The following is a 55,303-nucleotide window of genomic DNA, read 5'->3' as shown; positions in this document are numbered from 1 at the left end:
GCTACAGCCAGCGGACGCGCTTGAACAGGCGATACAGGCCGATGCAGACCGCGGCCACGCCGAGCATCAGCAGCGGATAGGAGAACCGGCCGGCGAGTTCCGGCATGTGCTCGAAGTTCATGCCGTACCAACTGGTGATCAGCGTCGGCGCGGCCAGCAGGGCGGCCCAGGCGCCCAGGCGCTTGACGGTCTCGCCCTGGGCCAGCGTCACCAGCGACAGATTGACGCTCAGCGCGGTGGTCAGCATCTCGCGCAGGGTGTCGGTGGATTCATTGACCCGCAGCGCATGATCGTGGACGTCGCGGAAGTACAGTCGCACCTCCTCCGGAATCAGCGCGCTCTGCGTGCGCGACAATTGCGCCAGCACGTCCTGCAGCGGCGCCACCGCCAGCCGCATCTTGGTCAGTTCGCGCTTGAGTTCGTACAGCTTGACCACGGTCACCCGGCGATAGGTGTCGGCGAAGATGTCTTTTTCCAGCGCATCCAGCGTCTGCCGGAATTCGTCGACGATCGGGCGGTAGTTGTCGACGATGAAATCGAGCACCGCGTACAGGCCGTAGGATGGCCCCAGTCCCAGCAGATCCGGTTCGCGCTGCACGCGCTCGCGCACCGGCGCATACGACAGCGACGCACCGTGGCGCACCGTCACCAGGTAGCGCGGGCCGAGGAAGGCATGGGTCTCGCCGTAGCGGATCCGATCGTCGACCACCTGCGCGGTCTGCATGACGATGAACAGCGAATTGCCGTAGGCCTCCAGCTTGGGACGCTGGTGTGCGTTCTGGGCGTCTTCCACCGCCAGATCGTGCAGGCAGAATTCCTCCTGCAGTTTCTCCAGCACCGAGTCGGCCGGTTCGTACAGGCCCACCCAGATGAAGGTGCCATCGTCGACCGCCAGCACGTCGCTGATCTCGTCCAGGCCGATGTCGCGCCGTTTGCCATGCTGGTCATAGACGGCGCAATTGATGACGCAGCTGGGCAGGGCGTTCTGGACCGGGTTGAGCGAGGGCGATTGGTTCATGCCACGGATCGTGCGCCAGTTGACCTTGAGCGGCAAGCGGGCGCCGGCACGCCGTTGTAGGAGCGACGTAGGCGCGACCCGCGGTCGCTACCGCCATTGCCAGATGCCAGCGAGGCCGGGCGCCCCTGTAAGGCGGGATGGCGGTCGCGACTGACGTCGCTCCTGCAGGGAGGACTGCTTTACCGGGCCACGAAACGGATCGCCTGGCCGCCGCCCGGCGCCAGTTTCAGTTCGAGCGTATCGGTCGATCCGACGTCGCGTTCCTCGATGACGATGTCCTCGCGCGCACCCTTCCAGTCCGCCTTCGGGCCGTCGCGGTAGATTTGCGCCGTATAGCGGCGGCCGGGTTCGAGGAACGACAGCGGGGCCTTCAGCGTGCGTGGTTCCTCGTCGGTGATCGCGCCCAGGTACCAGTTGTCGCCCCGGCGATCCCTGCGGGCGATGGTCACGTAGTCGCCGACTTCGCCGTTGAGCACGCGGGTGTCTTCCCAGTCGACCGGTACATCCTTGATGAACTGGAACGGGCCCGGGTTGGCTTCGTAGTTCTCCAGCAGATCCGCGGCCATCTGAATCGGGCTGTAGATGACCACGTAGAGGGCGAGCTGCTTGGCCCAGGTGGTGGTCACGCCATCCGGCGAGCGGGTCTTCATGCCGAAGATGCCGGGGGTGAAATCCATCGGCCCGGCCAGCAGGCGCGTGAACACCAGCATCGCTTCATGCTCGGGCGGATTGCCGGGGTTGCCCCAGGCGTTGTATTCCATGCCGCGTGCGCCCTCGCGCGAGATCCAGTTGGGGTAGGTGCGGCGCAGGCCGGTGTCCTTGATCGGCTCGTGCGCGTTGATGGCGATATGGCGCCTGGCGGCTTCGGTCACGACCTTCAGGTGGTGGCGGGCGAGATCCTGGCCCTCGTGCCAGGCGTAGTGGATCTTGCCGTCGGCACCGACCACCTTGGCCTGGCCGGCATCGGACACGTAGCCGGTCTTGACCGCCGGCACGCCGACCCGCTGGTACAGATCGAAGGCCGCGCCCATCTGCGATTCATGGTGGGCGGCGTTGGCGGAGGTCTCGTGGTGACCGATCAGGACGACGCCCTTCGATTTCGCGTACGCGCTCAGCTTCTCCAGATCGAAATCGGGATACGAGCGGGTGAAGCTGAAATCCTCGCCGTTGCCGAACCAGTCGCCGTCCCAGCCGACGTTCCAGCCTTCGACCAGCACACCGCCGAAGCCATGCCTGGCCGCGAAGTCGATGTGCTTCCTTACGTTCTCGTTGGTGGCGCCATGGCGCGGCCCCGAGGCCCAGGTCTTGGTATCGAGATGCATTTCCCACCACACGCCGACGTACTTCATCGGCTTGACCCACGACACGTCGCCCAGCACGTTGGGCTCGTTGAGGTTGAGGATCAGGGAGGACGTCACCAGTCCGCCGGCGTCGTCGGCGATCTGCACGGTGCGCCAGGGCGTGTTGAACGGCGCTTCGCGGGTCACCTTGGCGCCGTCGATGCCGGGCGTCAGCGACGCCTTCAGCCGCCGGCCCTCGACGCGGCTGAGGTTCATGCCGGAATAGTCGACCAGCGCGGCCTCGTGGATCGACAGGTGGGTGCCGTCCGCCAGCCGGAAGGTGATCGGCGTCTGCGCATCGCCGACCGCCTCCACCGGCGTACGGTGGTACAGGTATTCCTCGCGGTTCCATTCGTCGGCGGGAATCCACCAGGCGGTGGCGTCGCCCGCCAGGGTGAACTCGGTGAGCTCCTCGCGGATCTTCACCGTCGGCAGACCATCCTGGCGCGGGAACTCGTAACGGAAGCCAAGACCGTCGTCGTACACGCGGACCACCAGATCCAGGTGCCGGCGCGGCTTGGCGTTCTCGGCCAGGGTCACCCGCAGTTCGTTGTAGTGATTGCGGATGCGCCGGCGCTCGCCCCAGGGTTGTTCCCAGGTCTCGTCGAAGCCGCGCGTGCGCGGGGCGGTCACCGCGATGGCGCGATCCAGCTTGGGCGTGTCCACCAGCAGGAAGCCCAGCCGGGAGGGTGCCAGCAGCGGCTTGCCATCGCGTCGCACCGCATAGGTGGGACGGCCGTCGGGATCCGAATCCAGTTCCACCACGATGCGTCCATCGGGGGAGGCGACCCGTGCGGCCGGCGCGGCGATCGCCGCCAAGGGGAGGAACAGGACGGTCAGTGCGAACAGTCGGATCAGCATGCGGGCCCTGCGGGATGCGGCGGGAAAGGCCGCATCCTGCGTCAGCCGGCGTGATGCGACCGTTTGAATACGTATGCGAGCGCCAGATGGATGGGCAGCAGCAACGCGATCCACGGCTGGTTGAACTGGTAGCCGAATGCGAAAGGCAGCCACTGCACGAACCACGCGAACAGCGCGCACAGCGTCACGACGGTCAGGGCGCCGCGGAACCATCGGCCCGGATTGTGGCGGCGCAGCACGGCGATCGCGCCGGGAAGCAGCAGGACGCAGAGCGGATTGAGCAGCAGCAGGTTGTGGTTGCGCCAGGCCGCCCAGTGCTCGCTGAACCCCCACAGGTACATCAGCAGTCCGCCGGCGATCACGCACAGCAGCCAGAACGGCAGCGCGATGGCGGCGACTGCGCGCGGGTGACGGCGTCCGATCAGGGCGAGCGCCACGGCCGCGGCCAGTCCGGCCAGCAGCCACGGCCACCAGCGCCGCGGGACCTCGGCCGGCTCGGCCGCGATCCGGTGCGGCAGCAGTGCTTCCTCGGCCTGCACCAGCGGACGGCCGGCGGCGTTCTTCGCCTCGCGCAGGCTGTCGGCCAGGCGCATCGGGATGAAGGCTTCCTCCCAGCGCGACATCGGCTGATCCGCCGACGGTCCCAGGCCCAGATCGAAGCCCAGCCACATCCAGGTCGCCGGCGAGGCCAGCCGCACGCTTTCGCTGCGGTAGGTGTTGCCGCGCGAGCGGCCGGCCAGCTGCGGCTTCAGCGCGCCGCCCATGGCGGCATCCAGCGCGTCGCGGACCTGGGTCGAGCAATTGGAGGTGAAATAGTCGTAGCGGTAGCGCGCGTTCTCCGGTCGTGCCCGCACCGCCAGCGAGTCGGCCAGTACCTGCGCCTGCTCCGGCGCCAGATCCAGCCATTGCAGGCTTACGCCGCGTCCGCTCTCGCGGTACTGGGCCAGGTCCTCGCCGATCGGCAGGGCGACCAGGTAGTACTGCATCACGCCGCGGGCGAAATTGCCGACGAAATCGGATTCGCCCGGATCGAAGTAACCGAAGTTGTACGAGGTGGCCGCGCCGGTGGCGGGATCCACGATCACGATGGCGTTGTGGCCGAAGCGTTCGAAGAACACCTCGCCCGGCTGCATGGTCGCCACGCCGACGCGCGGCGCGGCGAAGGCCGACGCCGCCAGCAGCCACAGCGCGGCGATCAGGAGCAGGCGGCGCAGCATGTCAGCCGTCGGCGAGGATGCCGACGTGGAAGGCGTGGACGCGGCGCGCGTCCGCCTTGGCCACGCGGAAGGCGAAGCGGCCGAGGGTGAGCTCCTCGCCGGCTTCCGGCAGGTGGCCGATGGCGGAAGTGACCAGGCCGCCGATGGTGTCGTATTCGTCATCCGGGAAATCCGCACCGAAGCGTTCGTTGAAATCGGCGATGGGCGTCAGCGCGTCGACCACGTACTGGCCGTCGGCCTGGATCGCGATCAGCGAGGCGCCATCCTCGGCCTCGTCGTGCTCGTCGTCGATCTCGCCGACGATCTGTTCCAGCACGTCCTCGATGGTGACCACGCCGGCGACACCGCCGTACTCGTCCACCACGATCGCCATGTGGTTGCGCGACAGCCGGAATTCCTTGAGCAGCAGATTGAGCTTCTTGGACTCCGGGATCAGCACCGCCGGCCGCAACAGTTCGCGGATGCTGCCCGGGCCGTTGTCGGCGACCACGCCGCGCAGCAGATCCTTCGCCAGCAGGATGCCGAGGATCTCGTCCTTGTTGTCGCCGTGGACCGGAAAACGCGAGTGGCCGGATTCGACCACCAGCTTCATCAGGTCCAGGAAGCGTCCATCCACCGGCAGCGAAATCATCTGCGCGCGCGGGATCATGACGTCGCCCACGGTCAGTTCGGCGACCGTCAGCGCGCCTTCCATCATCCGCAGGGTGTCGCCGCCGATCAGGCCGTCGCTCTGCGCATCGCGCAGGATCGCGACCAGGTCTTCGCGGGAGGTGGGTTCGCCGGAAAACGCCGAACTCAGGCGTTCCAGCCAGCTGCGCCGCTTTTCATGATGCTCCGGCGCGTGGGTACTGTCGTCTTCTGACATCTCTCGGAAAGGGGCGCCCGCGCTGCGGGCGACGGGCCAGAGTCTAGCAGGCGCGGCGGACACTCAGCCGCCGGCGGGCGCCTCGGCCGGCTCATCCTCAAGCGGATCAATGCTGTAGGTGCAGCCGACCAGGGTCTTGCCGGGGTGGGAGGTGACGTTGGAGACGTTCAGTACCGCCGAGCGGACCAGGGCCGCGCCGGTGGCGGGATCGCGGACCTCCTCGCTGACCAGTTCCTTGCCGAACATGGCCTTTTCCGGCGTATCGACGGCCATTTCCAGCTCCAGTCGCCGCGCCAGCGGACGGGGATCCGGCAAATCCAGCACCGCCATCACGCTGGAACCGGCGAAGGCGATGCGGTGGATCGGGTGGTCGAACACCGTCAGTGGCGCGGTCAACTCGTATTCGCTGAGGAACATGTTGGCCTGGGGCAGGGGCCGCCAGCCCAGTGCGACCGCCTTCAACGGATCCTGCTGCGCGGTCGCCAGCGCCATGAATTCCTCCGGCTGGCCCTGGCAGGCGATCAGCCGGGCGAGATCGATCTTGGCCGGATCCGGTTCCGCCGCCTGATCCGATGCCTGCGCATGCGCGCCGCCGGCCGCGGCCAGCAACAGGAGGACGAGGGCGGAACGGGCAGGGCGCATGGGGATGATCCGGAATGTCGGGAACGCGCAGCGTAGCCGCTGGATGCGACCGGGACTACTGCTCGGCGTAGGGATCGTCGATGCCGAGTTCGGCCAGGATTTCGCGCTCCAGCTGTTCCATGCACTCGGCTTCCTTGTCGTCCTCGTGATCCCAGCCCAGCAGGTGCAGGGTGCCGTGCACGGTGAGGTGGGCGTAGTGCGCGGCCAGGGTCTTCTTCTGTTCACGGGCCTCGCGGGCCACCACCGGCGCACAGATCACCAGATCGCCCAGCAACGGCATTTTCACGCCCTTGGGCAGCTTGACGCCTTCGGCGATGTCGGCCGGGAAACTCAGCACGTTGGTGGCGTAGTCACGGCCGCGGTAGTGCCGGTTGAGTGCCCGGCCTTCCTTGCTGTCGACGATGCGGATGGCCAGGTCGGCCTCGCGGATACGGCCGCGCAGGGCCGCCGCCACCCACTTGCGGAAGCTGACCGCCGCGGGCAGGCCCGCGCGCGGCAGCGCGTAACTGACCGAAACCTCCAGCCGTGTCGGACCCTGCGTCATGCCGGACCTGTCTCCGAATCCTTGCCCTCGCGCGCATCGTAAGCCCGGACGATGCGCGCCACCAGCGGATGCCGGACCACGTCGCGGCTGCTGAAGAAGGTGAAGGAGATCCCGTCCACGTTGCGCAGCACGTCCAGGGCATCCTTCAGGCCGGACTTCTGGTGGCGTGGCAGGTCGATCTGGGTCAGATCGCCGGTGACCACGGCGGTGCTGCCGTAGCCGATGCGGGTCAGGAACATTTTCATCTGCTCGATGCTGGTGTTCTGCGCCTCGTCAAGGATGACAAACGCATCGTTAAGCGTCCGTCCGCGCATGTAGGCGAGCGGCGCGATCTCGATCACGTTCTTCTCCAGCAGCTTGACCACCTTCTCCACCCCGAGCATCTCGTACAGCGCGTCGTACAGGGGGCGGAGATACGGATCGACCTTCTGGGTCAGATCACCGGGCAGGAAGCCCAGCTTCTCGCCGGCTTCCACCGCCGGACGGACCAGGATCAGCCGCTGCACCCGCGATTCGTTCAGCGCCTCGACCGCGCTGGCCACGGCCAGGAAGGTCTTGCCGGTGCCGGCCGGACCGATGCCGAAGTTGATGTCGTGGGTGGCGATGGCGTGCAGGTAATTGGCCTGGTTGGCGCCGCGGCCGCGCACGGTCCCGCGCTTGACCTTGATCGCCACTTCCTGCGGCTCGAAGCCGCCGGCGGCGACGCGGTCGACGTTGGCGTCATTGAGGCGCAGGTGGATCGCTTCGCTGTCGAAGGTTTCGCCGGCGGTTTCCTCGTAGAGGGAACGCAGCAGCTTTTCGGTGGCGGCGACGGCACGGTCGGGGCCGGTGACCCGGAAGATCGCGCCGCGATTGGCGATTTCCACACCGAGCCGCAGCTCGATCTGGCGCAGGTGGGCATCGAACGGGCCGGTCAGGTTGGCCAGGCGTTCGGCGGTTTCGGGTTCCAGGGTGAATTCGCGTTTGCTGGGTACGGTCATGGATGAGGGCAATGGCGATGGCTTGCCGCGGCGGACGGCCGGTGGGCGGCCGGCGGACGCCGGACGGGCAGGCGGAACAGACGGGATTGGCCGGTCCTATCTGGAGCGGACAGGGGGGATTTGCAAGCGGCAGATCAGCGGAAGGGCTGGATCATGGCGGCGTTCCTCGGCCGAGGTGTCAGGCCGCGAAGGTTAAACCGCGATCCACGGCAGCGCCAGCCATGGCGACCGTCCGTCGGTTGGCTCTTGCATTAATTAAACGATGAATTAAATAATGCGCGGCATGTCCAGACCTACCTCCAGAACCCGAGCCAAGGCCGCCGCCGGCGGCGGTGCCGCACCGACCCGGCGCAAGCGCACCCCCGGCCGCCCCGGCGCCGACCAGGCCGATCAGCGCGAACGCCTGCTCGATGCCGCGCTCGCCTGTTTCGTGCGCCAGGGCATCGCCGCGACCTCGTTGCGCGACATCGCCGGCGAGGCCGGGGTGACCCCGGCGCTGGTGCACTACTACTTCGGCGACAAGCCGCAACTGCAGCAGGCCGTGGTGACCGAACGCCTGCTGCCGGTGGTGGCGCAGCTGCGTGAACCGGTGGCGCAGGCGCAGGGCGACGTGGCCGCGCTGATCGCCGCGTTCGTGCACGGCGTGGGTGGCCTGGTGGCGCGCCATCCGTGGTTGCCGACGTTGTGGGTGCGCGAAGTGCTGTGCGAGGGCGGCGCGCTGCGCGACCTGCTGATCCAGCAGATCGGTCCGCTGCTGCCGCGGATGATGGCGACCCGCTTCGCCGAGGCGCAGCAGCAGGGCCGCCTGAATCCCGATCTGGATCCGCGCCTGCTGATGGTGTCGCTGGTCGGGCTGACCTTCTTCCCGCTGGCCGGCGCGCCGATCTGGCGCGCGCTGTTCGGCGCTTCCGATGTGGATTTCGATGACCTGCGCCGGCACACCCTGGTGCTGCTGGATCGTGGACTGGAGTTGGACGATGCGAAGTGAGCGATATCTGATCGGCGCGTGCGTGCTGCTGGCGATCGCCGCCTGCAAGCCGGCGACGCCGCAGGCGCTGGGAACGCTGGAATGGGACCGGGTGACCCTGCCCGCGCCGGTGGCCGAGAAAATCGTGCGCATCGACGTGCGCGAGGGCCAGCAGGTCGCGGCCGGCGCGCCGTTGCTGCAGCTCGAACTGACCCGCACGCAATCGCAACTGCAGGCGGCGCGCGCGCAGGCGCGGCAGAGCAGGGATGTGCTGTCCGAATTGCGGGCGGGGCCACGGGTGGAAGCCATCGCGCAGGCGCGCGCCGCGCTCGCGGCCGCACAGGCGCAGGCCAGCGACACCCGCGCCTATTTCAACCGGCTGCAACCACTGGGCAGGCAGCGACTGGTCGCGGCTTCGGAAGTCGATCGCGCGCGAGCCGCCGCCGACAACGCCGCCGCGCAGGTGCGTTCGGCGCAGGCGGCGCTGCTGGAACTGGAACGCGGCACCCGCCGCGAGCAGATTGCGCAGGGCGAAGCGGCGGTCGCCGCGGCCGAGGCGCAGGCCACCGCGCAGGCGGTCACCCTGGACAAGCTCAACGTGGTGGCGCCGCGCGCCGGACGCGTCGACAGTCTGCCGTATCGCCTGGGCGACCAGGCGCCGGTCGGCGCGCCGCTGGCGGTGATGCTGGTCGGCGAAGCGCCGTATGCGCGCATCTACGTGCCGGAACCGCTGCGTACACGTGTCAAGGTCGGTGACGCGGTACGCGTGCACGTGGACGGCCGCGACCAGGCCTACGCGGGCAAGGTACGCATGATCCGCAGCGAACCGGTGTTCACGCCGTACTACGCGCTGACCGGCAAGGACGCCGCGCGCCTGAGCTATCTGGCCGAAATCAGTCTGGACAAGGATGCCGCGGACCTGCCGGCGGGGTTTCCGGTGCGCGTGGAGTTCGGCGATGGTCGCGGCGACTGATACCGGCTACGAGGGCCTCGCCATCCAGGCGCGTGGGCTCACCAAGCGCTTCGGCGACCTGATCGCGGTCAACGCGGTCGACCTGCGGGTGCCGCGGCGCAACGTGTATGGATTCCTCGGACCGAACGGATCCGGAAAATCCACCACGATCCGGATGCTGTGCGGGTTGTTGACACCCAGTGCGGGCGACATCGAGGTCCTCGGCCTGCGGATTCCCGAACAGGCCGAGCAACTGCGCACGCGCATCGGCTACATGACCCAGAAGTTCTCGCTGTTCGAGGACCTGAGCGTGCGCGAGAACCTGGAGTTCCTGGCCGCCGTGCAGAACCTGTCGAAAGCCGAGGCCCGCAAGCGCATCGATGAGCTGGTCGAGCAGTACCACTTCCAGGATCGACAGAAACAACTGGCCGGCACCATGAGCGGCGGGCAGAAGCAGCGCCTTGCGCTGGCTGGCGCGGTGATCCACCGGCCGGAACTGCTGTTCCTCGACGAACCCACCAGCGCGGTGGATCCGGAGTCGCGGCGCGACTTCTGGGAAAAGCTGTTCGAGCTGGCCGATGCCGGTACCACCATCCTGGTATCGACCCACTACATGGATGAAGCCGAGCGCTGCCATCGCATCGCCATCCTTGACCGCGGCGTGCTGGTGGCCGACGGTACGCCGCTGGATCTGACCGGTGAACTGGCCGGGCGCACGCTGGCGGTGGAAGCCGCGCACCCGCGGCAGGCGCAGAAGGTCCTGCTGGACCTGCCGGACGTGATCAGCGTGGCCCAGATCGGCAACACCCTGCGGGTGTTGATGGCGGGTAACGGCGATGCGGCGGGGCGGATGGCCGATGGCCTGCGCCGGGCGGGCATGCAGGCCGAGGTCGTGCCTTCGCAGGCCAATCTGGAAGACGTATTCGTCGCGGCCACACGCGGGCGTCCCGACGCCGACGGCCGGGAGCGTGCGGCATGAACTGGCGCAGGCTGACGGCGGTGATGCTGAAGGAGGTGCGGCAGATGCGCCGCGACCGCATCACCCTGGCGATGATCGTAGCCATCCCGGTGATGCAGTTGTTGCTGTTCGGCTATGCCATCAACACCAACCTGCGCGATCTGAAGGCGGGCGTGGCCGACCAGGCGAATACCACGGCCTCGCGCGCGATGGTCATGGACATCGTGGCGACCACCGTGATCAAGCCGACCCTGACGGCGCGCACGCCGCAGGAACTGATGGAAGCCATCCGGCGCGGCGAGATCAGCCTGGGCATCGTGGTGCCGCCGGATTTCGAGCGTCGCCGCGCCGAGGGACGCGAGCAGGTGCAGATCCTGGTCGATGGAAGCGACAACGCGGTGCAGAGCGCGGCCGCGCAACTGGCGCAGATGCCCGCAGACACCGCGGTCCGCGCGGTGGTTCCTGCCGAGCGCGCGATCGGCGTGGTCGCGTTCTACAACCCGGAACGGCGTTCCGCCGTGAATATCGTGCCGGGCCTGATTGGCGTCATCCTGACGATGACGATGGTGCTGTTCACCGGCGTGGCCATCGTGCGCGAACGCGAGCGCGGCAACATGGAGCTGCTGATCGCCACGCCGGTGAGCAGCGCGGAACTGATGATCGGCAAGGTGCTGCCCTACATCGGCATCGGCCTGATCCAGACCAGCGTCGTGCTGGCGCTGGGCATGTGGCTGTTCGAGGTACCGCTCAACGGCAGCGTCTGGCACGTCTACGTGGCGGCGATCCTGCTGATCGCCGCGAATCTCACCCTGGGGCTGTTGATCTCGACCCGCGCCCAGTCGCAGTTCCAGGCCATGCAGATGACCTTCTTCGTGTTCCTGCCGTCGATCCTGCTGTCGGGCTTCATGTTCCCGTTTTCCGGCATGCCGCGGCCGGTGCAGTGGCTGGCGGAGGTGCTGCCGCTGACCCATTTCCTGCGCCTGATCCGTGGCGTGATGCTGCGCGGAGCCAGCCTGTGGGAGCTGTGGCCGGACGTGCTGGCGCTGCTCGTCTTCACTACGGTGATGATGTCGGCCGCCATCCTGCGTTTCCGCAAGCGGCTGGATTGAAGATCTTTCTTGCGGGAGCGACTCTTGTGGGAGCGACGTAAGTCGCGATGCTCTTCGTTCGGGAGTCCGGATTCGCGACTTGCGTCGCTCCCACAAGAGGGATTTTCAAGCCGCGTTCTCGTCCACCGTGGCCACCCGGCCGCGCAGCGAGTTGGTCAGCGCCTCGGTGATCACCACGTCGATGAACTGGCCGACCATCCGCGCATGGCCGGGGAAATTCACCGAGCGCATGTTCTCGGTCTTGCCGGTCAGTTCGTTCGGATTCTTGCGCGAAGGGCCTTCCACCAGCACCGACTGCACGCTGCCGACCATCCGCTGCGAGATGCCGGCGGCGTAGGCGTTGATATGGGCCTGCAGCCGCTCCAGGCGGGCGTGCTTGGTCGATTCGGGGGTGTCGTCTTCGAGATCGGCGGCGGGCGTGCCGGGCCGGCGCGAGTAGATGAAGGAGAACGACTGGTCGAAGCCGACGTCCTCGAGCAGCTTCATGGTCTTCTCGAAGTCCGCGTCGGTCTCGCCGGGAAAGCCGACGATGAAATCCGAGGAAATCGAGATGTCCGGGCGCACCGCGCGCAGCTTGCGGATCTTCTGCTTGAACTCCAGCGTGGTGTAGCCGCGTTTCATCGCCGCCAGGATGCGGTCGCTGCCGGCCTGCACCGGCAGGTGCAGGTAGTTGGCCAACTGCGGCACGTCGCGATAGGCCTCCACCAGCGAGTCGCTGAACTCCAATGGATGCGAGGTGGTGAAGCGGATGCGGCCGACGCCTTCGATCTCGGCGATGGTGCGGATCAGCAGACCGAGGTCGGCCACCTCGCCATCGCCGTAGGGACCGCGGTAGGCATTGACGTTCTGGCCGAGCAGGTTGATCTCGCGCACGCCCTGTGCGGCCAGCTGTGCGACTTCCACCAGCACGTCCTCGAACGGCCGGCTGACTTCCTCGCCGCGGGTGTAGGGCACCACGCAGAACGAGCAGTACTTTGAGCAGCCTTCCATGATCGAGACGAACGCGCTTGGACCATCGGCCCGCGGCTCCGGCAGGCGGTCGAACTTCTCGATTTCGGGGAAGCTGATGTCGACCTGCGGCTGGCCGGACTGGCGGCGCTCACGGATCAGCTCGGGGAGGCGGTGCAGGGTCTGCGGACCGAACACCAGGTCCACGTAGGGCGCACGCTTGACGATGGCTTCGCCCTCCTGCGAGGCCACGCAACCGCCGACGCCGATCAGGACCGGCTTGCCGTCCTTCTTCAGCGACTTCCAGCGGCCAAGCTGGCTGAACACCTTCTCCTGCGCCTTCTCGCGGATCGAGCAGGTGTTGACCAGCACCACGTCGGCTTCTTCCGGGTTGTCGGTCAGTTCCAGGCCTTCGGCGGCGGCCAGCACGTCGGCCATCTTGGCCGAGTCGTACTCGTTCATCTGGCAACCGTGGGTCTTGATGAACAGCTTGCCCCGGGCCGGCGCGGAGACCGGACGGGCGGAGGAGGCGACGGGCAGATCGCCCGTCGGGGCGGTGTCAGGAGCGGGCGTCCCGGTCATGGCGCTTATTCCAGTCGGGTGGGCGGGCGGAAACCGCATAGTTTACGCGGGGCGGTCCGGTTCCGTGCCGATTCGGCGTTCATAGGGAGGGAACAGGCCCGTCGGCGTGGATGCGCGGACAGGGCGCGGACCGGATATCCGGATCCCCGACCGACCGCACAGATTCGAGGATTCCTTTCTTGGACAAGGACTTGGCAATCACTCCCGGATCCGGGACACTGCCCCGCATGAGGGGGACGCTACTGCCACTGGGGATGCTGGCCGCATTGGCCTGCACGGCACCGGCCGCGATCGCGGGCACGCTGTACAAGTGCACCGGCGCCGACGGCGTGCCCGCCTATGTCAGCAAGCGCGTCAGTGGCGCCCGCTGCGAGGTGATCAGCCAGTACACACCCGAGCGGGGCAGCCGCCGGGTCTCGTCCGTGTCCCGCCCGGCCGACGCTTCCACCCTGTCCTCGCCGGCGGCCCCGCCGACCCGGCCCGGGACCGCGATGGGCAGCGCGACCACCACGGCCGCACCCGTCACGACCGCGGCATCGGTGGCTCCGACCGCGATCACCCCGGCGCCGCTGCCGGCCGCCAATCCCGCGGGGGGAACCCGCCGGGTGGTGAGCGGACAGGTCTATTCCTACATCAAGGACGGCGTGCGCCACTACACCAGCACCCGTCCCCGTGGCGGCGCCGGCGCGGTGGCCAGTCTGCGGACCATCAAATACAGCTTCATCGAGACCTGTTTCGCCTGCGGCAACCCGGGGATCAACTTCGGCACCCTGCGGCTCAACACCGCGGCCTACCAGGCCGAGATCGCCGCGGCGTCCCGCGAGTTCGGGGTCGACGAGGCGGTGATCCGCGCGATCATGCATGCCGAGTCCTCCTACAACCCGATGGCCCTGTCCCATGCCGGGGCCCAGGGCCTGATGCAGTTGATGCCGGCCACCGCGCGCCGGTTCGGTGTCAGCGACGCCTTCAATGCGGGGCAGAACATCCGCGGCGGCGTGCAGTACCTGTCATGGCTGCTCAAGCGGTTCAACGGCGACCTGCGCCTGGCCGCGGCCGGCTACAACGCAGGCGAGGGTGCGGTGGACCGCCACGGCGGCATCCCGCCGTACCGGGAAACCCAGCGCTACGTTGAACGCGTGGCGGTCCTGGCCGATCGCTATCGCGGCAACATCGCCGCCGCGCACTGACGCGGAATTCCGCCATGTGGCGGGTCCAGGCGCCCGCAAACCCTTGATCCACGGCAAAACGTTGTCGGTCGGTTAAGGCTTCCGCTACACTTTGCTGTCTTTGCGGCCCGCCCCGAGCTCTGGGCGTGGGGCGCTGGCAGCCTTTTAGCTACCTGATTGTTTTGCGGAGTGCCGGAATGGCCAACGATGGGGTCAATGGGCCTGTGAATACAGGCCGACGCCGGTTTCTGACTGCGACCACAGCTGTGGTTGGTGCGGTTGGAGCCGGTTTCGCAGCAGTACCGTTTATCAAGTCGTGGAACCCGAGCGCGAGGGCCAAACTGGCCGGCGCCCCGGTGACCGCCGACCTCACCGGCCTGCAGGAAGGGCAACGCCTGATCCTGGAGTGGCGCGGCCAGCCGATCTGGATCGTCAAGCGTTCCAAGGCGATCCTGGACGCGCTGCCGACCCTCGACAGCCGCCTGCGGGATCCGGAGTCCAAGAACACGGACCAGCAGCCGGCCTACATCAAGGGCGAGACGCGATCCCTGAAGCCGGATATCTCCGTGCTGGTCGGCCTGTGCACCCATCTGGGCTGCTCGCCGGAAATGGTCGCCGAGATCCGACCCGAACCGTACGACCCGGACTGGAAGGGTGGCTACTTCTGCCCCTGCCACAAGTCGCGCTTCGACATGGCCGGCCGCGTGTTCCAGGGCGTCCCGGCGCCGACCAACCTGGTCGTGCCGCCGCACTACTACGAGAACGACACGACGATCGTGATCGGCGTCGATCCGAAGGGAGCCGCGTAAGCCATGTCGAACATCTTCAACCGTACCGCCGATGGCGTGATGGATTGGTTCACTGCGCGTGCGCCGAGTTTCATGCCGTTCTACCGGAAGCACATGTCGGAGTACTACGCTCCGAAGAACTTCAACATCTGGTACATCTTCGGCGTCCTGTCCTCGATCGTGCTGGTCAACCAGATCCTGACCGGCATCTTCCTGACGATGCACTTCAAGCCGAGCGCCGCGGAAGCGTTCGCCTCGGTTGAGTACATCATGCGTGACGTGGAATGGGGCTGGCTGATCCGGTACATGCACAGCACCGGCGCCTCGCTGTTCTTCATCGTCGTCTACCTGCACATGTTCCGCGGGCTGATGTACGGCAGCTACCAGAAGCCGCGCGAGCTGGTGTGGATCCTGGGCATGCTCATCTACCTCGTGCTGATGGCCGAAGCCTTCATGGGCTACGTGCTGCCGTGGGGCCAGATGTCGTTCTGGGGCGCCAAGGTGATCATTTCGCTGTTCGGCGCCATCCCGGTGATCGGCAACGGCCTGACCGAGTGGATCATGGGTGACTACCTGCCCGGCGACGCCACCCTCAACCGCTTCTTCGCCCTGCACGTGATCGCGCTGCCGCTGGTGCTGCTGCTCCTGGTGGTGCTGCACATCTTCGCCCTGCACGAAGTCGGTTCCAACAACCCCGACGGCGTGGAAATCAAGAAGGGTCCGAAGGGCAACCGCTGGTCGCCGACCGCGCCGGCCGACGGCATCCCGTTCCACCCGTACTACACGGTCGGCAAGGACCTGTTCTACGTGTGCATGCTGGTGATGGTCGGTGCGTTCATCATCTTCTTCGCACCGGCCTTCGGCGGCTGGTTCCTGGAGCATGACAACTTCACCGAGGCCAACCGCCTGGTGACGCCCGAGCACATCAAGCCGGTGTGGTACTACACCCCGTACTACGCGATGCTGCGTGTGGTGCCGCACAAGCTGAGCGGCGTGCTGGTGATGTTCGGCGCCATCGCGATCCTGTTCCTGGTGCCCTGGCTGGACCGCGCCAAGGTCAAGTCCTACCGCTACCGCGGCAGGCTGTCCTGGACGCTGCTGCTGACCTTCGCGGTGAGCTTCCTGTGGTTGGGCAAGATCGGCGCCGGCCCGGGTACCGACATCGTCGAGACCTACATCGGCCGCGTGCTGACCGTTTACTACTTCCTTTTCTTCCTGACCATGCCGCTGTGGACCAAGTGGGACAAGACCAAGCCGGTGCCGGAACGGGTGACGACGCATGACTAAGACCTTGACTTCCCGCCTAGCTGTCTTCGCCAGCGGGTTGCTGATCGCGTTCTCCGCGCTGGCCGCCGAGGGTGGCGACAAGCTGCAGGCCGGCAACGACCTGAGCGACCGCGCGTCGCTGCAGCGTGGCGCCCAGCTGTACATGAACTACTGCTCGGGCTGCCATTCGCTCAAGTACCTGCGCTACTCGCGCATGGCCGAGGACCTGGGCCTGACCGAAGAAGAGGTGATGAACAACCTCAACTTCACCGGCGCCAAGTTCGGCGAGCAGATCCAGGTGTCGATGCCGCATGACCCGGCCGGCAAGTGGTTCGGCAAGATGCCGCCGGACCTCAGCACCATCTCCCGTGTCCGTGGCACTGACTGGATCTATACCTACCTCAAGTCGTTCTACCTGGACGAGTCCCGCCCGCTGGGCTGGAACAACAAGCTGTTCCCGAACGCTTCGATGCCGAACCCGTTCTGGGAGCTGCAGGGCCTGCAGCACGCCGAGTACGGCAAGCCCGACGCGACGACGGGTGACCGTCACGTGGAATCGCTGAAGCTGGCCCAGCCCGGTCGCCTGAGCCCGCAGGAGTTCGATCAGGTCGCGCGCGACGTGACCAACTTCCTCGAGTACGCCGGCGAGCCGGCGGCCCTCAAGCGCCAGAGCCTGGGCGTCTGGGTCGTGCTGTTCCTGGCGGCGCTGTCGTTCCTGGCCTATCTGCTCAAGCAGGAGTACTGGAAGGACGTGCACTGACACGTCCGGCGCTCCCTCGTGCCGTCCGGCTGCATGCGCCGGGCGGCGGGGCGATGCCCGGTGGCATGGCGGCCGCTTGGCATTTTCCTGAAGGGATTGCACACTCGGGGACCGTGGCGACCGCTGGCAAGGGGCTGGCGGCGCCGGTGCGATCGGCGGATTCCGATCGTCGGAGAGCCTGATGGCTGCGAGTCCACGTATGCGCAATACACTGACTTTGTTTTCCTCCATCGATGACGTGCTGTGCCATCGCGTACGGCTGGTGCTGGCCGCCAAAGGCGTCAGCTACGACTTCGTGCCGGTGGATCCGCAGAATCCGCCCGAAGATCTCATCGATCTGAATCCCTACCACTCCGTTCCCACCCTGGTGGAACGCGATCTGGTGCTGTATGCCGCCTCGGTGGTCAGCGAGTATCTGGACGAACGCTATCCCCATCCGCCGCTGATGCCGGTGGACCCGCTTTCTCGCGCACGCCTGCGCCTGGCGATGCTGCGCATCGAGCATGACTGGGTGCCGCAGGTGCAGGCCATCCAACTGGGCAACAAGCAACAGGCCGAGGCCGGCCGCAAGCGCCTGAAGGAGTTGCTGACCGCGTCGGTGCCGCTGTTCAAGGCGAGCAAGTTCTTCCTCAATCCGGAAATGAGCCTGGCCGACTGCGCGATGGCGCCGATCATCTGGCGCCTGCCGTCGCTGGACATTCCGCTGCCCAAGGACGGAAAGGCCATCGAGGACTACGGCAACCGCATCTTCCGCAATCCCGGCTTCATCCGCAGCCTGACCGACGCGGAAAAGAAGCTGCGTGACATCCCGGCCTGACGCCGGGGCAAACGAGTGAAGTCGCTGCCGCGGCGCTGGCATGGAACCGCGGGGTGGTCGTGACTTATCCTAGACCGGCGACGCATGACGTCGCCGGTTCCGACGTCCGTCCACGGACGACTTCACCAGGCAGTACCCATGAATGATGAAAGCCCCCGCATGACCAGCCACCGCCCGTACCTGCTGCGGGCACTGGTGGAATGGATCGCCGACAACGACATGACCCCGCACCTGCTGGTCGATGCGACCCAGGCCGGCGTACAGGTGCCGGCCAGCGCGGTGAAGGAAGGCAAGGTGGTGCTCAACATCGCCGAGCGCGCGGTCGTGCAACTGAATATCGACAACCACGCGGTCAGTTTCACCGCCCGCTTCGGTGGAGTGAGCTTCCCGGTGATGGTGCCCATTTCCGCGGTGCTCGCGATCTATGCGCGCGAAACCGGACAGGGCATGGCATTGCCCGACGATGGCCATGCACCGGGGCCGGATGATGGTGGCGACGATACGTCCGGCCCGGACAGCCCGGGTGACGACGACACGCCAACGCCGCCGAAGCGGCCGCATCTGCGCGTGGTGAAGTAGGGCCAATACCTATCACGCGGTAGCGGCTGTGGAGCGACGTCAGTCGCGATTGGGCTTTCCCCGTGGTGCCGGTCGCGGTTGATCCCGCTTTCGCATCAGGAAAAGGCTCCCCGAGGAAGGGAGCCCGACCGGAACTCAATGCTCGAACGGCACCACGCTCGGGCGCACCGGGCCGACGAACGACACCAGCGTGTCCCCACGCAGCACCAGCCGGCCGGTATGCCGGTCGATGCCGTCGTAGGAATACTCGAAGCGAAACGTACGCTCCCAACCCAGGCGCCCATCCTCGTTGCGCCGCAGGCGCAGGCCCGCGGCGTGCACGCTCTGGTCCAGCCAGATGACGCCGGCCGCGTCGCAGGCGTTGCGGCCCAGCATGCCCGCGCGTTCGGCGGCGGCGCGCGCGGCATTCCAATAAGCGAATCCGGCAGCGCCCGCAATCATCAGCAGGATCAGCGTGGGCATGGCATCAGTGTCCGGCTGAAGTGCCTATGCCTGCCCGCCGGGCGGCGGGCCCAGCTTCAGCGACAGGTCGATGGCGTGGACATGCTTGGTCAGCCCGCCAATGGAAATGCAGTCGACGCCATCCTCGGCGATGCCGCGCAGCGTCGTCATGTCCACGCCGCCGGAGACTTCCAGGGGAATGCGGCCGGCGGCGATACGGACGGCTTCGCGGCGCGTCGGCGCATCGAAGTCGTCGATGAGGATACGATCGCAACCCTCGCGCAATGCTTCTTCCAACTGCTCCAGCGTTTCAACCTCCACGATCAGGGGAAGTCCGGGCTGCGCGGTGCGCGCGGCCCGGATGGCGCCGCCCAGCGACCCGTAGGCGCGGATGTGGTTTTCCTTGAGCATCACGGCGTCGTACAGGCCGATCCGGTGGTTGTGGCCACCGCCGCAGCGGACCGCGTATTTCTGCGCCAGGCGCAGGCCGGGCAGGGTCTTGCGGGTATCGAGGATCTTCGCGCGGGTGCCGGCGACCGCCTCGACATGGCGCGCGGTCGCGGTGGCCGTGCCGGACAGGGTCTGCAGGAAGTTCAGCGAAGTGCGCTCGGCGGTGACCAGCGCGCGCGAATGTCCCTGCAACGTCGCCAGCACCAGGCCGGCGCGGATGCGATCGCCTTCCCGGACCCGCCAGTCGATGCGCACCTGCGGATCCAGCCGTCGGTGCGTGGCATCGAACCAGGGCCGGCCCGCGATGACGCCATCCTCCTTGCACAGCAGATAGGCGCTGTCGGGCTGGTCGGGCAACAGCGCGGCGGTCGCGTCGCCGCTGCCGACATCCTCGGCCAGCGCGCGTCGCACGTCGTCTTCGACGACTCCGGCGGGAGGTGGTTGCAGATCGCTCATCGTGCGGGAAAGTCGGCCAGCTGCGAGGTGGCGATGGCTTCCTCGGCCAGCAGCACCGGAATGCCGTCGTCGACCCGGTACAGCGTCCGTCGATCCTGGGTGACCAGCGCTTCGCGCAGCGTTTCGGCCTGTGCCGAACCGTCCGCGCGGGTCACGCCGCCCGCCGCGATCGCGCGGTTAGCCGCATCCAGTCCGCGCCCGTCGAGCAGCGACAGCGACTGGCGGGTGGTCGGGCAGCAGAGGATGTCCAGCAGTTTGCGGTCCATGGGTCCAACGTCGTTCGGCAAGGAGGGTAGAATACGTCTTTGCGATAGAGGACGGCCATGACCGCCACCATTGACAGCCCCGTCGTGGGCATCGTGATGGGTTCCCGTTCGGATTGGGAAACCATGCAGCATGCCGCCCAGAAGCTCGATGCGCTGGGGGTACCCTACGAGGTGAAGGTGGTGTCCGCGCACCGGACCCCGGACGTGCTGTTTTCCTACGCCGAGACCGCCGGTCCCCGCGGCCTGCGCGCGATCATCGCCGGCGCCGGCGGCGCCGCCCACCTGCCGGGCATGCTGGCCGCCAAGACTTCCGTGCCGGTGTTGGGCGTTCCCGTGCAGTCCAAGGCGCTGAACGGGATGGATTCGCTGCTGTCGATCGTGCAGATGCCGGCGGGCATCCCGGTGGCGACCTTCGCCATCGGCAATGCCGGCGCCGCCAATGCCGGCCTGTTCGCGGCGGCCCTGCTGTCTCCCGAATACCCCGCGATCGGCGCCGCGCTGGCGACGTTCCGCGCGCGCCAGACCGATGACGTCATGGCGCACGACGATCCGCGCCTGCCAGCATGACCACGGTCGGCATTCTTGGCGGCGGGCAGCTCGCCCGCATGCTTGCCCTTTCCGGCGCGCCTCTGGGACTGCGTTTCCTGGTGATGGATACCGAGGCCGATGCCTGCGCCGGCCAGTTCGCGCCGCTGCTGGTCGGTGACTACCGCGACGAGGCCGCGCTGGCGGAGTTCGCCGACAAGGTCGATGTCGCCACCTTCGATTTCGAGAACGTGCCGGCCGAGAGCGCCGAGTGGCTGGCGGCGCGCGTACCGGTGTTTCCGAATCCGCGCGCGCTCGCCACCGCCCAGGACCGTCTGGCCGAGAAGACCCTGTTCCGTGACCTGGACATACCGGTGCCGGATTTCGCGCCGGTATCCACCCGCGTGGAACTGGACGCCGCGCTGGCCCAGGTAGGCGTGCCCTGCATCCTCAAGACCCGCCGGCTGGGTTATGACGGCAAGGGCCAGTTCCGCATCCGTGCATTGGCCGACGCCGACGCGGCGTGGGAAGCGCTGGGCGCGCAGGCGGCAAAAGTCGGCCTGATCGTGGAAGCGTTCGTGCCTTTCGAGCGCGAACTGTCGGTGGTCGCGGTGCGTGGTCGCGACGGCGAGTTCCGCACTTGGCCACTGACCGAGAACTGGCACGTCGATGGCGTGCTGTCGGCCAGTCTTGCGCCGGCCCGGATCGATGACGCGGTCATGCGGACCGCGATCGACTATGCGCGCCGTCTGGCCGAACGCACCGACTACGTGGGCGTGTTCGCGCTGGAGTTGTTCTACCGCGAGGGGCGACTGCTCGCCAACGAAATGGCGCCGCGCGTGCACAACTCCGGACACTGGACCATCGAGGGCGCTGAAACCTCGCAGTTCCAGAATCACCTGCGCGCGGTGCTGGGATTGCCGCTGGGCGACACCCGCATGCTCGGCCATGCCTGCATGCTCAACTGGATTGGGCAGATGCCCGATGCGCTGCCGCTGCTGGATGAGCCCGGCGGTCATTGGCATGACTACGGCAAGCTGCCGCGGACCGGCCGCAAGGTCGGGCACGCCACCTTGCGCGCCAACGACGCGACCGAACTGGCGCAGGCGCTGGAGCGCGCCGGCCACGCGCTGGGCCGCGCCGCGCAGGTCGCGCCGGTGATCGAACGGCTGCGCGGCTGAGCGCGGGCGCGATGCCGCCAGAAAGCAGAAGGCCGGGGACACACCCCGGCCTTCTTTTTGCGGTACTGCGAGGACGCGTGGCTCAGCGCAGGTTGGCGGCCACGAAATCCCAGTTCACCAGCGCCCAGAACGATTCCACATACTTCGGGCGCGCGTTGCGGTAGTCGATGTAGTAGGCGTGTTCCCACACGTCGATGGTCAGCAGCGGCTTGTCCTCGCCGGTCAGCGGGGTGGCGGCGTTGGAGGTGCTGGCCAGTGCCAGTGAACCGTCCGGACGCTGCACCAGCCAGCCCCAGCCGGAACCGAAGGTGCCGATGGCGGTCTTGGTGAACTCTTCCTTGAACTTGGCGAAGTCGCCGAACGCCTTGTTGATCAGCTCGGCCAGCTTGCCGGTGGGCTCGCCGCCACCGTTGGGCTTCAGACAGTTCCAGTAGAAGGTGTGGTTCCAGATCTGGGCCGCGTTGTTGAACATGCCGCCCTGGGACTTGCGCACGATCTCTTCCAGCGAAAGATCGGCGAACTCGGTGCCTTCGATCAGCTTGTTGAGGTTGTCCACGTAGGTCTTGTGATGCTTGCCGTAGTGGAAGTCGATGGTCTCGCCGGAAATGTGCGGCTCGAGCGCGGTACGGTCGTAGGGCAGGGGGGGCAGTTCGATGGCCATGGCTGGGATCCTTGCGCTAGGCGGTGGAAGGGGGGCGTCGGCAGGGCGGCGCACGGGGGCTTACAATGGCGTTCCCGGTGGACACGGTCCGGCGGGACGAGGCGGAAGTGTACCCGACAGCGGTTGGGTTACCGTAAAAGCAGGAGAAAACAGCATGCCGGTGATGGAACGCATCCAGGCCGAAGTCGAAAGTCACCCGATTGTCCTTTTCATGAAGGGCACGCCGGAATTCCCCATGTGCGGCTTTTCCAGCCGCGCGGTGCAGGCGCTGCGCGACGCGGGCGCCGAACAGCTGTACACCATCAACGTGCTGGAGGAGCCGGAAATCCGCGCCAACCTGCCGCGCTTTTCCAACTGGCCGACCTTCCCGCAACTCTTCATCCATGGCGAACTGATCGGCGGCTGCGACATCACCCTGGAACTGCACGAATCCGGCGAACTCCGTCGCATCGTCGCCGAAGCCTTGTCGCAGTGAGCGCGCGTACGTGAGCCTCATCGGTCTTCCCACCCGCCAGGTGCGGGCGCTCGACAACCGCGTGATTCTGATCAGCGGTGCGCATGGCGGCCTGGGCGCCGCCGCCGCATTGGCCTGCGCCGAAGCCGGTGCGACGCTGGTGCTGCTCGGTCGCAAGGTGCCCAAGTTGAACCGCATCTATGACGCGGTCGCCCAGGCCGGCAGCGATCCGCTGTTGTATCCGCTGGATCTCGAAGGCGCGTCGCCGGACGACTACGCCGAACTGGCTGATCGCCTGTACGCCGAACTGGGCCGGCTCGATGGCGTGCTGCACTGCGCCGCCGAGTTCCGTGGCCTGACCCCGCTCGAGCACACGGACCCCGCGGCGTTCGCGCGGGCGCTCCACGTCAACCTGACCGCGCCCTGGTGGCTGTCGCAGGCCTGCCTGCCGCTGCTCAAACGCTCCGATGACGCCGCGCTGGTGTTCGCCATGGACGACCTGACGAGGGTGGGACAACCCTACTGGGGCGGTTATGGGGTGGCCCAGCATGGGCTGGCGGGACTGGTGGGCATGTTGGCGAGCGAACTGGCCGGCGGGCCGGTCCGGGTATCCGGCCTGCAACCCGGCCCCATGAGCACCGGCCTGCGCTCGCGCGCCTATGCCGACGACAGCGATGGACAGGCTTGCGATCCGGCCCGCTACGGGGCGGCCTGTGTCACATTGCTGTCATCCGCGGGCGCCGAACACCGGGGCCGCGTCTGGACCGTCCGGGCATGACCATCCTTTCGGCCGCGCTGCTGCTGTTCCTGATCCTGGACCCGCTGGGGAACATCCCGGTGTTCCTGAGCGTGCTCAAGCCGCTGACGCCGAAACGCCAGCGCGTCGTGCTGGCGCGCGAGCTGCTGATCGCGCTGGCCGTGCTGATGATGTTCCTCTGGGGCGGCAAGTACGCGCTGGAGCTGATGCACCTGCGGCAGGAGTCGGTGGCCATCGCCGGCGGCATCGTCCTGTTCCTGATCGGCATCCGCATGATCTTCCCCCGCCCGGAGGGCCTGATGGGGGAAATCCCCGGCGGGGAGCCTTTCATCGTGCCCCTGGCGATCCCCCTGGTCGCCGGCCCGTCGGGCATGGCCGCGGTCATGCTGATGGGCAGCAACGAACCCGCCCGCCTGGCCGATTGGAGCCTGGCGCTGATCCTGGCCTGGGGGGCCACCGCGGCCATCCTGTTCTCCGCCACGCTGCTCTACAAATGGCTGGGTCGGAGCGTCCTGACCGCCGTCGAACGCCTGATGGGCATGCTGCTGGTCGCCATCTCCGTGCAGATGTTCCTGGACGGCATCGGGACCTATCTCAAGCTGCCGGTAAACATCTGAGGCAGGTCACGTAAAAAAGTGCTGCACCGCGGAAATTTTGTCACGCGGCGGTCACAAAATGGTCCTATCGTGTTAACCTGTTATTAACCAACGCGGCCGTTCCGCGTAGGCTCAGGGAACCCCAGAAATGCCCCCCACGACCCGCCGCGAGGTGGGCCGCCTGCGCGTCCGTACAGCCAGCCAGTTTCCGCAACGCCAATTCCCGTACCGAGGCTCACACCCATGAACCAATCCCGTTGTCTCCGGATGTCCAAGCTCACCCTTGGCCTCGTCGCCGCGCTCGCCGCCGCGCCGGTCTTCGCCCAGAGCACCTCCGCCGGTGTCGGCGGCGTGGTGACCAGTGCAGACGGCCAGCCCGTCACCGGTGCCGAAGTGGTCATCACCCACGTCGAATCCGGCACGACCAGCCGCGTCACCACCGATGCCAGCGGCCGCTACAGCGCCCGCGGCCTGCGCGTGGGTGGCCCGTACCAGATCACCGTGACCAAATCCGGTTCCGGTACGAAGACCGAAGACAACGTCTATCTGAACCTCAACCAGGTCAACACGGTCAATGCCGCGCTGACCGGTGACGCCACCACCACCCTGGAAACCGTGACCGCGGTCGGCGTGGCCGGCGGCTCGGAAGTGTTCAGCGCCACCAAGATGGGCACCGGTTCCAACATCAACCGCGACAGCATCGAAGCGCTGCCGTCGGCCAACCGCAACATCCAGGACTACATTCGCCTGGATCCGCGCATCTCGCAGGTCAGCAAGGCGGACGGCGCGATTTCCGCCGGCGGCCAGAACACCCGCTACAACGCGATCCGCATCGACGGCGTCAGCGTCGCCGACCCGTTCGGCCTGGAATCCAACAACCTGCCGACCGAGCGCCAGCCGGTCTCGATGGACGCCATCGAGGAAATCAACATCGATCTGGCCAACTACGACGTCACCATCGTCGGCGGCACCGGCGCGGTGATCAACGCGGTCACCAAGTCGGGTACCAACGAATTCCACGGCACCGTCTACGGCACCTACCGTGACAAGAGCTGGGTGCGCAAGGAGCTGGAAGGCGTCAAGTTCAACGGCTTCGACGACGAAATGACCTACGGCGCCACCTTCGGCGGCCCGATCGTCAAGGACAAGCTGTTCTTCTTCGCCAACTACGAGAAGTACGAGCGCAGCGCGCCGGGCACCAGCCTGACCAACACCCCGTACGGCAGCGGCAACATCACCGACGCCGATATCGCCGACATCGTCTCGGCGGCCAATGGCCACGGCATCAGCGCGGGCGGTTTCTCGCTGCCGGGCACCAACAAGACCGAGATCGAAGAGTACGCGCTGAAGCTGGACTGGAACATCAACGAGAACCACCGTGCCGCCCTGCGCTACAGCAAGCTGGAGCAGAGCGTCCTGCGCTTCCCGGAAATCGACAACAACAGCGTCTCGCTGAGCAGCTTCTGGTACGCGCTGCCGAAGACCTTCGAGAGCTACGTCGGTGAGCTGTTCAGCGACTGGAGCGAGAACTTCTCCACCGAGTTCAAGGTCGGCTACAAGGACTATTCGGCGGTGCGCAGCACCTTCTCGAACCTGCCGCAGATCGAAGTCCGCGGCTTCGGTTCCAACGGGCAGTCGTCGGTGTTCCTGGGCACCGAAATCAACAGCCACGTCAACATCATCGAGACCAAGGAATGGACCGCTTTCGGTGCGGCCAACTGGTATATCGGTGATCACACCGTGAAGTTCGGCTTCGACTACTCGAAGAACGACATTCTGAATTTCTACGGCCGTGCGGTGAATGGCGTCTACACCTTCGCCGATGTCGACGCGTTCCGCGCCGGCACGCCGAGCAACTACCAAATCCGTGCTCCGCGTCCGGGTGGCAGCATCAACGATATCCCGGCCGAATACACCCTGAAGAACGTCGGCCTGTTCGCGCAGGACACCTGGGCGGTCAACTACAACCTGACCCTGACCTTCGGTCTGCGCGTCGACATCCCGGACTTCAGCGACCAGCGCCTGTACAACCCGCTGATCGAGCAGACCTACGGCTACGACAACACCCAGACCGTGGATGACAAGCTGGTGCAGCCGCGCTTCGGCTTCAACTACACCTTCGACAGCGATCGTCCGACCCAGCTGCGTGGTGGCGTGGGCCTGTTCGGCGGCGCCGCCCCGAACGTGTGGCTGGCCGGTACCTACCAGAACACCGGCCTGAACTATGTCGAATACAGCTGCTCCGGCGCCCAGGCCCCGGTGTTCTCGCCGAGCCCGGCGCCGAACATTCCGGCCAACTGCCTGGCCGGCAACGCGCGCGCCAACGTTGACATCGTCGAGCCCGGCCTGAAGCTGCCGTCGGTGTGGAAGGCGAACATCGCCCTGGATCACGAACTGCCGTGGTATGGCATTGTCGCGTCGGCCGAACTGCTGTTCACCAAGGTCAATGACGGCATCGTGGTCGATCGTCTGGACATGTACAACGCCGCTGGCCAGGGCCCGACCGCCTACGGCCAGGATGGTCGTCCGATTTTCTGGGACGCCAATGGTCTGAATCCGGCCAACGCCCATGCCACCCGCGGCATCGTCTACGGCACAAACAACGTCAATCCCAAGGCCAATCGTCCGGCCGGCATCGGCGACGTGATGCTCCTGCGCAACACCGACGAGGGCAAGAGCCGCCAGTACACCTTCGGCTTGAACAAGCCGATGCTCAACGACTGGTCCTGGTCGCTGGCGTACACCTACACCAAGGCCACCGAAGTCAGCCCGCTGACCAGCTCGCAGAACACCTCGAACTGGGGCAGCACCCTGATCGGCGCGGTCAACGGCGATATTGCGTGGGATTCGCGCTACGCCATCCGCGACCGCATCACCGGTACCGTGGAATGGAAGCATCAGTTCTTCGGTGACTACGACACCCGCATCGGCCTGTTCTACGAAGGCCGCACCGGTCGTCCGTACAGCTACATCTACTACAACGACCTCAACGGCGACAGCAATCCGACCACCAGCACCAGCAACGCAGGCCTGTTCAACGACCTGTTCTACGTGCCGGCGGCCCCGGGCGACGTGCTGTTCACCGGCGGTGCGCAGATGGAGCAGGCGTTCTTCGATTGGCTCGGCAAGAATCCGGAACTGCAGAAGTATCGTGGCCAGATCGCTCCGGGCAACGCGTTCCGCGCCAAGTGGGTCAACAGCTTCGACGTGCGCTTCAGCCAGGAACTGCCGGGCTTCATGAAGGGCCACAAGACCGAGCTGTCGCTGGACATCATGAACATCGGCAACCTGCTGAACAAGAAGTGGGGTCTGATCGACGACTACGGTTTCAACTCGACCCGTCGCGTGGCCAGCTACGCCGGTATCGATCCGGCCACCGGCAAGTACGTCTACCACTTCAGCGGCAGCACCGATAGCTCCCAGATCCAGGAAAACAACAACGACAAGGGCAACACCGGCGTGTCGCGCTGGTCGGTCATGCTGGGCCTGAAGTACAAGTTCTAAGCCGCAAGGCCCGGGAACACCAGAAACGGCCGGGGCAACCCGGCCGTTTTTTTATGGGAATGCCTTGAGCGCGGGACTGCGCTAAAGTCATCGGGTCATGACACGAAAGAACGACAGGAAACAAGCATATGAGTGAAGCGCCATCGAGGGCGTTGCCGGTACAGAACGCGCAGATCCACCCCCGCGGGGCGCTGGATGTGCTGTCCCGGGCCGAAGTGGCCCGCCTGCGCGATGCCTCTGCCGGAGGCATGCACGACCTGCTGCGACGATGCGCGCTGGCGGTCCTGACCAGCGGCAGCGCCTCGGATGATCCACGCGCCGCCCGCGATCTGTATCCGGATTTCGACATCCAGGTGCTGCAACAGGATCGCGGGGTCCGCATCGACCTGGTCAACGCGCCGGCGATGGCCTTCGTCGATGGCGAGATCATCCGCGGCGTGGCCGAGCTGCTGTTCGCCGTCGTCCGCGATCTGGCCTACACCGCCATCGAACTGGGGCCGGACTGCAAGGACGATCTGGACACTTCGTCGGGCATCACCAATGCGGTGTTCGGTCTGCTGCGCAACGCGCGCATCCTGCGCCCGGCGGATCCCAACCTGGTGGTGTGCTGGGGTGGTCATTCCATTTCACGCGACGAGTACCTCTACACCAAGCAGGTCGGCTACGAGCTGGGCCTGCGCGGCCTGGACATCTGCACCGGCTGCGGACCGGGCGCGATGAAGGGCCCGATGAAGGGCGCCACCATCGCCCACGCCAAGCAACGCCGCCGCACCACGCGCTACATCGGCATCACCGAGCCGGGCATCATCGCCGCCGAATCGCCGAACCCGATCGTCAACCACCTGGTGATCATGCCGGACATCGAGAAGCGCCTGGAAGCCTTCGTCCGCATCGGCCACGGCATCATCGTGTTCCCCGGTGGCGTCGGTACCGCCGAGGAGATCCTGTACCTGCTGGGCATCCTGCTGCAGGACGAGAACGCCGAACTGCCATTTCCGCTGATCCTGACCGGCCCCACCATCGCCGCACCTTATTTCGAGCAGATCGATCAGTTCATCCGCCTGACCCTGGGTGAGGCAGCGACCAAGCGTTACGAGATCATCATCGGTGATCCGGTGGCGGTGGCGAAGCGGATGGGCGCCGGGATCCGCAAGGTGCGCGAGTACCGCATCCAGCAGAAGGATTCGTTCTTCTTCAACTGGGCGGTCGACATCCCGGGCGATTTCCAGCAGCCGTTCGTGCCCAGCCATGAAGCCATGGCCGCGCTGGATCTCCATCATGGCCGCCCCGCGCATGCGCTGGCGGCGGATCTGCGGCGCGCGTTCTCCGGCATCGTGGCCGGCAACGTCAAGGAAGACGGCATGCGCCGGATCGAGGAGTTCGGTCCGTTCGAAATCCATGGCGACGCCGACATGATGCAGGCGCTGGATGGCCTGCTGCGGGCCTTTGTCGAGCAGCGCCGGATGAAAATCGCCGGCGAATACAAGCCCTGCTACCGGGTACTGACCTGACCGGGAAGGGACCGGCTTCGGACGAAGCCGTCCCTCTTTTCATCCGGTTTTCGGCAGGCGGATGACCGCGCTGTACCGAGCGTCTTCCGCTTGTACATCCAGGGCGCCACGGCCCTGAGTGAACGCAAGGATGCGGGCCCTGACCGCGTTCTGGCCAATCTGGTGTCCGGGTATGGGCGTGGTCTTCGCCGGCACGCTGTTCTGGACGCTGACAAGGATCCATCGTTCGGATTCCTGTACCTGGATCCGGATGCTGCCGCCATCCGGATCCGGTTCCACACCGTGCCTGACCGCATTTTCGACCAGCGGCTGGATCGAAAGCGTGGGCAGGTTCGCCAGCGGAACCGGGTCCGGTACTTCCCAGGTCACCCGCAAGCGGTGTCCGAAGCGCAGGCTTTCGATGTCCAGATAGCGCCGGGTGAGGGCAAGCTCGTCGGCCAGCGCCAGCTGCTGGGGACCGGCCAGGGCCGCCCGGAACAGATCCGCGAGATCCAGCAGGACGCGCTCGGCATCCTCGGGGCGCTGGTGTACCAGCGCGGCGCCGGTATTGAGCGTGTTGAACAGGAAGTGGGGACGGATGCGTGCCTGCAACGCTTCCAGTTCGTACTGCTTGGCATGCAGCGCGTGTATCTGTCCCTGCCAGTGGTTCTGGAATGCCGCCAGGCCCAGCAGACCCACCGTCAGGGTGATGCCCAGCGCTTTCAGCATCAGGCCGTTCCAGTCCAGGAGCAGGCGTGCGCCGCTGCTCTCCACCAGCACCCGCGCGACCAGGGCGAGAAGGACGCAGTACAGCAGCGAGAACAGCAGGGCCACGCCAGCCACCCCGGGAGGCGAGATGCCACGCAGGAGGCCGCGCAACACGTACAGGCTGCCCAGCGTCAGCAGGGCCACCCACTGGATCCAGAACGAGGCGAGCCCGAAATAGACCAGCCACCGGTCGCGGTCGAGCCCGGGCGCAAGCGAGAGGGCAATCGCCAGACCCTCGCCTCCCACCAGCACCCACAGGATGACCTCGGAGCGCCAGAGCGCGTCGAGCGGCGATGTTCGGGCTGGCGTGGATGGAGGCATGGCGTCACCGGAGAGGGCGTCCGGCCGCCGGGGGGATGGTTCCGGCCGTCCGTCGGTTCTTCATGGATTGGTTGGGGCGGGGGACGTTAATTTGAACTGGATGTCATCCGAGGGGAAGAGGACAGGCATGCGCGACGACAAGAACCGGACCGGAAACACCGGCACCGGCGGATTTACCCTGATCGAACTGTTGATCGCGTTGGCTGTCCTGGCCGTGGCGCTGGCCTTGGCTGCGCCGAGTTTCCAGGACCTGATTGCCCGCAATCGCGTGACCGCTGCCGCCAACGAGTTGGTGGCCACCCTTCAGATCGCCCGGACCGAGGCCATCCGGCGCAACAAGCGGGTCGTCCTGTGCCCGAGTACGAATGGCACTTCGTGCCAGGGGGCCGACTGGAGACGGCTCGTGATGTTCGTGGATGCGAACGCCGACGGCAATCCGGGAGGAACGGGCGATGTCGTCGTACGTGACGTCACCGCGTCGGCCGGCGGGCTGGCCATCCAGGGCAGTCCCAACGTGTCCAGCAACAGCCGCATCTGGTTCGCCGCCGATGGCCTCGTGCGTGCCGGAAATCCCGCGGTCCGGACCGGCAGACTTTCGGTATGTTCGAGCCGCCTGCCGGCGGCCGAAAACAGCCGCGAAGTCCGGTTTGCGGTTAGCCGCATCAGCGTGGCGACGGCCAGCGGGACCGCCGCCTGCAGCGCCCCCGGCGACTGAACCGAGGAATACACACATGCGCAAGCTCCATCGTCCCGGGGGAAGTACGCTGCTCGAGGTGCTGATAGCCGTGTTCGTGCTGGCCATCGGCATGCTGGGGATCGCCGCACTGCAGGCGGTCACGCTGAAGAATTCGGGTGGCTCCGCCGAACGCACCAACGCGGTCATCCAGAGCTACGCCATGCTCGACGTCATGCGTGCCAATCGTTCCGTTGCGCGCGCCGGACAATACAACCAGGGCTGGCTGTGCCAGGAAGCCGACATCCCCGATGACGCGGCGAATGCGAACGCGCGCGCCGACGTCAATCGTTGGGTCGGCAACCTGCATGCCCAGGTGGGTCCGTCGGCCTGTGGCCGGATCCAGTGCGGCGCCAACGACTGCGAAGTCGAAGTGCGCTGGGACCAGAGCCGCGTCACCGGTGGGAGTGATACGCCAACCGCCATGAAAACCACGAGCAGGCTGTGATGATGAACGGACGGAATGCCTCCAAGGTCCGCAATGCGTACGCGCAGCAGGGTTTATCGCTGATTGAGCTGATGATCGCCCTGCTGCTGGGAACGATCGTGGTGGTCGCCGCCAGCGCCGTGTTCCTGTCCAACAAACGGGTCTATGGGACCAGCGAAACGGTTGGACGACTGCAGGAAAACGAGCGGACGTCATTCGAACTGATGTCGCGCGATCTTCGCGAGGCCGGCGGAAATCCCTGTTCGACGTCGGCCAACGTGGTCAGCCAGCTCAAGAGCGGCGACAACACCTGGTGGACCAACTGGGGAGGTGGACTGCGCGGCTATGGCGGCAACGACACGCTGCCGGGAACCGTCAACGGTACGGGCGCCGGAGAGCGCGTCGCCGGTACCGATGCGGTGGATGTATCCCTGGCCAACGATGGCAACATCCGGGTGGTCCAGCACGACAATCCCAGTGCCAACCTGATGGTCAACAGCGTGGAAGGCATCGCCACCGGCGACATCCTGCTGGTCTGCAACATGGACTATGCGTTCACCTTCGAAGTGACCCAGTTGAATTCGGCGGGCGGCATCGCCGGCATCCAGCACAACGGCGGCGGTGGCGGCGGCACGACGGGCAATTGCGCCAATGAGTTCCAGCATGTCCGCGACTGCGCGACCGGCGCGAGCGGAACCCATGGCTATTGCTTCATGGTGCCCAATCCCACCAGCGTCAATCCCAACTGCGACAAATTCAGTACATCGCCCGCATCGATTTCCCGGGTGACCAGTTCGCGCTGGTACATCGGCAACAACGGGCGGGGAGGCCGCTCGCTGTACCGGGCGACGGTGAGGAACACCTCCGGGACAAACACGCCCAATCTTCTGGCTGTCGAAGAGATCGCCGAGGGCGTCACCGGCATGGTCATCCGTTACCTGAGCGCGGGCAGCAATACCTATCAGGCGGCCTCCGCCGTCGGCAACTGGTCACAGGTAACCGCCGCACGTGTCGATCTGACTTTCGAAGGTACCGAAGGCGCACTCTCGGGATCCTACATCCAGGGGACCGACGGCGCGGCGCTTAATCGCCGATCGAGCAACGTGGTCGCGCTGCGCAACCGGGAGAGCCTGCTATGAAGTCGCCCGCATTCACTCCAGGGGCCGCGCAACGTGGCGTCGCGCTGGTGGTGGTGTTGCTGCTGTTGCTGCTTGTCACCCTCCTGGGACTGGCGGCGATGCGTGGCACCTGGCTGCAGGAACGCATGAGCGGCAATCTGCGTGCGCGCAGCATGGCGTTCCAGTCGGCGGAAGCGATCCTGCGCGAGGCGGAAGCCTATGTCGCCAACCAGCGTCCGGTGATGCCTGCCGCGGGCGCCGGGTGCGCCGCGGGGCTCTGCGGCATGCCGGCCAACGGCGCCGCATCGGCGTGGGAGTCGGCCGGATTCTGGGATAGCGCATCCAACTACCGTGCTTCCAGTCTTCAGGAGGAAGGGCAGGCGATGGGTTACGTGGTCGAGGACATGGGCAAGGGCGAGGACGTTTCCGACGATTGCACGACCTCCATCGATATGTCCGCATCCGCATGTTCCACCACGGTCCAGCGCTATCGCATCACCGCGTTCGCCCGACTGGCGAACGGATCCGAAGTAACCCTGCAATCGCGGTTCCAGGTGCAGTGATGGGGACTCCAGACATGACATCCCGACTCGTTCCGAACAAGAACATGCGCAGCAACGTCCTGCCGGTACTGGCGACGTTCCTGTCCACGCTCCTGGCCATGCCATCGGCGATGGCGGCGAGCTTCCCGCAGTATCCGTTGCAGACCGGCGCGAGCAACGTCGCTCCCAATATCCTCTTCATCCTGGATGATTCGGGATCCATGACCGACAGCGTCATGACCAATCCCGATCTGGGGACGGTGTGCCGGCGCCAGAGCAACGGCAACTGCGCCAGCGGCACGACGATCAGCGATGACGTCTATACCAGCAACACGCTCAAGTACAACCCGGCGACCGCGTATCAGGCCTGGATCACCCATAGCGGCACCCGCATGAGCGATGGCCAGACCTTCCCGACGGCTTTCAGCAGCAACAACCTCGGGTCGGGCAGCACCACCAATCTTTCGAGCAGCGTACAGACGTTCTACGTACCGAAGGACACGACCCGGACCGACGCCGCCTATCTCGGCAACAGCCTCAACTACTATCGTTTTCAGATCCGCACGATGGGCGGAGCAAGCCGGGTCATCCGCAGCGAGCTCGTGTTGGGTGGTGGACTGGGTACGGCGACCAGTTCTTCGACACGTACATGGAACTTCACCGTCAATGGCAGCACCGATTGGCGCGAGAACCTGACGCTGGACGCCAACCAGACGCTCGACGTCCAGATGACCGGTACCGGCAACGCCGCTCTGCGCCTCTACACGTCGGACCGGTGGGGAAACAACACGGTGGTCTGCGAACCGCTGAGAAACAACAGCACCGAACAATGCACCGCCAATACGGCCGGTGACTACATGATCCGGGTGACCCGTCAGGGCAACAACAGCAGCAGCAATGGCGCGGTGACGATCACCTCCACGGTGAGCGACGCCAACAACGGCTGCCAGACGGCGTCCTCGAATACCTATGCCTGGGGCAACTGTTCGTTCACCCTGCCTGCGTCCGCGACCTCGGCCGGGCGGGATGAAGCCGCCGAGCTGAACAACTACACGACGTGGTACTCCTACCACCGCACCCGCATGAAGCTGGCGAAGGCGGGCGCGAGCGAGGCGTTCGCATTGCTGGGCGACAATGTCCGCGTCGGCTATCGGACCATCTGGAACAACAACAACTACGACATCCCGGTGGGTCTCTACGAGGACAACCGCGAGGGTGTCTTCAAGGGGACCGCGCGGGAAACCTGGTTCAACAGCCTGTTCGGCGCCACCGGCAACAACGGCACGCCGCTGCGCGGCGCGCTGGACGCGGCGGGACAGTATTTCTCCGGTACCGAAGCCGGTGGCCCGTATGGCCCGCAGTCGGGTTCTTCCCAGCTTCAGTGCCGGCAGAACTTCGCGATCCTGACCACCGATGGTTACTGGAACAGCAATTTCGGTTCCATCAGTGCAGGCGATCAAGAAGGCTCCAACGGCGAACGGATCATCGATCACTCGCTCCGCGACACGGATCCGAACTACAACATCGCCCGTTATCAAGCTGGCCATCCCTTCAGGGACGGCAACAACCTCAACCGGGAAAACACCCTGGCTGACGTGGCGATGAAGTACTGGAAGAGCGATCTGCGCACGGACATGGACAACATCGTGCCGCGCAGCAGCACCAATCCGGCGTTCTGGCAGCACATGGTGACCTTCGGCATCTCCATCGGCCTGAAGGGATCACTGGACCAGTCCAGCGTGGCTCAGATACGTCGCGACGGCCGGCCCCGGTTGAATGGTGCGGAAGTCAGCTGGCCGGATCCCCAGATGACCAACCAGAGCGGTACGGCGGAAATCCCGGCACGCGTGGACGACCTGCTGCATGCGGCCGTCAATGGTCATGGCGAATTCATCGCGGCCACCAGCGCCAACGGGTTCCGGGATGCGCTCAACAGCGTGCTCGGCCAGATCCAGGCGCGCCTGGCGTCGGGTTCGAACGTGGCCACCAACAGCACATCGTTCCAGTCCAACACGAGCATGTATCAGGCGACCTACATGTCCGGCCTGTGGACCGGCGATCTCATCGCCAGGGACGTGACGGAAGCGGGCGGCATCTCGTCGGCAATCGACTGGCAGGTATCGCAGCGGATCTCCGCGTCGATGACCGACAGCAACAATCGCAATGATTTCGATGATCGCACCGTGATGACCTGGAGTGGCACGGCGGGTGCCGCGTTCCCCACCGGGGGCCAGAGCACACTGCTCGCACGGGCGACGGGCGCGGCGATCGTGACGGGCCCCGACAATGCCAACTACATCAAGGGCAGCCAGGCGCTCGAGCAGTCCAACCGCGGCCTCCTGCGCAACCGCTCGTTGCTGCTGGGCGATATCGTCAACTCTTCACCGTTCTATGTGAAGGACACCGAGACCATCTATGTCGGCGCCAACGACGGCATGTTGCATGCCGTCAATGCGCTGACCGGCGATGTGGTGTTTTCGTATGTGCCTGCGGGCCTGGACTTCGCCAAGCTTGCCTCCCTCAGTGATCCCGACTATGTGCACAACTTCTTTGTCGATGGTCCGGTGACGGTCAGCAGCCAGAACGTGCAGGCGGGAACGAACTACCTTGTCGGCACGCTCGGCCGCGGTGGCAAGGGCGTGTTTGCCCTGGACGTGAGCGATCCCAGCCGCTTCGCCGCGCGGAACGTGCTGTGGGATCACACGGTGACCACGGACGCGGACATGGGCTATGTGCTTGGGGCCCCGGTCATCGCGCGTGGCAACAACGATGAAGTCCTGGCCATCGTCCCGAACGGTATCGACAGCACCAACGGAGATGCTGTGCTGTATGTCTACGACGTGGCCACCGGTACGCAGCGGGCGAAGATCGCCGTGGGCCAGGCCGGAAGCAATGGTCTGTCCGCCCCACGCGCCGCGGACGTCAATGGTGACGGCAAGGTCGATTACGTCTATGCAGGAGACCTGCATGGCAACGTCTGGAAGTTCGATCTGAGTGCCACTTCGGCGAACAGCTGGGGGATGGCGCTGGGTGGCGCGCCGCTGTTCACGGCCGTGGATGACGCCGGCAACGCCCAGCCGATCACCGGTGGCCTGGCCATCGCGCGCGAGCCGGGCAACAGGCGGATCTGGGTCACCTTCGGTACCGGCCGGCTCATTTCGCTGCCCGATCTGGATGCCAGCCAGAGCGGCCAACAGAGCATTTACGGCATCATCGACGATGGCACGGCGGTCGCCGACCGCGATGAGCTGACCATACGGACGATTGCGGCGGTCAGCACGGATCTGAGCAAGCGCGCTTTCGAATCGTTCGCCGCGCTTCCGACCGATTCGCGCGGCTGGTACATCAATCTGGGCGTGCCGCTCGCTGGCGAGCGGGTGGTCAGTGGCCCGCGCATCGACGGACGGGCGGTCTGGGTTTCCAGCGTCGTGCCGGATGCGGGTGATGGTTGCGAGTCAGGGGGCACCGGCTATCTGAATGCCCTGGATGTGTTCACCGGTACCAGCCCGGGAGATGGCAGTGGAAATTCGATTTCCTACTTCGATCTCGACGGCAACGGAAGTGGAGACAATGACTACATCACCGATTCGGATGGCAACAGGCATGCGGTGGGTTCGGTTAACCTGAACATCGGCATGCCCACCGAGTCCAGCCAGATCGATGAACTGGTGCTGGTCTGCGGTTCCGATGGCACCTGCAAGGACGTCAAGGTGCCCCCGGGAATCGGTCAACCCAAGCGCCTTGGCTGGCGTGAAATCTTCACCAGGTGACGAACATGAATGACGGACGTGCCCAGACTCAGGGATTCACGCTCATCGAGCTGATGATCGTGGTGGCGGTGATCGCCATCCTGGCAGCCATCGCCTATCCCAGTTATCAGAGCCACATCATCAAGACCCGGCGCGCGACAGCGGCCGCCTGTGTGATTGAGCTTGCCCAGTTCATGGAGCGTGAGTACACAACCAATCAGTCGTACGAGGACGCTACGCTCCCGCAGACAAGCTGCCAGAACGATCTCAACGCGTTCTACAGTTTCGCCTTCCCGTCACCGCCAACGGCGACGGCCTTCAGCATCACCGCAACCGCCCAAGGCGTCCAGGCAAACGACACGCAATGCGGCAACCTGACGATCAACGAGCGAGGAACCAAGAGCGTCAGCGTCTCCGGCACGGATCCGAGCGTCTGCTTCTAGCCGATCGCGGTACGGCTTTGCAGGCGTGAAAAACAAAGAGCCCGCATCTAGCGGGCTCTTTGTCTCTGGAATCTGGCGCCCGAAGTTGGACTCGAACCAACGACCCCCTGATTAACAGTCAAGTGCTCTAACCGGCTGAGCTATTCGGGCGGGGTCCGCTATTGTAATCAAGCCGGCGGGAACGGGGCAAGCCTCCATGGCTTCAGCCGCGGCAGGGTTCGCCGGAGGCCGCGCGCCGGCTGCGCGCGCGGCCTCCGTTGTTCACCACCACTTCCGACATCAGTCGTTCCCGCAGGCAGATCCGCACGGTCAGATTGCTGCCGGCGCTTCGGCCGTCCGGCAGGTAACGCAGTTGCGGCCGCCCCACCGATGAGCGGATCCGGAAGTCGGGTGGCAGCGGTACGGCCTCGTAGCGGAGCACGTCCTCGGTCGCGTCCGGCTTCCGGTTGCCGTCCGGGTCGAAGAACATCAGCCAGCCTTGCCCCCAGTCGCCATCGGCCCGGCATCCGGCCTCGACACCGTCGGAGGGGCAGACAGCGGTGGCCCGGCGGTAGGTGACCGCGGTCTGGCGGGCACTGGCGAAATGCGAAGTCAGCAGATAGCGGACGGTATCGGCGCGGTTCTGCTGGACAAGGTACTGATAGGAGGGAAGGCCGACGCCGACACCGATGCAGGCAATGAACATGGCCACCGCCAGTTCAAGCAGGGTAAGGCCGCTCTGGGCGTGGCGCGGAGCGGGAAAGGGGAAGACGGGAAGGCCGCGCATCCTGCGCATGAAATCTCCAGTTGGACCGTGTGCCGGACATTCAGGTTCGGGCAAGGGAGGTCATCCAGGCCATCGGACGGGACCATGAAACGGGGTAGGAAATCTCCCCGCGCGTCGGTCAGGGCGGGATCGCTATACTCAGCGATCGCATTCGGGACGCCCCCATGACCGACCGCTTCCAGCTCGTTTCCCCCTATTCCCCGGCCGGTGATCAACCTCAGGCCATCCAGAAACTGGTCGAGAACTTCGAATCCGGCCTCGCCAAGCAGACCCTGCTGGGCGTGACGGGCTCGGGCAAGACCTACACCGTCGCCAACGTGGTCCAGGCCGTGCAGAAGCCGACCCTGGTGATGGCGCCGAACAAGACGCTGGCGGCGCAGCTGTACGGCGAATTCAAGTCGTTTTTTCCGCACAACGCGGTGGAATACTTCGTCAGCTACTACGACTATTACCAGCCAGAAGCCTACGTGCCGTCGTCGGATACCTTCATCGAGAAGGACAGTTCGATCAACGAGCACATCGAACAGATGCGGCTCTCGGCGACCAAGGCGCTGCTGTCGCGTCCGGATGCGCTGGTGGTGGCCACCGTTTCGGCGATCTACGGCCTGGGCGCGCCGGAGGACTATCTGTCGTTGCGGCTGATCCTTTCGCTGGGCGAGCACATGGATCAGCGTCAGCTGATCAAGCACCTGACCGAGCTGCAGTACACCCGCAACGAGTACGAACTGCAGCGCGGCACGTTCCGGGTCCGCGGCGAGGTCATCGATGTGCACCCCGCCGAAAGCGATGCCGAGGCGCTGCGCATCGAGCTGTTCGATGGCGATGTGGAGAACCTGACCCTGTTCGACCCGTTGACCGGCGAAACCCTGCGCAAGCTGCAGCGCTACACGGTCTACCCGAAGACCCACTACGCCACGACCCGCGACCGCGTCCTGACCGCCATCGACACCATCAAGATCGAGCTGAAGGAGCGACTTGAGCTGCTGTACGCCCAGAACAAGCTGGTCGAGGCGCAACGCTTGGCCCAGCGCACCCAGTTCGACCTGGAGATGATGGCCGAGGTCGGCTACTGCTCCGGCATCGAGAACTACTCCCGCCATCTCACCGGCAAGGCGCCCGGAGAGCCGCCGCCGACCCTGTTCGATTACCTGCCGGCCGATGCGCTGCTGGTCATCGACGAGTCGCACGTGACCATTCCGCAGATCGGCGCCATGTACAAGGGCGACCGTTCGCGCAAGGAAACCCTGGTCGAGTTCGGCTTCCGTCTGCCGTCGGCGCTGGACAACCGGCCGCTGCGCTTCGAGGAGTGGGAGGAACGGTCACCGCGCAGCATCTACGTGTCGGCCACGCCGGGGCCCTATGAACTGCGTGAATCCAACGGCGAGATCGTCGAACTGGTGGTGCGTCCGACCGGCCTGGTCGACCCGGAAGTGGAAATCCGGCCAGTCGGCACCCAGGTCGACGATCTGCTCTCGGAAATCAACCTGCGCGTGTCCGGGGGCGATCGCGTGCTGGTCACCACCCTGACCAAGCGGATGGCCGAAAACCTGACCGAATACCTCGGTGAACACGGCATCAAGGTGCGCTACCTGCATTCGGACGTGGACACCGTGGAGCGTGTGGAAATCATCCGCGACCTGCGCCTGGGCAAGTTCGATGTGCTGGTCGGCATCAACCTGCTGCGAGAGGGCCTGGACATGCCGGAGGTGTCGCTGGTGGCAATCCTGGATGCCGACAAGGAGGGCTTCCTGCGCTCGACCGGCTCGCTGATCCAGACCATCGGCCGCGCCGCCCGCAACCTGCGCGGCAAGGCCATTCTGTATGCGGACAAGATGACGCGATCCATGCAGGCGGCCATCGACGAGACCAGCCGGCGACGGGAAAAACAGCTGGAGTACAACGCCGAACATGGCATCACCCCCAAGTCGGTGGCCAAGCCGATCATCGATATCCTGGAAGGCGCGCGCGGCGATGCTGGCGAGGCCAAATCGGGACGTGGCAAGCGCAGGGTGGCGGAGGATCGCACCGAGTACGCCGTGCTGGACCCGGCCCAGGCGCTCGCCCGCATGAAGTTGCTAGAGCAGCAGATGTACCAGCACGCGCGGGATCTGGAGTTCGAGGATGCCGCGCGCCTGCGCGACGAGATCCGCAAGCTCAAGGAGGCCAGCCTGGCCGGCTGACGCCACCCGCGCCGCCGGGCGTTCCAGCGGCGGACCACCGCAGTGGCGCCCGCCGGCAACCCGGCGGTGCCGGCTCCCTGAGCCGGGTGGCGAAGCGGGGCGGGCGTTTCGCCGGGTCACGGAAAGTCATGGTTGTCGGCGCGGTGGCTTCTGGGCTAAAATTCGCGCCCCTGCAAAGGGCAGACCGGGCGGTTAGCTCAGCGGTAGAGCACTACCTTGACATGGTAGGGGTCACAGGTTCGAACCCTGTACCGCCCACCACTGGAAACCTAGATGGCACAAGGGTTTCGGTGGTTTCCCCAAGTTCCCTCCTTTCCGCGACTGTCATCGCACTGTCATCGCTAGCGATGACAGTTTCCAGAAATGGGCGCATCCGCGGCACTTCCGCCGCCAACTCCATCCTCCAAGCATCGATAGCCTCCCTGGCCGAGGCCGGCTAGTCGGGGGCGAATTTCGCGTAGTTCTCCGTCGTCGGCGCCAACTAGCCGTCTGGCAGGGCCCTCAATGCCCACGCATGCCAGGGGAATGGTCGGTATCTCTGCCGAGCCCCATTGGGTTCCCTGCGCTTGTGAGAAGTGTCCCAGGACGTCAGTCGTTGGCACTGCAGATCGGAATTTCTTGGCCGGCTACTGACCGGGTGCGTACGGCGGGCCAAATTCGGCTTTACTTACTCCTCGGCCCAGCAGCGAGATTTCGTTGTTCGCCTAGTGAAAGAGGCTACGGAATCCAATGTGAATCTATTTTAAGAATTTTCCGATTACCGATGGCAGGAGCGGTTATTAGCGTCAAGGAAGGCCATCATCTTCTGGTATGTCCCCGAAGCCGCGGCGCGGGAATGCGCCAAACAAGGAGTATGTCGATGCGTGAGCTGGCGGCAAGTGAAGTTGAATCCGTGAGTGGAGGTCTGCCCACCGTAGGCAGGGCGGTTGCGACCTGGGCTATTGGGAAGGTGCTCAATGCGGCTTCCAAATACATCAAGGAGGGGGAGCTCAAGGAAGATACCTTCACTAATCCCTCCAACGTTCAAAATGTATACGGGGCGTGATGAATACCGGCCGGGCGGCGTCTGCCGCCCGGTTTAGTCCAGATTATCTTGCTGGAAAAGCTATGGATAGGGTTGATAGTCGGCGGCGCAGCGCAAGTATTGGCCAGGCCCTCAAGAGCGTCGCGATTGCTTGCATTTGCACGTTGACTTCCTCGGGCATCATTGCTTTTTCGTTCCGAAGGAAGTTGGAAGGATTTGATCCTGGGCTCGCTGATCTGGACTTGACTGGCGCGTTTGTCCACGCGGGAATACTGGGGCCAGCTATTGAATCTATTCTTGCGGGGAGCATGATATCGACAATCCTGCTTCCTTTGTTCAGGTATAGATCCGCTGCCATTGTCGCTTCCGCAGTTATTTTTTCTTCGCTCCACGGCATATTCAACGTTTATTGGGGAATCGTTGTTTTCTTTCCCTTTGTTGTGTATTCGTATTTGTTTGTAAGCAACATGAAATACGGTAGGCGCTGGGCCTATGGAATATCGTTTCTAGCCCATGCGCTTCACAATAGTTGCGCAGTTCTTGCAGTATTCTTCGTTAGCAGTGCTTCATGAACGCTAGGCACAGGCTCTATTCTTTGATGCTGGCAATGTTCACATGCCGAAGCACACGCCGTATCGTCGCCACAGAACCCAAGGGCAGCCTATGGGGTCCATCTCGTAGCGAGGTGAAGTGGGGAGGCGGAGACGGCTCCGCCTCCCTGAAAAATGAAGGTTCTACATATCCGGCACAGATTCGCGCCAATGGTAGGGGGCCACGGCGAGGGCGAAGCCTTCGAAGGGAGCCGAGCTGATCCACCTGCCGGCACGTCCCGCCTGAGGTCTCGGCGGTGATGACCGCCCGAATTGGCGCTAGCTCGGCCTGTCATGGCACTCGCACCGCTTGCGTGTTACAGCCCGTCGTTTACAATACTCTTCAAGTCATCGGGCGACGGAGCCTGTCACGGTAACCACTTGATTGGCATCAGGGGGGCTCTATCGCGGTTTGGTAGGGGGCACAGGTTCGAACCCTGTACCGCCCACCACGCTTCCCAGCGTGGATTCCCGTTTCCCTTTGTGCGCCACTCCGATATCACGAGGTGGCCTGCGGAAACGCCGGCCGAGCGTGCGACATGAGCACTACCACCGCCTGAATCCGGTAAAGCCCGAGGCACCGCATCCCGTAGGCGCCCCCGTGGCGCTTTTTTGTTGGCCGCGAAGCGGCCACGGGATTCGGGAGCCGAGATTGGGGATTCGCTGTATCAGCCCCCGCTCGCTCCTGCGAATCCCGATTTCCCAATCCCGAATCCCGGCCTTCCCATGATCACGATCACGCTTCCCGACGGCAGCAGCCGCCAGTTCGAACAGCCCGTTTCCGTCATGCAGGTGGCCCAGTCCATCGGCGCCGGCCTGGCCAAGGCAACCCTGGCCGGCGCGGTCGATGGGCGCCTGGTGGATGCCAGCGACGTCATCGAGCATGACGCCAGTCTGCGCATCATCACTCCGAAGGACGAGGAGGGTCTGGAAATCATCCGGCACTCCTGCGCCCACCTGGTTGGCCATGCGGTCAAGCAGTTGTATCCGGACGTGAAAATGGTCATCGGCCCGGTCATCGCCGAGGGCTTCTACTACGACATTTACAGCGAACGTCCGTTCACGCCGGAAGACATGGCCGCGATCGAGCAGCGCATGCAGGACCTGATCGCGCAGGACTACGACGTCATCAAGAAGGTGACGCCGCGCGAAGAGGTCATCCAGGTGTTCAAGACCCGGGGCGAGGACTACAAGCTGCGCCTGATCGATGACATGCCCGAAGAAAAGGCGATGGGCCTGTACTACCACCAGGAATACGTGGACATGTGCCGGGGCCCGCACGTCCCGAACACGCGTTTCCTCAAGGCATTCCGCCTGACCCGGATTTCCGGCGCCTACTGGCGCGGCGACGCCAAGAACGAACAGCTGCAGCGCATTTACGGCACGGCCTGGGCGGACAAGAAGCAGCTCGACGCCTACATCACCCGGATGGAGGAAGCCGAGAAGCGCGACCACCGCCGCATCGGCAAGCAGCAGAACCTGTTCCACCTGCAGGAAGAGGCTCCCGGCCTGGTGTTCTGGCACCCGAAGGGCTGGGCCATCTGGCAGGTGGTCGAGCAGTACATGCGCAGGGTCTACCGTGACAGCGGCTACGGCGAAGTGCGTTGCCCGCAGATCCTGGACGTGTCGCTGTGGCAGAAGTCGGGCCATTGGGACAATTACCAGGAAAACATGTTCTTCACCGAATCGGAGAAGCGCACGTACGCGGTCAAGCCGATGAACTGCCCGGGCCACATCCAGGTGTTCAACCAGGGCCTGCACAGTTATCGCGACCTGCCGATCCGCTACGGCGAGTTCGGTTCCTGCCACCGCAACGAGCCGTCCGGCGCGTTGCACGGCATCCTGCGCGTGCGCGGTTTCACCCAGGACGATGGCCATGTCTTCTGCACGGAAGAGCAGGTCGAGTCCGAGGTGACGGCGTTCCACCGGCAGGCGCTGGCGGTCTATCAGGCCTTCGGATTCGACGACATCCAGATCAAGATCGCCCTGCGCCCCGAGAAGCGCCTGGGCGACGATGCCACCTGGGACAAGGCCGAGGACGCCCTGAGGGCGGCCCTGCGCAGCTGCGGGGTGGAATGGAAGGAACTGCCGGGCGAGGGTGCCTTCTACGGCCCCAAGATCGAGTACCACCTGAAGGACGCCATTGGCCGGACCTGGCAGCTGGGCACCATGCAGGTCGATTTCATGATGCCGGGCCGGCTGGGCGCGGAATACGTGGACGAAAGCAGCCAGCGCCGCCACCCGGTCATGCTGCACCGGGCCATCGTGGGGTCCATGGAGCGGTTCATCGGCATCCTGATCGAGCACCATGCCGGGGCTTTCCCGGCCTGGCTGGCCCCCCAGCAGGCCGTCGTAATGAACATTACGGACGCCCAGGCCGATTATGTGGACGAGGTTCGGAAAACCCTTGCAAATCAAGGGTTCCGGGTAGTGGCCGATTTGCGGAACGAAAAAATCGGCTTTAAGATCCGCGAGCACACGCTGCAGCGGGTCCCCTACCTCCTGGTGGTCGGAGACCGCGAAAAGGAAAATGGCGCCGTTGCCGTGCGTACGCGCTCGGGCGAGGATTTGGGCACAATGTCCGTGGCCGACTTCGCCGGGCGCCTGCGCAGCGAGGGCGCGTAATAGGGTCCGGCCCCGGTTGGGGCCGGCACGATTCTCTCTGGAGACTGAAACATCAGCACCCCTGACAACAAGCAAAACCGCAAGAACCACGAAATCCGCGTGCCGCGCGTGCGCGTGATTGGTTCCGATGGCGAAATGATCGGCGTGCTCACGCGCGACGAAGCATTGTCGATGGCCGAGGAAGAGGGCCTGGATCTGGTCGAGATCCAGCCCAATGCCGAGCCGCCCGTCTGCAAGATCATGGACTTCGGCAAGTTCAAGTTCGAGCAGCAGAAGAAGGCGAACGAGGCCAAGAAGAAGCAGAAGCAGGTCGAGATCAAGGAACTCAAGTTCCGGCCGGTCACCGATGAAGGCGACTACCAGATCAAGATGCGCAACATCCGCCGCTTCCTGGAAGAGGGCGACAAGGTCAAGGTCAACATCCGCTTCCGTGGCCGTGAAATGAGCCACCAGGAGCTTGGCCGCGAAATGGCCGCGCGCATCGAAGCGGAACTGGGCGACGACATCGTGATCGAATCCCGTCCGCGGCTGGAAGGCCGGCAGATGGTGATGATGATCGCCCCCAAGAAGAAGTGACCTTCCGCGCCGAAGGCGCGAAGGACATGCGATGGTTGCCTCCTCCCTGCCGTGGAGGAGGAATGAAAGGAGCGCCGTGAGGCGCTCTTTTCGTTTTCGTGGCGGGGCGCCGTGCTTCGAGCAAGGACCCTACAGCCGCTGCCAGCCGAAACCGTCGCCGCTACGGTAATACACCGCCACGGCACGGCCGTAGACCTTGTCGGCTTCGACGAAGCCGAAGAAGCGGCCATCGAAACTGTTTCCGCGATGGTCGCCCAGCACCAGCAGCTTGCCGGCGGGTACGACCATGCCGTGGACGTCGGGGCCGCCGCCAAGATCCAGATCGAGACCGGCGGTTCGCGTTCCGAAGCCCTCGCGCGGGGTCCGTCCATCCAGTCGCAACGGTCGACCGTTGATGCTCAGGCGGCCGTCACGCAGCTCCACGTGGTCACCGGCAACGGCGACCACCCGTTTGATCAGGCGGGTGCCGTCGGCGGGAGAATCGAACACCGCGACCTCGCCACGCTGCGGCGTGCCGGCGGCCAGCAGCGTGCGGGAGGTGAAGGGCAGGCGAAAGCCGTAGGCGCGCATGTCCACCACGACCCGGTCGCCCGGTTGCAGGGTGGGCTGCATCGAACCGCTGGGCACCTGATAGTGGTTGGCCAGGGTGTCGCGGGCGGCGGCGAGCAGGCCGAGCATCGCCAGCACCGGCAATGCTTCCTTCCTCAGCCATCGCAGGGTGCGCTGGCCCAGCGGAGGGCGGGTCGTGGTTTCCAGGGGAGCCGCTCCAGGGGATGAGGTCGCGTTGGACCCGCTCGGGCGTCGCCTGGTTCCCAAGCGGACGAGGGCGTGACGCGCCCGGAGCTCGTTGCCGACCTGTGCCCTGGCGGCAAGGCCGTGCAGAACCCGCTGATTTGCAAGGGAAAGCAAGTCCCTGCATAATGTGCGGCCCGGTTCTCCGGGATTGGCTGCTCGCAGCCTAGGACCCGCCAAAGATTTCATTTGGGATCAATGGCTTACAAGCCGACTGGGGCATGGATGGAAAGCGTGGCACGCAGTGCTGCCGCCCAGGTCAGTGACATAAACCCATCAAGGACATCGCAATGCCCAAGATCAAGACCCACCGGGCGGCGGCCAAGCGTTTCCGCAAGACCGCCTCCGGCAAGTACAAGGCTGGCCACGCCAACCGCAGCCACATCCTCACCAAGAAAGCGACCAAGCGTAAGCGCGGCCTGCGTGCGACGAACATTGTTCGCGCCGAGGACAGCAGCCGTCTGGACCGCATGCTTCCCTACCTCTGAGGACTGAACCATGGCACGAGTTAAGCGTGGCGTGATGGCGCGTCGCCGTCACAAGAAAGTCCTCCACCTGGCCAAGGGCTATTACAACGCCCGTCGCAAGGTGTTCCGCGTCGCCAAGCAGGCGGTCATCAAGGCGCAGCAGTACGCCTATATCGGCCGCAAGCAGAAGAAGCGCAATTTCCGTTCGCTGTGGATCACCCGCATCAACGCGGCGGCCCGCATCAACGGCCTGAGCTACAGCCGCTTCATGAACGGCCTGCTGAAGGCTGGCATCACCCTGGATCGCAAGGTGCTGGCGGACATCGCCGTGCACGACGCAACGGGTTTTGCGGCCCTGGCTGAAAAGGCGAAGGGCGCACTCGCAGCCTAAGCTGCGATCTCCACCGTAAACGCAGTACCGGCAAGTCATCGCCGAACACGTGGGGAAGGGCGCGAGTCCTTCCCCATTGTTTTTTTGTGGTCCCGGAACCGGGACCCGGACAAGCCGAATCTCATCTGGACGATCCATGAGCGACATCGAATCCCTGTCCACCCAGGCATTGGCCGACATCGCCGCCGCGCAGACGCCGGACGCGCTGGAACACCTGCGCGTCGCGCTGCTCGGCAAAAGCGGCAGCGTCACCGCGCAGCTGAAGCAGCTGGGTGCCCTGCCGGCGGAGCAGCGCAAGAGCGCCGGCGAAGCCATCAACCGTGTCCGTGACGCCATCGGCGACGCCCTGGGGGCGCGCAAGACGGTGCTGGAAGACGCCGTACTGGACGCACGCCTGTCCGGCGAAACCATCGACGTCACCCTGCCGGGCCGCAACGGTTTCCGCGGTGGCCTGCATCCGATCAGCCGCACGCTGGAGCGCATCGCCGAAATCTTCGGGCGGCTGGGCTACGAACTGGCCGACGGTCCGGAAATCGAGGACGATTGGCACAATTTCGAGGCGCTGAACTTCCCGCCGCATCACCCGGCGCGCGCCATGCACGACACCTTCTATTTCGGCGACGGGCGCCTGCTGCGAACGCACACCTCAGGCGTGCAGGTGCGCTACATGGACAACCTGCTGAATGCGGGCCATCAGCCGCCGCTGCGCATGATCGCCGCCGGCAAGGTCTACCGCAGCGACAGCGATCAGACCCATTCGCCGATGTTCCACCAGGTGGAAGGCCTGCTGGTGGACGAGCATTCCACGTTCGCTGATCTGAAGGGCACGCTCGCCGAGTTCGTGCGCGCGTTTTTCGAGCGTGATTTCGAGATGCGTTTCCGGCCGAGCTACTTCCCGTTCGTGGAGCCGGGCGCGGAAGTCGACATCGCCTGGCAGCAGCCCGACGGCAGCACGCGCTGGCTGGAAGTGCTCGGTTGCGGCATGGTCCATCCGAACGTGCTGCGCAACTGCGGGATCGATCCCGAGCGTTACACCGGCTTTGCGTTCGGCATGGGTGTCGAGCGCTTCGCGATGCTGCGCTACGGGGTCAACGACCTGCGCGCGTTCTTCGAGAACGACGTGAGGTTCCTACGCCAGTTCGCGTGAGGGCTTCGGCCTACCGATGTGGAAATGAGGATGCGGCGGTGCTTTGGCACACGCCGACGACAATGGACAGATGGCAATGGTGGGCCCGGGCCCACCCTACGGTGACACGATGAAATTCAGCGAAAACTGGCTGCGCGGCCACGTTCCCACGCAAGCCACCCGTGACGAGCTGTCGGCGGTGTTGACCGCGATTGGCCTGGAGGTCGAAGAGGTGACCGCGCTGGGCGATGGCCTAGCCGGCGTGGTGGTCGCTCGCATCGTCGAGTGCGCCAGGCATCCGGAGGCCGACCGGCTTCAGATCTGCCAGGTCGACGCCGGGCAGGGAGCGCTCCTGCAGATCGTGTGCGGCGCCCCGAACGCCCGTCCTGGCCTGCTGGCGCCGCTGGCCATGGTCGGCGCGAACGTCGGTGGCATCGCCATCAAGGCCGCGAAACTGCGTGGCGTGGAATCCAACGGCATGCTGTGCTCGGCCAGGGAACTCGGTATCGACGCCGATGCTTCCGGCCTGCTCGAACTGCCGGACGACGCGCCTGTCGGCACGGCGATCGGCGAGTATCTGGGGCTGCCGGATGCGAGCATCGAAATCAAGCTGACGCCCAATCGCGCCGACTGCTTCAGCGTGCGTGGCATCGCCTACGACGTGGCCGCCGCGGTTGGAAGCCAGGTCAAGCCGCTGGATGACGCTCCCGTCCCTGCACAGGGCGACGCGGCGCGGGTGATCGAACTGGAAGCGGGCGAGCGCGTTCCGCGTTTCGTCGGTCGCGTGATCACCGATGTCGATGCCAATGCGCCCACTCCGATCTGGATGGCCGAGCGCCTGCGCCGCGCCGGCGTGCGCCCGATCAGCCTGCTGGTCGATGTCACCCAGTACGTGATGCTGGAACTGGGCCAGCCCATGCACGCCTTCGACCAGGATCTGCTGGAAGGCGCGGTCGTTGTGCGGCCGGCGCGCGCGGGAGAGCAGATCAAGCTGCTCGATGGTCGCACCGTGACCGTGGACGAGGAGTTCCTGGTCGTTTCCGACAGCCGGGGCGGCAAGGCCGAACGGGCCGTCGCGCTCGGCGGCATCATGGGCGGATACGACACCCGCGTCACCGATGCCACCCGTCATGTGTTCCTGGAAGCGGCGCACTGGATTCCGTCGGCCATCATCGGCCGCAGCCGTCGACTGGGCATGCACACCGACGCTGGCCACCGTTTCGAACGTGGCGTCGATCCGGAACTGCCGCGCATCGCGGTGGAGTATGCGACCCGGCTGATCCTCGCCGTCGCCGGCGGCGTGCCGGGGCCGGTGACCGAGACCGCGCTGGCGGAGCATCTGTCGGCGCCACAGGCCATCGGTCTGCGCCGCAAACGCGTCGCGCGAGTGCTGGGCATCGAAATCGCCGATGCCGAAATCGAACGCATCCTGCAAGCACTGGGAATGCAGGTCTCGGGTGATGGCGAAGGCTGGCGGGTGGTTCCACCCAGCCGCCGTTTCGACATCGCGATCGAGGAAGACCTGGTCGAGGAACTGGCGCGCATCCATGGCTATGAGCGCATCCCGACCACCTTGCCCGGTGGCGCCACGCGTGTGGCGGTGCAGACCGAAACCCGTGTCGAGCCGTCGACAGTGCGCCGCCAGCTGGCCGCGCGCGAGTATCTGGAAACGGTCAACTACGCCTTCGTCGATGCCTCCTGGTTGACGCATTGGCAGGTTTCCGAGGGTGCCGTGCCGCTGGCCAATCCGCTCAGCGCGGAGCTGGGCGTGATGCGCACGCAATTGCTGCCGGGGTTGGTGTCCGCGCTGGGCCGCAACGTCGCGCGCCAAGCCGGGCGCGTGCGGCTGTTCGAGCTGGGCAATGTCTTCCACGCAGCCGGAACGGGCGAGCCGCCGGTGGAAACCCTGCGCATCGCCGCCGCCGCCTGCGGTGACGCCCATGCCGAGCAGTGGGGCGAGAAGCCCGCGCGCAGGGTCGATTTCCATGACATGAAGGGTGATCTCGAGAGTCTCGCGGCCGCGGCCGGCGCGGTGCTCGAGTACCGGCCGTCCACCCGGCCGTACGGTCATCCGGGACGTTCTGCGGACATCCATCGGGACGGCAGGCGCATCGGCTGGATCGGACAATTGCATCCGCGCCTCCAGCGCCAACTGGACCTCGACGTGGATGTGGTGGCCTTTGAAGTGGACTTCGCGCCGCTGGCTGAACGCGCGGTCGCGCGCGCCTCGGAGCTGTCCCGGTTCCCGTCCGTCCGCCGGGACCTCGCGTTCGTCGTCGCGGATCAGGTGCCCTGGGATGCCCTGCGCCAGACCGCCCGCGAGGCCGCGGGCCCGCTGCTGCGGGATGTCCAGCTGTTCGACCGCTATGTCGGGCAAGGGGTCGAATCCGGTCAAAAGAGTCTCGCTATGGGCTTGATTTTGCAGGACAACTCACGCACTCTGACCGACCGCGACGTGGAGTCCGTGGTCGCCGGTGTCGTGACCGCCATCGAGGCGGCCCACGGGGCGAAGATCCGCGGATGAGCGGCGTGAAGGCAATGGCAGGACTGGAAACAGGGGACACGCAGACATGGCGCTGACCAAGGCCGAGATGGCCGAGCGGTTGTTCGACGAGGTGGGTCTCAACAAGCGTGAGGCCAAGGAGTTCGTTGACGCCTATTTCGACGTGCTGCGCGACGCACTGGAGCAGGGACGGCAGGTGAAGCTGTCCGGTTTCGGCAATTTCGACCTGCGCCGAAAGAACCAGCGGCCTGGCCGCAACCCCAAGACCGGGGAGGAGATCCCCATTTCGGCACGGACCGTGGTGACGTTCCGGCCGGGGCAGAAACTCAAGGAGCGTGTGGAAGCCTATGCTGGATCCGGGCAGTAATCGCGAGCTACCGCCGATTCCGGCGAAGCGCTACTTCACCATCGGTGAGGTCAGTGAACTGTGCGACGTGAAGCCGCACGTGCTGCGCTACTGGGAAACGGAGTTCCCCAGTCTCGAACCGGCCAAGCGCCGCGGCAACCGCCGCTACTACCAGCGCCACGACGTGCTGATGGTGCGGCAGATCCGCAGCCTGCTGTACGAACAGGGTTACACCATCGGCGGTGCGCGTCTGCGGCTGGAAGGCGAGGGCGCCAAGCAGGAATCGGCGCTTAGCAACCAGATCGTCCGTCAGGTGCGGATGGAACTGGAAGAAATCCTGCAGCTGCTTCGCCGCTGAGTGCCGCCGCGAAAGCGCCTAGGAAAGCCGGGCGCGTTCCCGCTATAATCAGCGACCGCCCGCAAGGCGGACGTTTTCCAGGATTCGGGGTATAGCGCAGCCTGGTAGCGCACCAGTCTGGGGGACTGGTGGTCGTCGGTTCGAATCCGGCTACCCCGACCAACTCGCAAGAGACGAAAAAGCCCGCCACGCGCGGGCTTTTTCGTGCCCGCCTGTTGCGGGCCACCTTGCGGGGACCCCCATGCTCATGTTTAGTATTCCTTCATGCATTCGCGCGCCGAAGAGTTGATCGAGTCGTTGGACCTGGCTCCCCACCCGGAGGGCGGGTATTACCGTCGCATCTTCGAATCGACCAAACGCACCGAAGTGAACGGCATCGAGCGCCCCACGCTCACCGCCATCAAGTACCTGCTCACCGCAGGCGTGACCAGCCGCTGGCATCGTGTCGACGCCACCGAGATCTGGGACTGGTCCGAAGGCAGCCCGCTGGAGCTGTCGATGTTCGATCCGGAAAACCACACCCTCAGCCGCGCGCAGCTCGACACCTCCGCGCGTGGCGGCCAGCAGGTCCAGGTGGTGAAGGCCGGCATCTGGCAGAGCGCGCGCAGCCTGGGCGACTTCACGCTGATGGATTGTTCGGTATCGCCCGGGTTCGCCTGGAAGGGCTTCCAGTTGCTCGAACACGACAGCGAAACCGCCCGGCACCTGCGCGAGGCGGGCGGCAAGGTCGCCTGAGTCCCGGGAACCGGAATCCGGCTCCGTGGTCTGAATCGCCGCCCGGCGCATTTGCGCCCTTTCCGTGAGTGCAGGGAATGCGATTGTCGATCTGCTTCGGCCTCGTCCTGGTTGCCTGCGGGTCATGGAACGTCGAGGCTCAACAGCCGCAGGCGCGTTCTCTCGAGGTGGCCGCGACGCGGGCGACAACGGAGCCGGTCATCGACATGGACACCGTCGTGGTCAGCGGCGCCCAGCCAGGACCCGGCCTGTGGCGGGTCAGCCGCGATGGACACGTCCTGTACATCCTGGGTACGCAGTCGCCATTGCCCAAGCAGATGATCTGGCTGTCACGCGATGTGGAACAGGTGATCGCCGCGTCGCAGGAAGCCATCAAGCCACCGCGGGTCAAGGTGGACGCCGACATCGGCATCATCCGCGGCGCGCTGCTCATTCCCTCCATGCTGAAGGCGAGGCGCAACCCCGACGAGCAGACCCTTCGGCAGGTGCTGCCGCCGGAGCTGTATGCGCGCTGGCAGATGCTCAAGGCGCGGTACCTGGGACGGGACAAGGGCGTGGAGAAATGGCGTCCGATCTTCGCGGCGCGGGAGCTCTATGAAGCCGCCCTCAAGCGCGCGGGACTGGCCGAATCGGGCATCGTCAGCCCGGTGGTCGACAAGGCCATCAAGCAACATGGCTTGAAGGTCACCACGCCGTCGCTGAGTTTCAAGGTCGAACAGCCCAGGCAGGCGCTGAAGGAATTCGCGGGTACGCAACTGGATGACAGCGCCTGCTTCCGGGCGACCCTGGATCGCGTGGAAAACGATCTGCCGCTGATGGCCGCGCGCGCCAACGCCTGGGCGGTCGGGGACATCCCCGCGCTACGTGCCTTGCCCTATGGCGACCAGAACCGCACCTGCGCCTAGGTGCTGACCGAAACCGAGTTCGCCCGCAAGCGCGGCATCGCCAATGTCGCCGCGGCATTACAGGACCAATGGCTGGAGGCCGCGGAAAACGCGTTACGGACCAACGCTTCCACCTTTGCGACCTTGCCGATCTCCGAGTTGCTCAGAAGTGACGGGCCACTGGCGAAGCTGCAGGCGAAGGGCTACCAGGTCGAGGCACCGGAATGAGCGGTACGACGGCCGGCGGAAGCCCCGAAAGGGCGGAACAGAGGGGCTGAACTCAACCGGCCGCGCTGAGCGGCGCACTCGCCGCCAGTTGCGGCCAGCGCCGCAGCACCGACGCACGGATGCCGGCGGTGTCGATCCCCGCTTCGGCCAGCAGATCCTCGCGGCTGGCGTGATGCTGGAATTCATCGGGCAGGCCGAGGTGCAGCACCGGCAGGGCGATGCCTTCGGCATTGAGCAGTTCGGCCACGCCGGAACCGGCGCCGCCCATCACCACGTTGTCCTCGACGGTGACGAAGCCCTGATGACTGGATGCCAGTTCCAGCACCAGCGCGCGATCCAGCGGTTTGACGAAGCGCATGTTGATCACGGTCAGCCCGAGTTCCCGGCCGACCTGTTCGGCGGCGGTGACGGTGGAACCGAAGGCCAGCAACGCCACCCGGTTGCCACGCATGCGCGGTTCCGCCTTGCCGATCGGGAGGGTGTCCAGATCCGTCTGAACGGCCACGCCGGGGCCGGTGCCACGCGGATAACGCACCGCGGCCGGGCCCTTGTGGTGATAGCCGGTGCTGAGCATGCGCCGGCATTCGTTCTCGTCGGCCGGTGCCATCACCAGCATGTTCGGCACGCAACGCAGGTAGCTCAGGTCGAGGTTGCCCGCATGGGTGGCACCATCCGGACCGACCACGCCGCCGCGATCGATGGCGAACAGGACATCGAGATCCTGGATCGCCACGTCGTGCACGAGCTGGTCATAACCGCGCTGCAGAAAGGTGGAATAGATCGCCACCACCGGCTTGCCGCCTTCGCAGGCCATGCCGGCGGCGAGGGTGATGGCGTGCTGCTCGGCGATGGCGACGTCGAAATAGCGCTCCGGGTATTCCTTGCTGAAGCACACCAGGCCGGAGCCTTCGCGCATCGCCGGAGTAATGCCCAGCAATTTCGGTTCGACAGCAGCCATGTCGCACAGCCAGTCGCCGAAGATGTCGGTGTAGGTCGGCTTCTTGGCACCGGTCTTGCTGACCAGGCCCTTCTCCGGATCGAACGGGCCCACCGCGTGATAGCCGATCTGATCGCCTTCGGCCAGCTCGTAGCCCTTGCCCTTGGTGGTCAGGATGTGCAGCAGCTGCGGGCCCTTGAGGGTCTTGAGCGTCTTCAGCGCACCGACCAGCGCCTCCACGTCGTGGCCATCGATCGGGCCGGTGTAATGGAAGCCCATCTGCTCGAACAGGGTGGAGGGCACGAACATGCCCTTCCAGTGTTCCTCCCAGCGCCGCATGAAACGCGCCGGCGGTTTCTTCTTGTCGCCCAGCAGTTTCTTGCCGCCCTCGCGCAGCGCGTTGAGGGTACGGCTGCTGCTCAGCCGGCCGAGCATCTTGGTCAGCCCGCCGACGTTTTCCGAGATCGACATCTGGTTGTCGTTGAGGATCACCAGCAGGTTCGGCTCGGGCTCCATGCCACCGGCATGGTTGAGCGCCTCGAACGCCATGCCGGCGGTCATCGCGCCATCGCCGATCACGGCGACCACCTTCCGGTCATCGCCCTTCTGGGCGAGTGCGACCGCCATGCCCAGGGCGGCGGAAATGGAGGTGGAGGAATGGCCGACGCCAAACGTGTCGTACTCGCTTTCCTCGCGCTTGGGGAACGGCGCCACGCCGTCCTTTTGCTTGACCGTGTGGATCTGATCGCGACGACCGGTGAGGATCTTGTGCGGATAGCACTGATGGCCGACATCCCAGACCAGCCGATCGACAGGCGTCTCGTACAGGTAGTGCAGCGCGACGGTCAGTTCGATCACGCCCAGGCCGGCACCAAAATGGCCGCCGCTCTTGCCGACCGACTCGATCAGGTAGCCGCGCAGTTCCTCGGCGATGACCGGCAGTTCGGACTCCTCGAACCGACGCAGGTCGGCGGGCGTCTCGATACGGGAAAGGCGGGGGTAGCGGACGGGATCGATCATGGGCTTGATTTCATCTGGCCCGCTATTTTCCCCCCCTTGTGTGAGGTGGGGCAAGCGAATGGGTGAAGCCTGGCGGAAGCGGCGGAAAAACCGCAGTGGGCCTCACGACCTGTTCATCCCCCCGGCGGGGCCGGCAGGAGCCCGTTGGGCGGTGGAACGGCCCGTTTCCGGCTCAGGCCGAGAGCTTGGACTTCTTCGGCAGATGGGCCTTCAGGAAGGCCATCTGGTCGGCCAGAATGTTGCGGTTGGACAGGATCAGGTGCTCGATCCAACTGGGCCGGTAGGGCACCGCCAACAGCGGCATGTTGGCCTGCTGGGGGGTGCGGTTGCTTTTGCGCGAGTTGCAGTGAAAACACGCGGTGACCACGTTTTCCCAGATATCCCGACCGCCTTTGGAGAGCGGCAGCACGTGATCGCGGGTCAGGTGCGGGCGGCTGAAGTCCTGGCCGCAGTACAGGCACAGGTAGGCATCGCGGGCGAACAGCGCGGTGTTGGTCAGCGTCGGTGTGGGCGA

54 protein-coding genes and 3 tRNA genes (1 of these 57 running past the window's edge) are annotated in these 55,303 nt (G+C 65.4%); 39 read left to right on the top strand and 18 right to left on the bottom strand.

Annotated elements, in window-relative coordinates; translation table 11 throughout:
* Nucleotide 1: 1 nt before the first annotated feature.
* The 7 genes from AC3DEZ_RS06465 to AC3DEZ_RS06435 form a co-directional block, all read right to left on the bottom strand.
* Entirely contained in the window at nt 2-1,018 is a 1,017-nt protein-coding gene (locus AC3DEZ_RS06465; RefSeq protein ID WP_488387476.1) for a magnesium and cobalt transport protein CorA, read from the bottom strand.
* Between the two features lie 179 nt (nt 1,019-1,197).
* On the bottom strand, nt 1,198-3,219 hold the full coding sequence (locus tag AC3DEZ_RS06460; RefSeq protein WP_488387475.1) for a glycoside hydrolase family 97 protein: 2,022 nt from the start codon (nt 3,217-3,219) through the stop codon (nt 1,198-1,200).
* A gap of 41 nt (nt 3,220-3,260) precedes the next feature.
* On the bottom strand, nt 3,261-4,436 hold the full coding sequence (locus tag AC3DEZ_RS06455) for a lipoprotein N-acyltransferase Lnb domain-containing protein (protein WP_488387474.1): 1,176 nt from the start codon (nt 4,434-4,436) through the stop codon (nt 3,261-3,263).
* A 1-nt stretch (nt 4,437) separates the two neighbouring features.
* Nucleotides 4,438-5,301, bottom strand: coding sequence for a CorC family transporter (locus tag AC3DEZ_RS06450; protein WP_447105016.1), 864 nt, complete (start codon nt 5,299-5,301; stop codon nt 4,438-4,440).
* 63 nt (nt 5,302-5,364) lie between these two features.
* Nucleotides 5,365-5,943 carry a hypothetical protein gene (locus tag AC3DEZ_RS06445; RefSeq protein WP_488387473.1) on the bottom strand — a complete coding sequence of 193 codons (579 nt, stop codon included), beginning with the start codon at nt 5,941-5,943 and terminating at the stop codon, nt 5,365-5,367.
* Between the two features lie 55 nt (nt 5,944-5,998).
* The gene (ybeY, locus tag AC3DEZ_RS06440) at nt 5,999-6,487 is read right to left on the bottom strand and encodes an rRNA maturation RNase YbeY (protein WP_488387472.1); all 489 of its coding nucleotides are present in this window, start codon (nt 6,485-6,487) and stop codon (nt 5,999-6,001) included.
* A complete protein-coding gene (locus AC3DEZ_RS06435) occupies nt 6,484-7,467 on the bottom strand; it encodes a PhoH family protein (RefSeq protein ID WP_488387471.1) in 984 nt (327 codons plus the stop codon). Before AC3DEZ_RS06435 ends, ybeY begins: the two co-directional genes overlap by 4 nt.
* 283 nt (nt 7,468-7,750) lie before the next feature.
* Here AC3DEZ_RS06435 and AC3DEZ_RS06430 point away from each other — a divergent pair, with 283 nt between their 5' ends.
* From AC3DEZ_RS06430 to AC3DEZ_RS06415, 4 genes are read left to right on the top strand one after another with little or no spacing between them, the layout of a single operon-like run.
* Nucleotides 7,751-8,455, top strand: coding sequence for a TetR/AcrR family transcriptional regulator (locus AC3DEZ_RS06430; protein ID WP_488387470.1), 705 nt, complete (start codon nt 7,751-7,753; stop codon nt 8,453-8,455).
* Nucleotides 8,445-9,407, top strand: coding sequence for an HlyD family secretion protein (locus AC3DEZ_RS06425; protein ID WP_488387469.1), 963 nt, complete (start codon nt 8,445-8,447; stop codon nt 9,405-9,407). The genes AC3DEZ_RS06430 and AC3DEZ_RS06425 overlap by 11 nt, the downstream gene beginning before the upstream one ends.
* 22 nt (nt 9,408-9,429) lie before the next feature.
* Nucleotides 9,430-10,365 carry an ABC transporter ATP-binding protein gene (locus AC3DEZ_RS06420; RefSeq protein ID WP_488387573.1) on the top strand — a complete coding sequence of 312 codons (936 nt, stop codon included), beginning with the start codon at nt 9,430-9,432 and terminating at the stop codon, nt 10,363-10,365.
* A complete protein-coding gene (locus tag AC3DEZ_RS06415) occupies nt 10,362-11,453 on the top strand; it encodes an ABC transporter permease (RefSeq protein ID WP_488387468.1) in 1,092 nt (363 codons plus the stop codon). The genes AC3DEZ_RS06420 and AC3DEZ_RS06415 overlap by 4 nt, the downstream gene beginning before the upstream one ends.
* Before the next feature lie 105 nt (nt 11,454-11,558).
* Here the strand turns inward: AC3DEZ_RS06415 and miaB are convergent, their stop codons facing one another.
* On the bottom strand, nt 11,559-12,983 hold the full coding sequence (gene miaB, locus AC3DEZ_RS06410) for a tRNA (N6-isopentenyl adenosine(37)-C2)-methylthiotransferase MiaB (protein WP_488387467.1): 1,425 nt from the start codon (nt 12,981-12,983) through the stop codon (nt 11,559-11,561).
* 227 nt (nt 12,984-13,210) lie between these two features.
* Between miaB and AC3DEZ_RS06405 the strand changes: the two genes are divergently transcribed.
* The 6 genes from AC3DEZ_RS06405 to AC3DEZ_RS06380 all read left to right on the top strand — a co-directional run bounded on the left by AC3DEZ_RS06405 (nt 13,211) and on the right by AC3DEZ_RS06380 (nt 18,359).
* Nucleotides 13,211-14,170: a lytic transglycosylase domain-containing protein gene (locus tag AC3DEZ_RS06405; protein WP_488387466.1), complete on the top strand. Its 960-nt coding sequence runs from the start codon at nt 13,211-13,213 to the stop codon at nt 14,168-14,170.
* A gap of 176 nt (nt 14,171-14,346) precedes the next feature.
* Entirely contained in the window at nt 14,347-14,958 is a 612-nt protein-coding gene (gene petA, locus AC3DEZ_RS06400; RefSeq protein WP_447105024.1) for a ubiquinol-cytochrome c reductase iron-sulfur subunit, read from the top strand.
* Between the two features lie 3 nt (nt 14,959-14,961).
* Nucleotides 14,962-16,224 (top strand): cytochrome b, encoded by a 1,263-nt coding sequence (locus AC3DEZ_RS06395; protein ID WP_488387465.1) that lies wholly within the window; start codon nt 14,962-14,964, stop codon nt 16,222-16,224.
* A complete protein-coding gene (locus AC3DEZ_RS06390) occupies nt 16,217-16,963 on the top strand; it encodes a cytochrome c1 (protein ID WP_488387464.1) in 747 nt (248 codons plus the stop codon). Before AC3DEZ_RS06395 ends, AC3DEZ_RS06390 begins: the two co-directional genes overlap by 8 nt.
* Nucleotides 16,964-17,144: 181 nt before the next feature.
* Entirely contained in the window at nt 17,145-17,780 is a 636-nt protein-coding gene (locus tag AC3DEZ_RS06385) for a glutathione S-transferase N-terminal domain-containing protein (protein ID WP_295378719.1), read from the top strand.
* 138 nt (nt 17,781-17,918) lie between these two features.
* Complete coding sequence (locus AC3DEZ_RS06380; RefSeq protein WP_488387463.1) at nt 17,919-18,359, top strand: ClpXP protease specificity-enhancing factor; 441 nt, start codon at nt 17,919-17,921, stop codon at nt 18,357-18,359.
* A 135-nt stretch (nt 18,360-18,494) separates the two neighbouring features.
* On the opposite strand, the gene AC3DEZ_RS06375 is transcribed toward AC3DEZ_RS06380, so the two are convergent.
* From AC3DEZ_RS06375 to AC3DEZ_RS06365, 3 genes are read right to left on the bottom strand one after another with little or no spacing between them, the layout of a single operon-like run.
* Complete coding sequence (locus AC3DEZ_RS06375; RefSeq protein WP_295378722.1) at nt 18,495-18,821, bottom strand: DUF3301 domain-containing protein; 327 nt, start codon at nt 18,819-18,821, stop codon at nt 18,495-18,497.
* A gap of 24 nt (nt 18,822-18,845) precedes the next feature.
* Nucleotides 18,846-19,706, bottom strand: a complete 861-nt coding sequence (gene nadC / locus AC3DEZ_RS06370; protein ID WP_488387462.1) for a carboxylating nicotinate-nucleotide diphosphorylase — start codon at nt 19,704-19,706, stop codon at nt 18,846-18,848.
* A complete protein-coding gene (locus AC3DEZ_RS06365; protein WP_488387461.1) occupies nt 19,703-19,972 on the bottom strand; it encodes a Trm112 family protein in 270 nt (89 codons plus the stop codon). Before AC3DEZ_RS06365 ends, nadC begins: the two co-directional genes overlap by 4 nt.
* Nucleotides 19,973-20,029: 57 nt before the next feature.
* Between AC3DEZ_RS06365 and purE the strand changes: the two genes are divergently transcribed.
* Both purE and AC3DEZ_RS06355 read left to right on the top strand, forming a co-directional pair.
* Entirely contained in the window at nt 20,030-20,539 is a 510-nt protein-coding gene (gene purE, locus AC3DEZ_RS06360) for a 5-(carboxyamino)imidazole ribonucleotide mutase (protein WP_447105030.1), read from the top strand.
* The gene (locus AC3DEZ_RS06355; protein WP_488387460.1) at nt 20,536-21,678 is read left to right on the top strand and encodes a 5-(carboxyamino)imidazole ribonucleotide synthase; all 1,143 of its coding nucleotides are present in this window, start codon (nt 20,536-20,538) and stop codon (nt 21,676-21,678) included. The genes purE and AC3DEZ_RS06355 overlap by 4 nt, the downstream gene beginning before the upstream one ends.
* An 82-nt stretch (nt 21,679-21,760) precedes the next feature.
* On the opposite strand, the gene AC3DEZ_RS06350 is transcribed toward AC3DEZ_RS06355, so the two are convergent.
* On the bottom strand, nt 21,761-22,339 hold the full coding sequence (locus AC3DEZ_RS06350) for a superoxide dismutase (protein ID WP_440469618.1): 579 nt from the start codon (nt 22,337-22,339) through the stop codon (nt 21,761-21,763).
* 154 nt (nt 22,340-22,493) lie between these two features.
* Here AC3DEZ_RS06350 and grxD point away from each other — a divergent pair, with 154 nt between their 5' ends.
* The 5 genes from grxD to ppnN all read left to right on the top strand — a co-directional run bounded on the left by grxD (nt 22,494) and on the right by ppnN (nt 29,161).
* On the top strand, nt 22,494-22,814 hold the full coding sequence (gene grxD, locus AC3DEZ_RS06345; protein WP_447105032.1) for a Grx4 family monothiol glutaredoxin: 321 nt from the start codon (nt 22,494-22,496) through the stop codon (nt 22,812-22,814).
* Between the two features lie 10 nt (nt 22,815-22,824).
* Complete coding sequence (locus AC3DEZ_RS06340) at nt 22,825-23,571, top strand: SDR family NAD(P)-dependent oxidoreductase (RefSeq protein WP_488387459.1); 747 nt, start codon at nt 22,825-22,827, stop codon at nt 23,569-23,571.
* Nucleotides 23,568-24,167, top strand: coding sequence for a YhgN family NAAT transporter (locus AC3DEZ_RS06335; RefSeq protein ID WP_447105034.1), 600 nt, complete (start codon nt 23,568-23,570; stop codon nt 24,165-24,167). Before AC3DEZ_RS06340 ends, AC3DEZ_RS06335 begins: the two co-directional genes overlap by 4 nt.
* A 222-nt stretch (nt 24,168-24,389) precedes the next feature.
* On the top strand, nt 24,390-27,650 hold the full coding sequence (locus AC3DEZ_RS06330; protein WP_488387458.1) for a TonB-dependent receptor: 3,261 nt from the start codon (nt 24,390-24,392) through the stop codon (nt 27,648-27,650).
* A 128-nt stretch (nt 27,651-27,778) separates the two neighbouring features.
* Nucleotides 27,779-29,161, top strand: coding sequence for a nucleotide 5'-monophosphate nucleosidase PpnN (gene ppnN, locus AC3DEZ_RS06325; RefSeq protein WP_488387457.1), 1,383 nt, complete (start codon nt 27,779-27,781; stop codon nt 29,159-29,161).
* Nucleotides 29,162-29,200: 39 nt separating this feature from the next.
* On the opposite strand, the gene AC3DEZ_RS06320 is transcribed toward ppnN, so the two are convergent.
* Nucleotides 29,201-30,229: a sensor histidine kinase gene (locus tag AC3DEZ_RS06320; protein WP_488387456.1), complete on the bottom strand. Its 1,029-nt coding sequence runs from the start codon at nt 30,227-30,229 to the stop codon at nt 29,201-29,203.
* A gap of 127 nt (nt 30,230-30,356) precedes the next feature.
* Between AC3DEZ_RS06320 and AC3DEZ_RS06315 the strand changes: the two genes are divergently transcribed.
* From AC3DEZ_RS06315 to AC3DEZ_RS06290, 6 genes are read left to right on the top strand one after another with little or no spacing between them, the layout of a single operon-like run.
* Nucleotides 30,357-30,944: a GspH/FimT family pseudopilin gene (locus AC3DEZ_RS06315; protein WP_488387455.1), complete on the top strand. Its 588-nt coding sequence runs from the start codon at nt 30,357-30,359 to the stop codon at nt 30,942-30,944.
* A 16-nt stretch (nt 30,945-30,960) separates the two neighbouring features.
* Complete coding sequence (gene pilV / locus AC3DEZ_RS06310; protein WP_488387454.1) at nt 30,961-31,410, top strand: type IV pilus modification protein PilV; 450 nt, start codon at nt 30,961-30,963, stop codon at nt 31,408-31,410.
* Between the two features lie 2 nt (nt 31,411-31,412).
* Nucleotides 31,413-32,528, top strand: coding sequence for a prepilin-type N-terminal cleavage/methylation domain-containing protein (locus tag AC3DEZ_RS06305; RefSeq protein WP_488387453.1), 1,116 nt, complete (start codon nt 31,413-31,415; stop codon nt 32,526-32,528).
* Nucleotides 32,525-33,070 (top strand): pilus assembly PilX family protein, encoded by a 546-nt coding sequence (locus AC3DEZ_RS06300; RefSeq protein WP_488387452.1) that lies wholly within the window; start codon nt 32,525-32,527, stop codon nt 33,068-33,070. Before AC3DEZ_RS06305 ends, AC3DEZ_RS06300 begins: the two co-directional genes overlap by 4 nt.
* 44 nt (nt 33,071-33,114) lie before the next feature.
* On the top strand, nt 33,115-36,819 hold the full coding sequence (locus AC3DEZ_RS06295) for a pilus assembly protein (RefSeq protein WP_488387451.1): 3,705 nt from the start codon (nt 33,115-33,117) through the stop codon (nt 36,817-36,819).
* A 5-nt stretch (nt 36,820-36,824) separates the two neighbouring features.
* Nucleotides 36,825-37,241: a type IV pilin protein gene (locus AC3DEZ_RS06290; protein WP_488387450.1), complete on the top strand. Its 417-nt coding sequence runs from the start codon at nt 36,825-36,827 to the stop codon at nt 37,239-37,241.
* Between the two features lie 73 nt (nt 37,242-37,314).
* Here AC3DEZ_RS06290 and AC3DEZ_RS06285 read toward each other — a convergent pair.
* A tRNA-Asn gene (locus tag AC3DEZ_RS06285) sits at nt 37,315-37,391 on the bottom strand.
* Between the two features lie 52 nt (nt 37,392-37,443).
* Nucleotides 37,444-38,016, bottom strand: a complete 573-nt coding sequence (locus AC3DEZ_RS06280; RefSeq protein WP_488387449.1) for a GspH/FimT family pseudopilin — start codon at nt 38,014-38,016, stop codon at nt 37,444-37,446.
* 155 nt (nt 38,017-38,171) lie between these two features.
* Here AC3DEZ_RS06280 and uvrB point away from each other — a divergent pair, with 155 nt between their 5' ends.
* The 6 genes from uvrB to infC all read left to right on the top strand — a co-directional run bounded on the left by uvrB (nt 38,172) and on the right by infC (nt 45,002).
* Nucleotides 38,172-40,187 (top strand): excinuclease ABC subunit UvrB, encoded by a 2,016-nt coding sequence (gene uvrB / locus AC3DEZ_RS06275; RefSeq protein ID WP_488387448.1) that lies wholly within the window; start codon nt 38,172-38,174, stop codon nt 40,185-40,187.
* A gap of 186 nt (nt 40,188-40,373) precedes the next feature.
* Nucleotides 40,374-40,448, top strand: a tRNA-Val gene (locus AC3DEZ_RS06270).
* Between the two features lie 598 nt (nt 40,449-41,046).
* Complete coding sequence (locus AC3DEZ_RS06265; protein ID WP_488387447.1) at nt 41,047-41,232, top strand: hypothetical protein; 186 nt, start codon at nt 41,047-41,049, stop codon at nt 41,230-41,232.
* The gene (locus AC3DEZ_RS06260) at nt 41,229-41,783 is read left to right on the top strand and encodes a hypothetical protein (protein WP_488387446.1); all 555 of its coding nucleotides are present in this window, start codon (nt 41,229-41,231) and stop codon (nt 41,781-41,783) included. The genes AC3DEZ_RS06265 and AC3DEZ_RS06260 overlap by 4 nt, the downstream gene beginning before the upstream one ends.
* Nucleotides 41,784-42,527: 744 nt before the next feature.
* Complete coding sequence (thrS, locus tag AC3DEZ_RS06255) at nt 42,528-44,426, top strand: threonine--tRNA ligase (protein WP_488387445.1); 1,899 nt, start codon at nt 42,528-42,530, stop codon at nt 44,424-44,426.
* A gap of 51 nt (nt 44,427-44,477) precedes the next feature.
* Nucleotides 44,478-45,002: a translation initiation factor IF-3 gene (gene infC / locus AC3DEZ_RS06250; protein WP_447105226.1), complete on the top strand. Its 525-nt coding sequence runs from the start codon at nt 44,478-44,480 to the stop codon at nt 45,000-45,002.
* A gap of 129 nt (nt 45,003-45,131) precedes the next feature.
* Here infC and lepB read toward each other — a convergent pair whose 3' ends face one another.
* Nucleotides 45,132-45,758: a signal peptidase I gene (gene lepB, locus AC3DEZ_RS06245; protein ID WP_488387572.1), complete on the bottom strand. Its 627-nt coding sequence runs from the start codon at nt 45,756-45,758 to the stop codon at nt 45,132-45,134.
* Nucleotides 45,759-46,084: 326 nt separating this feature from the next.
* Here lepB and rpmI point away from each other — a divergent pair, with 326 nt between their 5' ends.
* The 10 genes from rpmI to AC3DEZ_RS06195 all read left to right on the top strand — a co-directional run bounded on the left by rpmI (nt 46,085) and on the right by AC3DEZ_RS06195 (nt 52,832).
* On the top strand, nt 46,085-46,282 hold the full coding sequence (gene rpmI, locus AC3DEZ_RS06240; RefSeq protein WP_141453658.1) for a 50S ribosomal protein L35: 198 nt from the start codon (nt 46,085-46,087) through the stop codon (nt 46,280-46,282).
* 10 nt (nt 46,283-46,292) lie between these two features.
* A complete protein-coding gene (rplT, locus tag AC3DEZ_RS06235) occupies nt 46,293-46,652 on the top strand; it encodes a 50S ribosomal protein L20 (protein ID WP_295382793.1) in 360 nt (119 codons plus the stop codon).
* A gap of 136 nt (nt 46,653-46,788) precedes the next feature.
* On the top strand, nt 46,789-47,799 hold the full coding sequence (pheS, locus tag AC3DEZ_RS06230; RefSeq protein WP_488387444.1) for a phenylalanine--tRNA ligase subunit alpha: 1,011 nt from the start codon (nt 46,789-46,791) through the stop codon (nt 47,797-47,799).
* Between the two features lie 109 nt (nt 47,800-47,908).
* Complete coding sequence (gene pheT, locus AC3DEZ_RS06225) at nt 47,909-50,302, top strand: phenylalanine--tRNA ligase subunit beta (protein WP_488387443.1); 2,394 nt, start codon at nt 47,909-47,911, stop codon at nt 50,300-50,302.
* A 46-nt stretch (nt 50,303-50,348) separates the two neighbouring features.
* On the top strand, nt 50,349-50,648 hold the full coding sequence (locus AC3DEZ_RS06220) for an integration host factor subunit alpha (protein ID WP_097121753.1): 300 nt from the start codon (nt 50,349-50,351) through the stop codon (nt 50,646-50,648).
* Nucleotides 50,629-50,985, top strand: coding sequence for a MerR family transcriptional regulator (locus AC3DEZ_RS06215; RefSeq protein ID WP_079723142.1), 357 nt, complete (start codon nt 50,629-50,631; stop codon nt 50,983-50,985). Before AC3DEZ_RS06220 ends, AC3DEZ_RS06215 begins: the two co-directional genes overlap by 20 nt.
* 85 nt (nt 50,986-51,070) lie before the next feature.
* Nucleotides 51,071-51,147, top strand: a tRNA-Pro gene (locus AC3DEZ_RS06210).
* Between the two features lie 102 nt (nt 51,148-51,249).
* Nucleotides 51,250-51,720 carry a cupin domain-containing protein gene (locus AC3DEZ_RS06205; protein ID WP_488387442.1) on the top strand — a complete coding sequence of 157 codons (471 nt, stop codon included), beginning with the start codon at nt 51,250-51,252 and terminating at the stop codon, nt 51,718-51,720.
* 206 nt (nt 51,721-51,926) lie between these two features.
* Nucleotides 51,927-52,625, top strand: coding sequence for a TraB/GumN family protein (locus AC3DEZ_RS06200; protein ID WP_488387441.1), 699 nt, complete (start codon nt 51,927-51,929; stop codon nt 52,623-52,625).
* Nucleotides 52,626-52,832: a hypothetical protein gene (locus tag AC3DEZ_RS06195; protein ID WP_488387440.1), complete on the top strand. Its 207-nt coding sequence runs from the start codon at nt 52,626-52,628 to the stop codon at nt 52,830-52,832.
* A gap of 52 nt (nt 52,833-52,884) precedes the next feature.
* On the opposite strand, the gene dxs is transcribed toward AC3DEZ_RS06195, so the two are convergent.
* Both dxs and AC3DEZ_RS06185 read right to left on the bottom strand, forming a co-directional pair.
* Nucleotides 52,885-54,789: a 1-deoxy-D-xylulose-5-phosphate synthase gene (gene dxs / locus AC3DEZ_RS06190; protein WP_488387439.1), complete on the bottom strand. Its 1,905-nt coding sequence runs from the start codon at nt 54,787-54,789 to the stop codon at nt 52,885-52,887.
* Between the two features lie 172 nt (nt 54,790-54,961).
* On the bottom strand, nt 54,962-55,303 hold the 3' portion of the coding sequence (locus AC3DEZ_RS06185) for an HNH endonuclease (RefSeq protein WP_488387438.1). 309 nt of this gene lie beyond the right edge of the window; only the last 342 of its 651 coding nucleotides appear in the window; the start codon falls outside the window, past its right edge; its stop codon occupies nt 54,962-54,964.

The organism is Pseudoxanthomonas sp. 134C1 (genome assembly GCF_057773065.1).
The sequence above is the reverse complement of the archived record's forward strand: the minus strand, read 5'-3'. Positions and strand labels throughout refer to the sequence as shown.

Excerpts from the sequence above, each read along its gene's own strand:
- AC3DEZ_RS06465 (WP_488387476.1), bottom strand. The coding sequence starts at position 1,018 with ATGAACCAATCGCCCTCGCTCAACCCGGTCCAGAACGCCCTGCCCAGC.
- AC3DEZ_RS06460 (WP_488387475.1), bottom strand. The coding sequence starts at position 3,219 with ATGCTGATCCGACTGTTCGCACTGACCGTCCTGTTCCTCCCCTTGGCG.
- AC3DEZ_RS06455 (WP_488387474.1), bottom strand. The coding sequence starts at position 4,436 with ATGCTGCGCCGCCTGCTCCTGATCGCCGCGCTGTGGCTGCTGGCGGCG.
- AC3DEZ_RS06450 (WP_447105016.1), bottom strand. The coding sequence starts at position 5,301 with ATGTCAGAAGACGACAGTACCCACGCGCCGGAGCATCATGAAAAGCGG.
- AC3DEZ_RS06445 (WP_488387473.1), bottom strand. The coding sequence starts at position 5,943 with ATGCGCCCTGCCCGTTCCGCCCTCGTCCTCCTGTTGCTGGCCGCGGCC.
- ybeY (WP_488387472.1), bottom strand. The coding sequence starts at position 6,487 with ATGACGCAGGGTCCGACACGGCTGGAGGTTTCGGTCAGTTACGCGCTG.
- AC3DEZ_RS06435 (WP_488387471.1), bottom strand. The coding sequence starts at position 7,467 with ATGACCGTACCCAGCAAACGCGAATTCACCCTGGAACCCGAAACCGCC.
- AC3DEZ_RS06430 (WP_488387470.1), top strand. The coding sequence starts at position 7,751 with ATGTCCAGACCTACCTCCAGAACCCGAGCCAAGGCCGCCGCCGGCGGC.
- AC3DEZ_RS06425 (WP_488387469.1), top strand. The coding sequence starts at position 8,445 with ATGCGAAGTGAGCGATATCTGATCGGCGCGTGCGTGCTGCTGGCGATC.
- AC3DEZ_RS06415 (WP_488387468.1), top strand. The coding sequence starts at position 10,362 with ATGAACTGGCGCAGGCTGACGGCGGTGATGCTGAAGGAGGTGCGGCAG.
- miaB (WP_488387467.1), bottom strand. The coding sequence starts at position 12,983 with ATGACCGGGACGCCCGCTCCTGACACCGCCCCGACGGGCGATCTGCCC.
- AC3DEZ_RS06405 (WP_488387466.1), top strand. The coding sequence starts at position 13,211 with ATGAGGGGGACGCTACTGCCACTGGGGATGCTGGCCGCATTGGCCTGC.
- petA (WP_447105024.1), top strand. The coding sequence starts at position 14,347 with ATGGCCAACGATGGGGTCAATGGGCCTGTGAATACAGGCCGACGCCGG.
- AC3DEZ_RS06395 (WP_488387465.1), top strand. The coding sequence starts at position 14,962 with ATGTCGAACATCTTCAACCGTACCGCCGATGGCGTGATGGATTGGTTC.
- AC3DEZ_RS06390 (WP_488387464.1), top strand. The coding sequence starts at position 16,217 with ATGACTAAGACCTTGACTTCCCGCCTAGCTGTCTTCGCCAGCGGGTTG.
- AC3DEZ_RS06385 (WP_295378719.1), top strand. The coding sequence starts at position 17,145 with ATGGCTGCGAGTCCACGTATGCGCAATACACTGACTTTGTTTTCCTCC.
- AC3DEZ_RS06380 (WP_488387463.1), top strand. The coding sequence starts at position 17,919 with ATGAATGATGAAAGCCCCCGCATGACCAGCCACCGCCCGTACCTGCTG.
- AC3DEZ_RS06375 (WP_295378722.1), bottom strand. The coding sequence starts at position 18,821 with ATGCCCACGCTGATCCTGCTGATGATTGCGGGCGCTGCCGGATTCGCT.
- nadC (WP_488387462.1), bottom strand. The coding sequence starts at position 19,706 with ATGAGCGATCTGCAACCACCTCCCGCCGGAGTCGTCGAAGACGACGTG.
- AC3DEZ_RS06365 (WP_488387461.1), bottom strand. The coding sequence starts at position 19,972 with ATGGACCGCAAACTGCTGGACATCCTCTGCTGCCCGACCACCCGCCAG.
- purE (WP_447105030.1), top strand. The coding sequence starts at position 20,030 with ATGACCGCCACCATTGACAGCCCCGTCGTGGGCATCGTGATGGGTTCC.
- AC3DEZ_RS06355 (WP_488387460.1), top strand. The coding sequence starts at position 20,536 with ATGACCACGGTCGGCATTCTTGGCGGCGGGCAGCTCGCCCGCATGCTT.
- AC3DEZ_RS06350 (WP_440469618.1), bottom strand. The coding sequence starts at position 22,339 with ATGGCCATCGAACTGCCCCCCCTGCCCTACGACCGTACCGCGCTCGAG.
- grxD (WP_447105032.1), top strand. The coding sequence starts at position 22,494 with ATGCCGGTGATGGAACGCATCCAGGCCGAAGTCGAAAGTCACCCGATT.
- AC3DEZ_RS06335 (WP_447105034.1), top strand. The coding sequence starts at position 23,568 with ATGACCATCCTTTCGGCCGCGCTGCTGCTGTTCCTGATCCTGGACCCG.
- AC3DEZ_RS06330 (WP_488387458.1), top strand. The coding sequence starts at position 24,390 with ATGAACCAATCCCGTTGTCTCCGGATGTCCAAGCTCACCCTTGGCCTC.
- ppnN (WP_488387457.1), top strand. The coding sequence starts at position 27,779 with ATGAGTGAAGCGCCATCGAGGGCGTTGCCGGTACAGAACGCGCAGATC.
- AC3DEZ_RS06320 (WP_488387456.1), bottom strand. The coding sequence starts at position 30,229 with ATGCCTCCATCCACGCCAGCCCGAACATCGCCGCTCGACGCGCTCTGG.
- AC3DEZ_RS06315 (WP_488387455.1), top strand. The coding sequence starts at position 30,357 with ATGCGCGACGACAAGAACCGGACCGGAAACACCGGCACCGGCGGATTT.
- pilV (WP_488387454.1), top strand. The coding sequence starts at position 30,961 with ATGCGCAAGCTCCATCGTCCCGGGGGAAGTACGCTGCTCGAGGTGCTG.
- AC3DEZ_RS06305 (WP_488387453.1), top strand. The coding sequence starts at position 31,413 with ATGAACGGACGGAATGCCTCCAAGGTCCGCAATGCGTACGCGCAGCAG.
- AC3DEZ_RS06300 (WP_488387452.1), top strand. The coding sequence starts at position 32,525 with ATGAAGTCGCCCGCATTCACTCCAGGGGCCGCGCAACGTGGCGTCGCG.
- AC3DEZ_RS06295 (WP_488387451.1), top strand. The coding sequence starts at position 33,115 with ATGCGCAGCAACGTCCTGCCGGTACTGGCGACGTTCCTGTCCACGCTC.
- AC3DEZ_RS06290 (WP_488387450.1), top strand. The coding sequence starts at position 36,825 with ATGAATGACGGACGTGCCCAGACTCAGGGATTCACGCTCATCGAGCTG.
- AC3DEZ_RS06280 (WP_488387449.1), bottom strand. The coding sequence starts at position 38,016 with ATGCGCAGGATGCGCGGCCTTCCCGTCTTCCCCTTTCCCGCTCCGCGC.
- uvrB (WP_488387448.1), top strand. The coding sequence starts at position 38,172 with ATGACCGACCGCTTCCAGCTCGTTTCCCCCTATTCCCCGGCCGGTGAT.
- AC3DEZ_RS06265 (WP_488387447.1), top strand. The coding sequence starts at position 41,047 with ATGCGTGAGCTGGCGGCAAGTGAAGTTGAATCCGTGAGTGGAGGTCTG.
- thrS (WP_488387445.1), top strand. The coding sequence starts at position 42,528 with ATGATCACGATCACGCTTCCCGACGGCAGCAGCCGCCAGTTCGAACAG.
- rpmI (WP_141453658.1), top strand. The coding sequence starts at position 46,085 with ATGCCCAAGATCAAGACCCACCGGGCGGCGGCCAAGCGTTTCCGCAAG.
- rplT (WP_295382793.1), top strand. The coding sequence starts at position 46,293 with ATGGCACGAGTTAAGCGTGGCGTGATGGCGCGTCGCCGTCACAAGAAA.
- pheS (WP_488387444.1), top strand. The coding sequence starts at position 46,789 with ATGAGCGACATCGAATCCCTGTCCACCCAGGCATTGGCCGACATCGCC.
- pheT (WP_488387443.1), top strand. The coding sequence starts at position 47,909 with ATGAAATTCAGCGAAAACTGGCTGCGCGGCCACGTTCCCACGCAAGCC.
- AC3DEZ_RS06220 (WP_097121753.1), top strand. The coding sequence starts at position 50,349 with ATGGCGCTGACCAAGGCCGAGATGGCCGAGCGGTTGTTCGACGAGGTG.
- AC3DEZ_RS06215 (WP_079723142.1), top strand. The coding sequence starts at position 50,629 with ATGCTGGATCCGGGCAGTAATCGCGAGCTACCGCCGATTCCGGCGAAG.
- AC3DEZ_RS06205 (WP_488387442.1), top strand. The coding sequence starts at position 51,250 with ATGCATTCGCGCGCCGAAGAGTTGATCGAGTCGTTGGACCTGGCTCCC.
- AC3DEZ_RS06200 (WP_488387441.1), top strand. The coding sequence starts at position 51,927 with ATGGACACCGTCGTGGTCAGCGGCGCCCAGCCAGGACCCGGCCTGTGG.
- dxs (WP_488387439.1), bottom strand. The coding sequence starts at position 54,789 with ATGATCGATCCCGTCCGCTACCCCCGCCTTTCCCGTATCGAGACGCCC.